This is a genomic window from Leptospira johnsonii (assembly GCF_003112675.1).
GTDB lineage: Bacteria > Spirochaetota > Leptospiria > Leptospirales > Leptospiraceae > Leptospira_B > Leptospira_B johnsonii.
Map to the genome: position 1 here is coordinate 1 of NZ_BFAY01000004.1, position 47264 is coordinate 47264.

Here is a 47264-nt window from a genome sequence, read left to right on the forward strand (position 1 = left end):
TTTTGCGAGTGGAGGGACTCGAACCCCCACACATTACTGCACCAGAACCTAAATCTGGCGTGTCTACCAATTTCACCACACTCGCGACGGGTTACGAACGTCAGTTTTTCAATGGAGATTGGGAAGTCAAGGATATTGAAATTCTAAAAACCCGCTATGGACGCGGCCAAACCCTTACCACTCTGAATATAGTATTTTTATTTTCAAGATCCGATTCCCAGTTTCGTGGACTGCGTATAAGTAACCGTTACTGGCCACGGTGAGTTTGGACCCAACGATCGGATAATATACATTCGGAATAGAAGGTGGTTCCACTTGTAAGGTGGCCCTTTGCTGCAAACTGGGATCGTATCCTCGAATGGTTCCTTGGTACATATCCGAGATTATCACATTGCCGAAGGAATCAATCGCGATCGCATAAGGTTTTATGCCTGTGCCTCCATGAAAAAGGCCAGTAAGATAAGTTCCATCCGGAGCCCAAACGGAAAGTACAGGATCATGAACCGAATCCACTACGAATAAATTTCCATTAGTAGGATCAATGGCTATGTCTTTTGTGATATCAAAAGCTCCTATATCATTTCCGTGAAATGTTCCTCTAAAATAGCCTACACCTGCAAGCGGTGTATGCCATCCTTTCACATTATTTGTATCTTTCCCGAGCCAACCTTCATAAGCTCCGGATTGATCGTAACGATTTACGTAATATAATACTTCACTACCGACATAGATCTTATTTCCGTAAAAAGAAATAGAGCCGAAAGTGTTCATGGCTCCGTCGTCTTGAGTGGCGGAAGGATTTCCTTGCGGCTGACCTGTGGCATGCCAGCCAATACTGTTATCACTTGCTTTCCCTAACCATGCTTCGAAATTTAAAGAAGAATCAAAACGTTGGATCCTATATGCGTCTGAAACGTATAGACGATCTTGGGAATCCGTAGCAAGTCCCCCTATGATGGTAAATTCTTCCGGGTTTAATCCGAAAGCGGCTACTGCGCTTGTTGGTGCTGAATGAAATCCTTTGGCGCCCGTAGTATCTAATCCTAACCATCCTAAAAATTTTCCGGAAGGATCGAACTTTAAAACTCTGGACCGAGTCGTGATCACATACAAAGGACAACCCCCGGTATAATCATGCTGCACGTCACAGGTCCATGATTTTTCGGCTACGTATACATTGTCTTGGCTATCCACTGCGATTGCATACGGATTATCAAAATTGTATTCTATAGTGGAAACGATTCTGAATCCTTTTGCTTGCATTTGAGGAAGCAGGAAGGCTTCCAATTTTAAAAGGGTTGGATCTAGCGGGGAATCCCCGAGAGCACAGGACATAAAAGTGCCCAAGATAAGTAGGATCGCCGAGAAAAACCTAGGGCCGAAGTTTTCCATTGGTATAATAACAATCGGAAGCCAGGATTTTGCCCTAAAAGGGTGAAACAATTCCTGATTTCCTATTTTTTTATCTATGTTGGAAAGAACTTTTTTCCTGATTTTACTGAACGACTAATCTTTTGGACTGCTCTGAAAGTTCTTCTAGGCTTGCTCTCATTCTATTGGAACCTTCTGAGATAAGATTCGAAGATTGTTCAATAGAAGAAAGTGCCTGCACCACTTCTTTGGTTCCGTTCTTCTGTTCGCTTGCAATGGATTCGATCTGTCTGGATAGATCAAATAATTCCCGGAAAGATTTTAAGAAGGACTCGTGAATACGTCCTTGGTTTTCCACCCTGGACCTCAATTGATTTAGGTTATCTACCACAGAAGTAAATCCGGATTCTTGGACGGAAACTTTTCGTTTTGTTTCTTCCGCTGCAGTATTTCCGTTTGTGATCAGTTTTGCAGCTTCTGCAATAATTTTAGATATTGTGGCGGCGTTTTCGGAAGCGCTATCTGCAAGTTTTGCGACCTCTTGTGCCACTACTGCAAATCCTTTTCCATGCTCTCCCGCTCTTGCCGCCTCGATAGAAGCGTTTAACGCTAACAAGTTCGTTCTATCTGCGATCTCTCTCATAATATCGTTTACATCTTGGACTTTTTTGAAGGATTTACTTACTTCCCCGAAATTATTTCCTAATACTTCCATTGCTCCGGAAACATCTTTACTATAACCTTTGGACTCTTCAGTAGTCTTGGCTAAGGAGTCAGTGGAGATACGCACGTCTTTTAAGATAGAATTTAAGGTATCGCTTTCTTTGTTCAGTTCTTCTATCTTTCCGAACTGAGCCTTAACAAATTCAGCGGCGCTGTCCGTGGATGCGGCTAATTCTTCTAACGAAGCGCTGATCTGTTCCATACTGGAGACCTGGCTTTGGATCTCTGAATTCAAAGTGTCCATTTCGTTTTTCATTTCGGAAGTATTTCTGTTCAGGACGGTAGCCTCGTCAGTGATCCTGTTTTTGGTCTTCTCCGCTTCTTCACTTTTTGCTTCGGCTTCAACTGTGGATTTGATTGCCACGTCGGAAACGGAAACTAAAAATTTTACTACGGAAGTCAGGATGTGAATTCCTAAAACGAAAAATACGAATCGGATGATCTCGAAAAATACGGAGATCTCTGTGGACTTATCCGTAGTGTATTTGAATTCAACTCCATTCAACCATGCGAAATAATCCATTGAGAATGTTCCGATCAATGCCAGATACCCTACCATCAAAGTAGTTTTAGGGGAAAGGAGCAGGCCGGAATAGATCATCACGAAAAAATATAACATGATAAAGAATGGCATCTTCAACGTTCCGACCATCGCTTCCGCATTAGCAGCAAAAACGGTTACTGTGATGAAGATGAGTGAATACATTAAGATATCTAAAAATACGCAAAGAGTTACAAAGGAACTTTTGAGTTTTCCTTTTTTGAGTAGAATGATCTGAGCAATCCCGTAACTGAAAATGGTGAGCTCTATCGAAAAATTTATGAACGTACTGGTTTGGGAACTGGATCCTTGAGAGAATAAGGCCAGAACGTTTACTAAAAGCATCACTATGGAGAATCCGATACGGATTCGATTGATACTAACCGCTCCTTTTTCTGAAAAATTTGTAGTTTGGACGGAGTTTGCCACCATTGTGTTTTTGCCTTTTTGATTCTAACGGATTGATCTGAATATACGAATGGCCAAGAAGTTTCGGCCAATACTGTTCGACTTCTAAAAATGAAAAAACTACACAGTTGTAATCCGAATAGAAGAAACGGACCTACGGATTGTTAGCTTATGCTGTTTTTTCGTTCCGGTCTTTAAATAAAAAGAATGTAAAAGATAATCCAAAACAAGTAATTAGTAAACCCAAAAGGTCTAGCCAAAGAGGTTGAAGGATTTGGATTTTTCCGGAGATGGGAGCGGAGAAACCGGGGATTTCGAGTTGTAGCCCATGCAAAACGATAAGTGGAATTCCATTAAATACAGCATGGATTAAAATCGAATTCCAGATCGAATCAGTTTTATAAACCACCCAAGCCATATAGATCCCGAGAATACTGGATCCGATAAATTGCCAAGGATTCAAATGGATTAGTCCGAACAAAAGCGAAGAGAGAAGGAAAGAAGATATTACAGAAAAAGTTTTCAAGAGCCGATCTAAGATCACTCCTCTAAACATAAGCTCTTCTGTGATCGGAGCTACGACGGAAAGTAAGATTACGGATAAGAAAATATTTTCTCCGTCAAACAATCCTTGGAATAAGTTTATGATAAAGTCCGGTTTAGGGACTAACATAGAAAACAAATTATCCACTTCGGAAAGAAGAATAGAAAAACCTATCGCAGTAATTCCGAAACTAAGCGCCTCCAACACTTTTGGAGATCTGAATCTTAAAACTTCTGCATATTCCTTTTTGGAAATTTTAAGTCCGACCCAAATTGCCAGTCCGAAAGAGGCTGAGTTCCCAATTGCTGCGATTAGTTTCGCATCTAGATTCCATTTTGCAACGGATTGAAGGATCGCAAACACGATCCCAATTCCAACACCGGTAACTAAAACTAAGATGCAGAGACCGACTGCTCCTAAAAAAGGATAATTATTATTTTGCATGGATTAGAAAAACGCCTAAGATCAGGATTCAATCGGGATCCGTTTTCCGTCCAGCCAACCTGCGACCCAAGCAAGAAGCACATAACCTACTAATGCCTGGATGGAGAATTCAGGAATTGTAAGTGGAGGAGGGAAGAATGGAGTGGCAACTGCTAAAACCAATAGTATCCCGCCGAAGATCTGCATTCCGTATTTTCCACCGAAAGTTGTGCCTGGTTTAGTCGCTCTAAAATATAAAACCAAACCGATCAAGGTAAGGGTTACTTCCGTCGCGATAGAAAGAGTTCTATTATGCCAAAGACCAAAACCTATTTTAGGACCTGAATCGAATAGGATAGGTAGATCTTTTGTATGCATAGGAAGATCCAGAAAATAATGAGAAAGAACGGTTAAACCGATAAGTCCGGAAATTTTGTTCTTTAAAGAATCTGAATATGGTTTGGATCTTAAAAAAACGAATTTAAAGATCAGAAAACATAAGATCGACCAGCCAATTCCACCCACTAAACTATGCGTGATCGGCATATAATAAAGATCGAAATTATTCACTTCAGTAAAACCTGGAACGAATCTAATACCTTCGATCCCGAATAAGATAAAGATCATAAATAAAATATCTACGAACTGAACCCCGATAAAACTCGCCCAGAGAGGAGTTTTGGGTTCCGCTTTTTTAGAAGCGAAAGAAACGCTATAATGTCCTATAAACATGAGTTTGCCCCAAGGCCGAAGCTCCGGCCGGAGCAAAGGATTTAGGAAATCTAAAAAAAGGCAAGAGGGAATCCGAAACGGAGTTCTTTCGGAAAATTAAAATTGGCTTGGTTCGTGTTTTTCGCCGTTGATCAGTTTACCTAAAAGTCTGTTTTCTCTATCTATGAAAGACTCGATGAAAGGCTGTAGGTCTTTGATCTTTGTAGATAGATTATAACCGGCTTCCATAGTATCTACTAGAGAAGTAGCTCCTACCATCGAGGCCGCAACTTTGATCGGGGCCATAATCAGTTTTACCATTGGAAGTTTTGAAAGAGAGAAGAAAAATTTTAGAGTCTCTCCTACCATACCGATCTGGGCTCTTCTGTCGTCGAATCTACCGACTGCACCCAAGGCAGCATAAAGATTTTCTTGAGGGATCTCTCCGTTCTCCATCAGATTATTTTCGAGTACAACTTTTGCGGTCTCAAAATCCAAAGAGTCTGTGAGCTTATTCAGTAGAATGATCTGATGGATATTGTCGGTCATTGCCTTGCCGGCGACCGTTTTTAATTTTTCATACAAACTTTCGAGTGCATTGTCTCTTTCTTCCTTGTTTGTGGGAGCATAAAGATTGTTTTCGAAAAAGGAGGGGATCCCGTCGTATCCCTTAATTGATGTTAAAAGATCCGAATATGTATGACGCAATCTTTCGATTGTGGATCTGACTACGGCAAGACGAACTGGTTCGAGTTCTTTCAGATCCATTTCTGTTAACAACGAACTTGGGGTTTCACGGTTCCTAGGTCAATTGAAAAAATATAGAAGATCGGCCAGGGAAATATCTAAAAAAAATTATTCCTTAGAGACCAAAGCGTTTTCTTTCAAATTGCCAGGAAGTTTTTTCATGGATTTCTCCGCGTCATCCTTGGATGGGAAATTTCCCATACGAACGGTAAAATAACCATTTTTGGTTTTTTTCACGTACGACTTCGCGCCTAAAGAAGATTTGAGTTCATCTGCCTTCTCTTTGGTTTTGAATGCCGCCACCTGTACGAAAAAATCGTTATCAGCCTTATGGACCGCAGTCTTACGAGGGGAAGTGTGGATTGATTTCTTGGATTCCTTTTCTTTCCGGACTAATTTTTTTTCAGGATGAGAAGAGGATGGGGCTTCTACTTCTATCTTGGATGGCTCTTCTTTTTTTGAGGGAGAAACTTCGGATCTTAGATCCACAACTTCCGCACCGGGAGGAAGATTTCTAAATTTGACTTCTTCTTCTTTTTTAATGTTAGAAGGAGCAGAGGATTCATCCATTGCTTGGTTCACAGTGGAAGAAGATAAGGATTGCATATTGTCTCGATTAGAGTTGAGAGCCAGGTCGTCTTGCACTTGGCCTCTTTTTCTACCTACGGAAACTCCTAAGAAGAAGAATGAAAAAAGTAGTCCCACTAAAAATAGGGAGAGCAAGGAGATCCTTTTATTATCTAAATTGATGACGTAGAAAATTTTTTCCTTCATTTCATTCTTCCTTTTAATTCAGCGTACAAATGTTCGCATTCTTTACGAAGGTCTTGCAAATCCCCTGTGTTCTTAATGGAATAATCGGCCTTCTTCGCTTTTTCCTGAAGAGAAAGCTGGCTTTTTGCTCTGGCTTCCGCTTCTTCTCTGCTTATCCCGTCCCTTTTTACTGTCCTTTCCAGGGAAACTTCCGGGTCTGAGATCACACAGACCGTAGCATCACAAAGGGTATAGGAGTCCGTTTCGAAAAGAAGTGGGACCTCCCACAGGACCAGACTAGCTTCTTCCAGGCCGCCCAGAACTTCCAAAAACTCCTTACGTATCCTTGGATGGGTTAAAGAGTTTAGGATCTTCAGTTTTTCGGGATTTCCGAATACTAACTTCGCGATCCTTTTCCGATCTATATTGCCGGACTCATCTAGAATTTCCGGACCCAAGGAATCGATCAGTTCCTTGGAGATCGGGCTGTTCGGGTCCGTATATTTACGGGCGATCTCGTCAGCGCTGATCCTTATTCCGCCCAGCTCTTCCAAGATCCGAGTCGCAGTGGATTTGCCACCACCGATCATCCCAGTGATCCCGACAAGAAAAGCCCCGTCAGTTCTAAGAGAGGACCGAGTCATTGGGAAAGATTATACGAAAAGGCTTTTTAGTACAAGCTTTTTAATATAGGTAGACTTGGCCGTCTCCCTCGTGACGGCTCTTAAAACGCATCCAAGATTTTCAGCCTTGGCTCGATCATTTGTGAATAAGTGAAATATTCGAGCATCACAGGTGTGAAATTAGTGGCCTTGGTTACAAATAGAACGTAAAATTCAGACTGATAAATAATACGGTAACCTGAGGGTTGCTAATCTTACATTTTTGATATATATCAAGATGAGAAGAAGGGCTTTATATTTTCGAATTATTTGTATTCGGGGCATCTGCTTTGCAAATAATTAATCTCATGAAACTGTAGCTTTTAATATTATAAAAAATTAAAGTTATAGTTTTTATACGAAAGTTTTTAGATCGCATATTCCATATTAGAATAATATAAACCATCCGTTATGGGATACGTTCTGATTTTTCCATGTTATCCCAGTTGGGACAAAAAGTTCCCAAATTTTTTTCCGTTAGTTTCATTTTCGCTTAATAACTGTCTGTTTTCTCAACTTTTCCTAAAATTTTTTTCAGTTAGCCGCAAAAAATTGGACAAAAATGGGAACTTTTTTGAAACGTCCATTCAAACGCCTAAGTTGTGTTTCGATTCAGAGACGAATCAGGCAGAACTGTGAGTAAAAATTTTAACTCAGTCAAAAAAGTCGACTCACGTCGAAAAATTTGTCCGGGATGTTTTATATTTTGGATTTGGTTCTTTTGAGTGATGGGAAACCGGAGGTTGGTTCGATGTTCGATTTGATCGTTAGGATTGTTGTTAGGAAAGTTATTTTAGCTTCTGTTTTATTTTCCTTTGTTGGCTGTTTAAGCGATCTAGGCTTCGGGAGTGGAGACGTAGATATTACGAAAGCGACTTGGCTTGTTGCCGAAAAAATTCCATTAATTCGGGATAAAGGCGGTCTCCCAGGTCTACCTACACCTCCGGTAGTACCGATTGATAATCTTTTTAGCCTTCCTCCTGGTACAAAAGTAAAGGCGGCCAGCTTAGGAGGAACCATCGATCCTACTGGAACGAATATACTAAACGATTTCGACGGTGACGGAATTTTAAATACAAATGAGACGACAACTAACGTTTGGGTAGCTGACTATCCGATGATCGATGCAATCATAGCTCCTCCGGTTACGATGAAGATCTACATTCAGATCAGCTCCAATCAGAACAGTGATGAATTAGTTAGCGAGATAGGTTCTCAAGACTTCGCTTCAACTCGCAATGACGGTTCTGAAAAGATTCACCAAAACGAATTAAATTTAAAGACGGTTCAATTCCAAGATACATACTCAGATTCCATTTCTTTCAATGGGGCAAACTCTCTCTCGGAAAGTTTCGGAGTGAAATACCAAGGGACGGGAGCTAATTACGGAACTAGCTCTTCTAAAAACTGGGGGGTTACTGCTTCAACTAATAAGACTCTTACTAAATGGGCTGATAAACCCTTCGTCAATAATCTGGATAGAGAGGGTTGGAATGTAAAAGCGAATTCTTCCAGCGATAAGGCGATGAAATATCGAAGAGATAAGGCAAGTAAGATAGACGAAACTTCAAAAGTGGATCCGAATGCCGGTTACGTTAGAGCAGCACTATACATCGAAAATCAATCCGTAAATATGCCGGTGAAAATTAAAAATATTTTATGTTCCCTAATGTTTGAAACTGGCGAAGGTGATTTAATACCTATTCAAAGTTTCAGATTGATGAACACCGACAATAGTCCTTTCGAAGTTTCGGTTTATGGTGGAACAAAATTCGGTCCTTACGTAATCGAACTTACTAATTTAAATACCGCGGAAATTGAAAGAGCTATTTCATCTGGCTACACCCCTAAAATTTACATTGTAGATTATGAAATGACTCATGTTGCAGATTCGAATTATAGATCAGCTCTCCTGAATTTTACAGGTGATAACTTAAAGATCGTAGAGGAAAACTCCAAAGCAAGGACCGCTCTTATAAAAATTTTCGGACCTGGTTTCCGTGAAATGTACAGAGTAGCTGCATTCGATCTTGGCTCTGGAATTTCTGACCCTTGCCAGACTAAATCTGTAGTAGGAGATCTTTCCCCAGGCGTTAGCTTGAGGACTGCGTTGAATCGTATCGCTTGTTCGGGATTAGAAATAGAATATGAAGATGTCGTAGTGGATTTCCAAGACATCGCCCCCAAATTAAGCGCTTCAAGAGTTTTTGCAAAAGGAATAAAGTCTATTGGCGGGGTTAAAAATACAATTCTTTGTGATAGACAAGAGAACATCATCGGATCTGACAATAACCCTAGGACCGCTTGTGTTCAAAAACCTTTTAGCGAATGGACTCCAGAGCAAAAAGAAAATGGCGGAGTGTGGGTTGTATTCTCAAAGGGAAAATATTATAATTTTACGGAATACTTATTAACTCAGGGAGAAAATCCTGAAGTAATTAAATTCGATCCGAATGCTCCCCGGCCAGCTTCTGTTCTAAAAGGGATCGATTCTACTTTGTGGGCAGGCGATAGAGTGGATATCGTTTATATTTCTTTGAGAGATTATGGAGCAAAAATCCGTGATTTCGGAACCAATCCATTAGTAACGAACTTACCTTTCAAAATGAATACAGCCTGGGATCTGGATTCATTAGGACCTCATCCTTATTATCCTAACACTAAATCGATCTATTTGGGTGCAGTCGGCTTCGGAGAACAAATTGAACTTTCCATCAAACTCGATAAAACTCAATATCTAAATCCGAGTTTCGGAGCTCCTTCAATCTCCGGAAATTTCCAATACTTTAAAGATTTCTCATATAATCGAATCACTACACCTTTGTTATTCGAAAGAACTGAAGTTGCAGATTTCGAAATCAGCATGGGATTCGGTGGACAAAGATCAGATTGGATGCATATCGAAAGGGATTTAAATAATTCAGATCCCTATAAGTTACAGTCTTGCGGAGTAAATTTTATACATTCCACTCAGACCTTAACTTTATGTGTTAAACTTCCTACGCAACATGAAGTTCTGGATACTGAAACTAGCGTCGTGGAATTGTATGTTCGCCCTTCTTTGAACAATGCTTATAGAAGGACTGTTTGGCCTTTACCTTATTACAAGGTCGGAAAAATGAGAGGGACTTTGGCAGATGCAGTTGTTTCTGGAGCGAGCACAATTAGGGTACTAAAGCCGTTCGGTCTTTTGGAACAATATGATGTTCTGGTTATCGGCGATAATTCTCAGCAGTTTACAATCTTGAATATTTCGTCCGCGGATAGCGAGGGAGCTGTAACATTAACTTTAGATCAGCCTGTAGGTTTCGATGCTATAAAAACCACAACCGTGATCACGTTAAGTGGTTTGGAAACTCCAGATATCAAGATAACTCAGGACAGCGGTTTCATTACAAAGTGGAATCAAGAAGCGACTACTGCATTTCTTCCTACTGCTTATACGACTGCACAAAATCTTACATTTTCCGCAGGGCAATCAATCGATTGCTTAGCAAATCCAAAACATCCAGTTGGCTGTCTAGGGTTTGCTACTGACTTTAATGCAGTTAACTGGATGGGAAATTATAATAAGGGTGTAGCTCTTTGGAGTTCTTGGGCTGATGGAGGGGACTTTTCTAACTTCCTTTCCAGCGGAATGTTCGGGCTAACTACTAGTAACGGGCTTGTTTACAAATTGGAACCTGGAGCTTCCGACTATATGGTAGGTGAGCATACAGGATCGAATCCAATATATGGTCCTATAGCAATTTCGAATGGCGATTACACTCTTGTCATTTGGAGAAAGGATTCGGATATCTGGGGAAGGCTTTATACAAATTCCACCCAGGCAGCTGTCGGAGTTCAATTCGACATGAACACTTCTACAAATCCGATTAACGGTAATTTCACTGCAAAGGTAAATGAAAACGGAAAAGTCATTTTGGCATGGGAAAACGGTTTAGATCTCTTTGTAAGCTTCTGGGACATGCCTACGAAAACTAGAATCGGAACGGAGAGCAAGGTTGCAACTCGCCTGAGAGTGCCTGTTTCCAGTGTTACTATGAATATAGATGTGGCAATCGGTACGAATAGAGCGTTAGTAACTTATGAAAATAGTTATATTACTTCCTCGATAGAGTATATTGGCAACTGGACCCAGCATGATGCTCTGGCAAGGTTGTATGACGTAGCTACTGCAACAGCGGTTGCAGCTGCCTTTACATATTCGGGAGGAAATGATTTAGCAGGATGGGGAAAAACCTCAGTATCTGCGGTTGCAATAGGTAATTATGCCCTCTTATCGAATATCACCGCATACGATAACGGATCCTCTGTCTTCACTTTACCATATGATCTTGCTGCAGGCGCGGCAATCGGGGGTCCAGTCAGAACATTGGATTCAGCAGGAGCAGGCATAAGCGGAAGTATTAGAACAGGATTGTACACTGCAGGAGGTGCGAATCCTGTATATGGAATGGTGGTTTGGAGAACGGCTCAGGGTTATCTTCGAGCGAGAGGAATAAACGTAAGTGCCGGGTCCTTAATCGGTGGGAGTACTTTCAATGTGGAGTCGGGGACGGTTAATCCGATTTGGAATATGTCAGTCACGAAGAACCCAGGCGTAATTGTATATGCAACAACTGCGGATAATAATGTTAGACTGCGAACTTTTGCAATGCCGGAAGGGCAACTAGGAACTAGCAATTCACTCGTTTTAAACTCAGCAAACCCTGCAACGTCGAGAAATGGTGGTTCGGTTCTATTAGTCGGTAAAAATGCAATCGCTACTTGGGAACATGTGGAAGGATCTATTAGTAAAACAATTCGAGGCAGGGTAGCCGTAATCGATCCGGATAATACGGACGTGAATAAGAAATTTTTCCTAAAGGGAAGCGGCGAATTCTTCCTTAGTACAACCAATCAGGGATTTCAATCAAATGTAAATACGACGGCAACGCCCGACACTTCGAATGCCATGGCATTTTGGTTAGCTCAAGACACTTTGCAACCAAGAGTCAGAGGATTTAATGTGAGCCTCCAGAACCCGGGAGCCTTGCAGTTTGGTTTGAACAATTTCTTTATCGCCCCATTGATCGAAAGGGATTACACAATCACTTCGAAAATAAAATTCTGAGGATATTGAAATGAATAATATATTAAAAAATTATAATAAAATGAATACTTCAGAAATCATCGATTCATCTGCTGTAAAAAATCATCCTTCTTCCTTTTGGGCAACAGTTTTGGGAATTATTCTGCTTATAAACTCTTGTAGTTTTATGGGAGGAGAAGGTAATCGAGATGTGGATCTTTCTACTGCAGTCAAGCTCACTGCGGAAAAAGTGGGATTGATAACGGATTCACGCCCTTCTCCTACGAGTTCTATCTTCAAGTATGCACCAGGTACTCCGATCAATGCTGCAAGTTTAGGTGGAGCTATCGATCCAACGGGAACAAGTATTTTGAATGATTTCGATGGAGATGGAATTCTAAATATTCATGAAACGAACACAAATGTTTGGGTGGCGGATTATCCTGTGGTAGAAACAACCATTGCTCCACCCGTTACAATGAAGATTGAAATTCTTTTAAGCTCGGAATTAAAGAGTGATGAGATCATCAGCGAAATCAATTCCCAGGATTTCGAATCTACTCGAAACCAAGGTTCGGAGAGTATCCACCAAAATGAGGTAAATCTAAAAACTGTTCAGTATGAGGATACATACGGAAGTTCCTTAACCGTAGGAATTGGTGGTGGTTCCGGAGTGGACGGTGGTGCTACACTTGGTGGATCTGAAACAGAAGAAAAGGGCAAAACCACTAAGACGGAAGGTAGTGGGGTAAATTACAGCAATAATTCAAGTAAGAGTTGGGGTGCGACTTTTTCTACCAATAATACTGTTACCAAATGGGCGGACAAACCGTTCAAAAACAATTTAGATCGGGAAGGTTGGAGCGTTAAGGCAAATTCCAGTACGGATAAAGCCCGAAAATTCAGAAGAGAGAAGTCCCAGAAGATCAATGAATCTTCCAAAGTAGATCCAAATGCTGGTTATGTAAGAGCAGCATTATATATCGAAAACCTTTCGGTGAACATGCCCGTTAAGTTGAAGAACATTCTTTGTTCTTTGATGTTCGAATCTTCCTCTGGAGATTTGATCCCAATTCAAAGTTTCCGTCTGAGAAATGCTGATTATAGCTTATTCGAAGTCGCAGTATATGGAGGGACAAAGTTCGGTCCATACGTGATCGAGCTGGACGGTTTGAATACTGCAGAGGTGCAAAGAGCGATCGCATCAGGTTACACCCCTAAAATTTATATCGTGGACTATGAAATGACTCATGTTCCCGATTCAAATTATAGATCCGCATTGCTGAACTTTAGTGGAGAAAATCTTAAAATAGTAGAAGAGAACGCTAAAGCGAGAACTGCAATGATCAAAATTTACGGACCCGGCTTCCGCGAAATGTATAGAGTTGCTGCTTTCGATGTAGACGGCGGAGGAAATGAAGATCCGTGTACAACTAAATCGGTTAACACAAATCTTTCTCCGGGAATTAGCCTAAGAAAAGCCTTAAAACGAATCGCGTGCTCTGGTTTAGAAATTAAATTCAGAGATACGATTGTAGATTTTGAAGAAATCGCACCTAAGATAGATAAAACTAGAATTTTCACTAGCGGTGTGTTCAGCATAGCAGGTATTGAAAGTACAGTTCCTTGCGTAAACAAAACGAATGTAGTTGGTTCGGATGGTGCTGTTCGCAGCGGATGCGAACAGACTTCATTGAGCACTTGGGACCAAACTACAAAAGAGACTGCAGGTTTCTGGGTTATTTTCTCCAAGGGGAAATATTATAATTTTACGGAATATGTAATGTATGGTTCTGAAACAAACAGACAGATTGCATTATTTGATCCAAGCGCGAGTAAGCCGGCCCAGGTATTGAAAGGTATCGATTCTACAATATGGGCGGGGGATTCAATCGATATCGTTTATATTTCCATGAAGGATTATGGAGCGAAAATTAAAGATTTCGGAACTAGTCCTCTTGTAACAAATGTTCCGTTTCAAATGAATACAAAATGGGATTCAATTGAACTGGGGGATACACCTTATTACCCAACTAAAAAATCCACATACTTGGGAGCTGTAGGTTTCGGTGAAAAAGTTGAAGTAAAAATAAAACTAGATAAGACTAGATATTTGAATCCCAGCTTCGGAATACCGGCTATCGGAGGAAGTTTCCAATATTTTACCGAATTCTCTTATGACATGAAACGTTCGATAATGAACGATTTATATGAAATGGAAGAGGTCTCGGATTTCGAAGTCAGTTTAGGATTTGGTGGTCAAAGAACTGACTGGATGCATATCGAAAGGGATATTAGTACTAGTGATCCTTATAAATTGCAATCTTGCGGTATAAATTTTGTTCTAGTTTCCCAGACCTTGACCTTATGCCTGCAACTTCCTACTCAGCATGCTTATTTAAATACGGAAACTAGTATTGTAGAACTTTACATTAGACCTTCCTATAATAACGCATATCGTAATACAGTTTGGCCTTTACATTATAGCAAGGTAGCGAAGATGAGAGGGCAATTGGCCACTGACTTCGAAGTTGGGGCCACTGTTGTTAAAGTTTCCAAACCTACCGGATTAATCGAAGTCGGGGATACTTTATATGTTGGTGACACCAATGGGCCTTTCACTGTATCACTTCCGCCATCCGATCCGGATTCTGCCGGTGTGGTTACAATTACTTTAAACCAAGCAAATTTAACAAAAGTAGAAAAGACGGAACTTGTTTCTACTAAAAGTAATTTGAAAGATGCAGATGTTAAGCTTACTCAGGATTCGAATTTTATTACCCAATGGAATACCGATACCGCATCAAACTTTTTACCTAACGCTTACACACAAAAGCAGAATGGTCCTTTTTTGGCCGGCTCTTCTGTAAATTGTGCGGGGTATTCCAAGAATGCAGCGGGTTGTCTCGGGTTTCGGCCGGACTTTAATGCTGTCAACTGGATGGGAAATTATAACCAGGGAGTGGCAGCTTGGAGTTCTTGGGCTGACGGGGGAGACTTCTCTAATTTCTTAGCTAACGGATTATTTTCCATCACCAATAGTGCTGGGCAAATCTATCAATTACAACCTGGAGCTGCCGAGTTTGACGTTAGCCAGCATACCAGTACTTCAACCTTTACAGGACCTCAGGTAGTTTCTTTCGGAGATACAGCATTAGTTGTCTGGAAGAAGGATGCGGACCTTTGGGGAAGATTCTACAATATTTCCACACAATTACCAGTCGCTGCTATGGTAGATCTGAACGTAACCGGTGTGACGGGCAAATTCATTGTAAAGGTAAATGAAACCGGTAAGGCAGTACTACTTTGGCAAAATGGCAATGATTTATATGTAACTTGCTGGGACATGACAACTAAAGCACGCGCTTGGGGTGCAAGCGATATAAAAGTCGTTACACGAGATGCCTGGGCAGTTGGTAACGGTAATTTCGACTTAGCTGTCGGAACCAACCAGGCAATGCTGATATGGACAAACGCTATTATAAACGCATTCAATGTGGATACATTTGCAGCTGTTCGTACATATCAAATAACTAATGGAACCGCAGATGCAATAACAAACGTGGGACATGTAGTGAAAGATGGTGGTTATGGTGGATATAAAGTATCCGCTTCTGGAGAAGGAAATACTGCATTCCTAACTTTTTCTCACATGACGGCAAACGGCACAGGAGGATATCGCTACATCGCAACAGGTGTCGTATATACTCTATCTAATGCTACGAGAGTAGGAAGTGGTATAACCCTTGTAGATCTCTCCTACACTTCAAGTTCGGGATTAACGAGTATTATTCCTTCTGCCTACATGAGTGGAAATTATGGGCTTATTCTTTATAAGCTTCCCGATGGGAGCCTGAAAGGAAGAGGAGTAGATCTGGTGAATGCCTCAGCTCTTGGAGCGACATTCACGATAGATACTGGCGTTTCTGCTTATTCAGATGTTGCTACTTCTCCTGGGTTCGGTGCAGTTGCCTATACGACTACTGCGAACGAAGCCCGCTTGAGGATCGTGCATTTCCCGACAGGGCAACTACTCTTTTCAAAATATTTAACTTTAAATAGTCCATTGCCTGCAACTGCGCGTGCAGTTGCAAAACCGGTGATCGTAAACGAAAAGGTCCTTACTGTTTGGTCTCACGAGGAAGGTTCAGGTAAAACGATTCGAGGCAGACTTGCATCTGTTATTCTATCTCCGACTTCTTCCTTTTCCTTGCAGGGAAGCGGTGAGTTTTTTGTGAGTATTTCTAATAAAGGTGCGCAACAGAATCCGGTCGTAACGAGCGGATCATCTTTAGCGAAAGCGTTAACCTTTTGGCAAGCACCTGCAGAAACACCTTATCCTATGATTCATGGATTTACGATAAGTCTCTTGAATCCAGGAGCTTTGCAATATGGGTTAAACAACTTCTTTGTAGCTCCTTTGATAGAAAGGGACTACACAATTACCTCTAAGATTAAGTATTAGGTATTTGTAATAAGGAATGTGAAGGTTTCACTTCGCATTCCTTATTGCTCGTTTATAAGTATATTGGAAAGGAAAATGCATTTAAACCTTGAAAATTTAAGAATTCCAAAGATCGGAAAGAAATCTGGTAACAGAGACTTAAATATCTCATGGTTGTTTATTTTCCTTTTTCCATTTTTGCTCTCCTGCTCCAGAGAAGGTGGAGTCGGACAGCTATTGTCCAAAATGATCGGTTTTTCGGGAACTTCTTCCTTTAATACAACTTCCTTTCCTTCACCAGGCTCTGCACCTTCTCCCGAAGGTAGCGACTTATATTCTATTTCGACAAATTATAGTGCGGCAATCGATGATCCCGAAAGTAAGGCAAATCCTCTCTCAGGTGCGATTTTTATTTCTCCACCTGAACCTAATAATTTCGGAGCGGTATCCTTAAACTATCCTATAGAAATCACACCCGGAAGAGCCGGAATACAACCAAATGTTAGCTTGGGCTATTCTTCCTCTGGAGGAGACGGCTGGCTGGGAGTAGGTTGGAATCTCGGGATGGGAAGCATTATCCGAACTCCCGAATATGGGGCTTTGTATTACGATGTAAGAGATAGTTTTTCCTGGAATGGAAAGAAACTGATCAAAGTATCTGGCGATTCTTCGAATGAGAATGGAACCTATCGCCCTGAAGTCGTCGGAGAAGATTTTACAATTCTACGACTAACGAATATCGAGAATGGTGGAATTTGGGAAGTAAGGGATTCCTCCGGTCAAAAATCGATATATGGTCAGACTTCTTCCAGTAGAATTTATGATCCAAACAAAATCACCAGAACGTATAGCTGGAATCTATCTCAAGTAGAGGATACGAATGGAAATTTTATGGATATTGAATATGATACTTCCGAATATTCGGAAAATCGTGTCCTTTATTTAAAGGAAATTAGATATACAGGCAATTCACGTAGTGGTGTGAGTGCAAAACAATATGTTCGGTTCATTACTAAAACCCGGGATGATTCTTATGTGAGTAAGGTCCCAGGCTACGTGATGAAAATGAATAAGCTTCTGGATAAGATCCAAGTAGGATACAACGGAAGCAAACTTTGGGAATATCGAATGATATACGAGATTTCCACAGATTCCGGTCGACCTAAACTCGTCAGCGTAGACTCAGATCGGAATACTACTAAGCCTTCATTTGAATACCAAACAGCTTCCCGTATTTTGCTATGGCAGAATGTGACTAACGCATTTTCCTCGGAGCCCGAAGATGTACCTGGAGATTCCCAATTATTCGAAGGAGATTTCAATGGAGATGGAATTTCCGATATCGTCTTTTTCAATTCCAAGACTGGAAATTGGAAAGCTGCCGAAGGAAAACCGGGAGGTGGATATACATTTAAAACCTACGCGAACCGTTATAAAGGTTACGATAACCTAGAAAAGATTCGATTCTTTAAAGGAAATGTAAGCGGCGATTACAACGGAGATGGCCGAGCCGATATAGCTTTTTATCTTCCTCAAACGCGCGATTTCATAGTAGCCGAGCATAATGGGAATAACTTCCAATTTAAAAATTATGGCAGGTTGATGACTGGGATTCCGGATATATTTAGAATGGAATGGTTCCCAGGTGATTACGATGGGAATGGTCTTTCAGATGCCGTCCTATTTGATGAGCCGACTGGCTCATGGACCCTAATGCTCAATAAGGGTGGACAATTCGAATTCTTAAAGTTCTCCAGCAAATTTAAGAATCTATATCGTGGAGATTATAATCCTGACGGTAATATGGATAGCCAATCCACTACAGATATTTCCACTCAGGGGAAGGGTAGAATTAATGCTAACTTTCTCGTAGGAGATTATAATGGAGATGGAAGAACCGATATTTCCCTTTACGATGCTCGTTCAGGCAAGTGGATCGTCGGAGAAAATAATAGGAATCCAGACACCTCGAGCCCTCTCTATTTTAAATTCGATTGGTATATTTATAAAGTTTTCACTGCTCCGGAACAACGTTTATTTACTCAAGACCGCTTTTCTGGAGATTTCGACGGGGATGGGTTCTCGGATTTCTTGGTATTCGATAGATCCAGTGGGGATTGGATTTTAGGACAAACAGGAGATCGCACGATCAATTTTAGAGTTTGGTCTCGTGCTCCTCAATTTAAAGAAATCACCAAATGGTTGCAAGGTGACTTTAATGGAGATGGAAGTACCGATATCGGCTTTTACTCTGCAAGTGATGGCAAGTTTTGGATAGGTGAGGCTACAGGTACTGGATTCCGTTATCGTGTTTATAGCGATATGAATTACGGACCTTCTGCAGAGCGAGTCATGAAATCACCTTTACCTTTGGATGAGGTGACTATAGCCAAGGCTTCCGCAGTCGTTCAGGCTGCGTCTGATACGAAAACTATACTCTTAGATTATGCATATGATGGGAGCGATTTTCCAAATAGAGGAGAGCTTGCATTTCCAGGATGTTTTACAGTAAACGATTGCTCTACTTCTCCTGAACTTTTGATTTATAATAGAAAGACTACAAAATTTGATATCAGGATCGGCGCTGCGACAACTATAGGAGTATTCTCTGACTTTAATCCGGAACTTTCCGGATTAAGGATCGCTAATAACGGAAAGACGGATCGATTCACAAGGAATACAAAAGATGAGGTCTTATTCTATCAGGAGTCGGGAACCGGTAATACTTTCTCAGCTCTTCGAAATGCCTCTTCCGCTTCTTTTGAAAAAGTAAATTTTGCCTCCTTCACCGATTCAGAGGTGGGGAATTTTTATTACGACGACACTACATATATCATAGATAATTTTTCGAGTGCGAGTGTGAAATCCGTTCTGATCTTCGACGATCAACCTATAGCTGGCGCTGGAACAGGTAAATTCCTATTAAGTGGGCCGACCGGAAATCGTAATCTTATTCCAATGGGAGCACTCACTCAAACCAACCTTACAAACTTTTTCCGGTTGGGAACTAGCGGTCAGAATCGATCGAGAAGAAAAGATTTCAGCCTTTTCTCCGGGAATTTTCTGGGAGCGAGTGATGGAACTTCTCAACTTCTAATAGTGGATCGTTCCACTTCTACTCATACTTGGTATATAGGCGTTGTGGACGCTCTAAATTCCAAAATTACATTTACTAAGTTAGGCGTAACCGGAACGCCGAATCTTCCGCTTACAGCTGTAGAATTCGATTCTAAAATTCCTGCCGGAATTCCATACGGGCTATATCCGGAATCGATCGGTAAATCCATTATGCTGGGAAAATCGATCGGAGATAATTCTACTTTCTATAAGTTTAAGATATCCGGTGGAAATGTAAGTTCGGCTTCTTACTCGGCTATTTCTGCCGTTTTCGGTGGGGAGTTTGACAATAGTGGAAATCCGCTGGTAGTTCAGTTCGATCTTAAAAAGATTTTTGATATTACAAAAGTTGCATCTGTCCCGCTGCCTGAATCTGATTTGATAAAGCAAGTGGATCGATCGGACCTATTTTCTAAAATTTATCCTTTCGAATGGATCCAAGGTGATTATAACGGGGACGGAATTACAGATATTGGTATCATTCATTTGCGTGAACCGACATGGTACTATGCCATGTCTACCGGTTCCGTTCCGGATATAATTAATCGGATCAAGAATGGAATCGGAGGTATCTACGATTTAGAATACGATAATTCTACTAAATTCGATAATACCGGAGGAGATGGGATTCCTGATCTACCGGCTTCCTATCGCGTATGCACAAAAATTATCGCTGATGATGGTTTTGGAAATCGTGTCCAAAAATCCTATCAGTACAGCAGTGGAGTCGCGTTCTCCGCATTCATCAACGGTAAAAAAGAGACAGACTATTTCGGATTCACAAACTTCTCTATGAAGGATAGTCTAGGAGCAAGTACTGTCCACACTTTCCATAGCATGCCATATTCAGATTTTATGATGAACCGTGCCTTAGGTGGGGCGGAGAAGGAAATGCATATTCTAGGATCGGATAATCAGGATTACGGAAAGTCCCTGACTTCTTACGATGTAAAAAAGATGGAAGTCTCTCCTGGAGTCGCAACCTATGTGGCTTATTCTACTAAGAAAGAAAGTTACTTGTCCGGAGCTAGGACGACTACGAGTACTAACCTTCTCACGATAGATAGTTATAGCATCACGAAGAAGGTGGAAAGTGTAACCGATCATTATGAGGATGCATCCCATTCTTCGGAAACAATCGTAAATTCTTTTGAATTCGAGACGGACACGAATACCAATGAGCGCCGGATCAAGAAATCCGTTTCCTTCCAGGGAAGTAATACTGAGAAAACCTCCCTCATGACTTATGATGGTCAAGGAAACCTGACCAAAACAGTGACATCGTACACCGGAAGCGGTTTACCGGCTACTAAGACTTCCATTATTGAATACGCATATGATACTCTTGGAAACAAAGTCTTAGAGAAAGACTCCAGTTCTGCACCTGCAAGAGGAAAGGAATTCGTTTACGACGATGATCTTCGTCAATTCGTGAAAGAATCTACCGCATTCGGTGGAGGAATTCGTTTTAAGACTACATATGTAATCGATTATTCTAATGCTTTTGGAAATCCTACCAGAGTAACCGATCCTAATGGAAACAAAACTGAATATGAATATGACCTATATGGCAGGATTACTGAGACTAGCGCAGATACGGATTCCGGGACCAAAACTCTGGCTTCTTATAATTATAGTTCTAATTTTCCTCTCAGTGCTTTAACAAACTTAGGAACAGGAACCGGAGATCCCGACTTTTCTCTCCGCAAATATTCAGATGGTTTAGGTAGAGCAATCTACCAGGTTAAAACTGCTTCTAACGGAAAGTTCGTTCGCACCGGAAGAATCGTATATGATTCCGTAGGAAGAGTGGCTCGTATTGGACAGCCAGATTGGGCGGATGGTTCCGAATTGGATAGTTTTGCTCTTCATATGGAAGAGAAGAATCCGACCTATTTTGAATACGATGCAATTGGAAGACAGATCAAAACTATTCTTCCACAAGCAGCAGGTGAGACCTCAGCTAGTGTTGCAACTACGACCTATAATGGAGCTTTCGAAGTCCTGGTGGAGACGAGCGGAGGAACGAGAAAGAGAACCATTCAGAATGCTCGAGGCAAAAGTCTATTCGTAGAAGATTCAGGAACTGACGGCACAAGCGCTCAAATCGGTTTTTGTTACGATCTTTCCGGGAATCTAATCAAAAAATCCGACCTAAACGGGACCAATCTAAGTTGTGGGGATATTACAACTGGGATCAATCAAAAGGATCTATCTGGAAAAAACCAAACATATTGGCAATACGACGCTTTCGGGCAATTGGTTACACAAAGTGATCCGGATTTAGGGATCACGAAAAACGTATACAACGCTTTTGGAGACCTGACTAAGACTACTGATGCCAGAGGATATATAATCCAAATCACTTATGATTCTTTCGGTCGTATGATCCTGAAAGAGTTACAAGACGGAGATGTCCATTATACTTACGATTCCGGATACGGAAGCGAGAACGCTTTAGGAAAATTGGTTTCGGTCGATAGTTCCTCCCAACTCAAGACATTCAGTTATGATAAATTAGGAAGACCGAAAAAAGAAACTCGGCTCATCAAAGACATTCCTCTGCAAGATGCAGGAGGTCCGTATGAAACAAATTATACCTATGATTTATTAGGAAGGGTAACGACCATCCATTATCCGGAACATCCAGTCAGTCATACTAGAATGAAAGCCTGCTACACCTACGGTAGTGCAGGCTATATTACTGGAATTTCCGTACAAGTAAATACGAACGGAATTTTACCTGGATTTTGCGGTAAAACCATCGTAGAGAATATCGCATACAATGAATTCGGTCAAACTGCCGGATTTGCTTTAGGGAATGGAGTCCAAACCGATTATACATACGACGTAAAACGAAGATTGGTGAGAATCCATTCTTCCGGAGATGTGGACGGAACTACGAAGGTTCTGCAAGATGCAGTTTATGCATTTAATGAAAATAATAATATAGTAGGAATCTCTAATACTTCTTCCGAGTACAATACGAATTATACCTATGATTATGACGGACTAAATCGACTCGTAAATGCGAGCGGGATCTATACGGAGTCTGCGGATAATTATACCAAAAACTTCCGCCAAAGTTTCGATTATGCTCAAAACGGAAATCTTCTAAAAAAACGACGCCACGATTTCGCTGGCGGCCAAGTTTTGGATGAATGGGCTTACCAATACCAAAACCACCAAGTCTTAAAAATTGATTCTACTCAGACCGGACTAAGCACACTCCAGATGGGGTACGATGCAGTCGGGAATATGACTACCCAGACTGATAATTCCAAGGATCTCAAAAAAGAGATCCATTTCGATTCTGAAAATCGGATCAGCTTCGTAGAAGATAAAGATGGAGCCGAAGTTGGAAAATATCGGTATGACGAGGGCGGGTTCCGGGTTCGCAAAACTGCCCTTGTTCCGAAAGGGGCCGAAATCAAGCACCAGGAAATCCTGTATCCAAGCAAATTCTACGGTCTTGAATACGTAGAAGAAGATAATACTCTACAAAGCATTAATAATATTTATTTGAACGGTGTCCGGATCGCTGCATTAAACGAGGATGGAGTCACAGCTTATTTCTTAACGGATCAGGTAGATTCTGTAGGTCAGATCCTGGATGACAATGCTCATACCGTCAGCCTTTTACAATACGAGCCATACGGAGCGACATTCGTTCAAAGAGGAAACCAAAACTTCAGTCCAAAATATAACTCTCAGGAGCTAGATCAGGAAACTAGTTTCTATTTTTATAATGCACGTTATTACGATCCGGAGATTGCGAGGTTTGCCAGTGCGGATACTGTTATTGATGGAGCAGGTTCAACACAAGGTTGGAATCGGTTTTCTTACGTAGCGGGGAATCCGATTCGGTATAAAGATCCGACAGGACATGAAGGATTTTCACCTGGACAGTGGAGTTATTTTCAAAATGGATTCCGCGGTCTACGTAAGGAAATTTTTGTACCGACTGTGCGGAAGATGGAAAGAGAAGACAAAGGTGAGTATAAGTGGTTCGCCGGGCCTGGCATGCTCGCACCTTATGCAATATATGCTAGCGCAGATCTCCTGGAACATGACTACTCGAAATTTGCTAAACGCACTGCAACTGATGTTCCTCTTGCTATTACTAGTTGGGCCCTTTTAGGAGCCGGGCCAGCATATACAACAACTACTGCCGGAACCAACGCTATATTTACTAATGGTGGTCGTTTAATATTAACTTCTCCCGGAACGAAAGGATTCTTAAAGCATAGTATTCCCAATTTGCTAAAAGCCTTTGGCTCTGCTCCACCCGATGTTAAAAAGCAAATAACAAATAAAGTTGCTGAACGTTTAATATATGGTAATGTTGGAAGAGAGCTAACAAATTTAGTGACTGGGGTTGGATTCACTAAAGGTGTTTATGATTTCTTTGTCGATGGGCCTTTTAGCCCTAATCCTCCGGAGACGCCATGGTCAGCTGCTGGGTTAGGTGCGGGCGAAACTGTTAAAGATATGTGGAATAAGTATGATGAATGGAAAGAAAACTCAAAAAAAAGTGTTAAACAAGATGCACCCAAATCGAAGAACAAAATTAAGTAGCTATATATTAAATTTTTTATGCTACTATTCCATTGTTCTTTTTTTCTCTGTTTTCATGACAAAGATGGGATGCAAAGGAAAATTATTGGTTCCCGATGGAAATGGAAGTTCATGGGAAGAAATAACTACATTCTTTCCTGTTATGCTTATTTTTTCTGCAGTCGTCGCATTAACGATAGTCTTTATTTTTTGGTATTTAAGCGTAATCTAAAAGGACGATTTTCTATTCCATTCTTCATTTAAAGAGCTAGTTTGAAAGGTCATGACATTAAATTTTTATCAATCTGAGTAGTTAATGAAATACGCTTTTTATCTTTCTGAAATCTGATAAATTATCTGCAATAAAAAGATTGAATATGGGTTGGTTAAAGGAGTTTGAGGATTTTCTCGAAAAGAGGGTTTCCCTCCAGTAAACAATATCATGTTTTTTTCGCACATTTAAGCATCAAAGGAAACTATTATTACTTAAGCAGTAAGAAAAAGCAATTCACTCAAAGTCTATTGCCAAGTGAACCAGGGATTTAATTAAAACCGATTGAGCTGAATTTAGACGGCCATAATAGAAGATCAATCCTCCTCTTGAACCCACCTCCGACCAAAAAGCCTAGAATAAATCTCTTTCCAAAAGATCTATACTTGATAGAGCAGTAGAATCATGAAATACTTGGAAACTTCTCAAATCATCCCTGCTAAGGGGATGTCCTACACGATGTATGAAATCGAAGGGGAGGACCAGATTTTACGGATGCTTACTTATATACCGGACACGGATGAGATACATATATATCCTAAACCGCCGGTGAAAAAATTATATAAGCCCGAACTTTGCAAACAAGTGGAAGATCTGGTATTTACCGAACTATGGAAATTGGGAGAGGAAAGAAAGAAGGGATAATCGGGTTTTGGCTTCGGGCAGAATCGAACTGCCGACACAAGGATTTTCAGTCCTCTGCTCTACCGACTGAGCTACAAAGCCGAACCCAAAACCAAAATACTGAGCCGGGCCAGGACGTCAATGGAAAATCCTGATTTAGGCTTCGTCTCCCGTTTCGATGATGTTGGGACTGTTCTTGCAAGAGAAAGAATGGTCCGAACCCAAATTGCAGAAAGAGGGATTAAGGACCCAAACTTACTTTCCGCATTTCTAAAAGTTCCCAGACATATATTCCTGCCTGAAAAATACAGAGAACATTCTTATGAAGACAAAGCAGTCCCGATCGGGGAAGAACAAACCATTTCTCAACCCTATATAGTCGCCTTCATTGCAAACCAACTTAAAGTTAAACCGGGAGATACAATTTTAGAAATTGGCACGGGGTCCGGATATTTAGCCTCAATTTTGGATCTATTGGGAGCGAGACTTCTCTCTTTTGAGATCGTGCCTGAATTGTACGAAAGATCCTTAGGAGTCTTGGAAACTTGGTCTCCCGGATTTACTAAAAGGAACAAACTTCTATTTGGAGATGCGTTACTTCTCACCCAAACAAAAGCAAAATTTTCCAAATTTGTATCTTCTGCATGTTTTCCAAAAATCCCGGGACCCGGAAGTTTCCTTTTCGAATCTTTGACGGAAGAAGGGATCGCAGTTCTTCCCGTGGAATGGAAGGAAGAAGTCCAGTTGCTTTTAACTCTTAAGAAGGAACAAAATCGATTTGAAGAAACAAACCGATTGCCTGTGAAGTTCGTGCCACTTTTGGGAAGAGTAGATCTGGTTTAAAATTTTCAGATCTCGTGTTTATAGCCGAATCTGTATTGGGTCCCACCTAAAACTTGAGGATAGGCAACGCTTGGTGCTAAACCGGCAATTCCTCCCTCCGATCTAGGATGAGCAATCCCGTATTGAAAGGAGAATAACGTCTCCATTTCCATATAGATATGACCCTTATCCGATATCCTCGCCTGAGCACCGATAAGCCAGTTAGGAGCGATCCCGGAAACATTAAATTTAGTATTCTCCCACACTGCGGAGGGATCCGTTCCGTCGGACACCAAGCCCAGGACAGTAGTATCAGTAATGTTTGCATCTACTAACGCCTGATGGACATCGCTCAAACGGTTATGCCCCGCTAAACTCCATCCACCTTTAAAATAATGAAGCCCGGCACCTATATATACTGCTGCATCTTCTGAAACCGAAAGTTTGATCCCTATATTAACTGGGACTTGTATCGCATTATAATCCCAGGTCATATGATAAAAAGATTGTCCTGCAAATTTCGCTTCTGTATCTCCTCCCATAATCTTGCGAGTATAATGGGCGTTTACTCTCCAGAAGAAAGCCTTTCCAAAATCTTGCTCATATCCTAAGGACAAAGTGAGGCCTGTCATCCCTCCGTTCGTCTTTGTACTGATGAGTCCATTGGAAGAATGTTGTAAGGTTAATAAGCGATTCTCTGGAATGACTGCGAGGCGGGGAAGAACTCCATTCTGAGTTCCCGTGGAATCAGTAGTAGCGTAATTACTGGAAGAATCCAAACCATCTGTAGAGATCGTACTTCCCAATGCTCCTAGATCGAATTGTAATCCGGCACTACCCATCAGATATGTTTTTGCTTCTAAAAAGACTCCTGGGATTAAGAGAAGAAACGTTGCGATCGTTCTTTTAGCAGCTTGTATCATAGTATTCTCCATTAACTATCCTTAAACAAGCTCATTGGACTAAACTGGCCCCAAAAACAGCGACCGTTTTTTAGGTTGGATGTGATTTACATTTGTCATGTGAAAATAAAAAAGGCCCTCCGAAACGGAGAGCCTTTGCATAATCCAAACAAAGATCTTGAATTAGATCTCGTGTTTGTATCCGAATCTGTACTGGTTTCCACCAAGAACTTGAGGATAAGCAACGGAAGGTGCTAAACCTTGCGCGCCACCTGCTGATCTCGGGTGACCGATACCATATTTGAAGGAGAACAGAGTCTCAACTTCCATAAAGATATGACCTTTGTCGGAAATTCTAGATTGAGCTCCGATTAGCCAGTTTGGAGCAACTCCGGAAACTTGGAAGGTAGTTTTTTCGTAGTTCGCAGAAGGATCAGTTCCATCAGCAAGTAAGCCAGCGATAGTGGAGGACTGTGCTTGCGCGAGGGTTTGCCCGCCAGCAACTAAAGCATTAACCACAGCATTGTGAACGTCATTCAAACGGTTGTTTCCCGCTAAGCTCCATCCACCATTGAAGTAGTGAACCCCAGCTCCGATGTAAAAGGAAGTATCTTCAGTAACGGAAAGTTTGATACCTACGTTTACTGGCACTTGGAGTGCATGGTAGTCCCAAGTGATATCATAGAAACTTTGCCCTAAGAATTTTGCATTAGTATCTCCACCCATAACTTTACGAGTGTAGTGTGCATTTGCTCTCCAGAAGAAAGCTTTTCCGAAATCCTGCTCATATCCTAAGGAAACTGTAAGTCCAGTCATTGCTCCGCTGGTTTTAGCGCTGACTAATCCCATTGTAGTGTGTTGTAAACTTAACAGACGGTTTTCAGGAATGATTGCACGACGAGGAAGAACCCCATTCTGAGTTCCAGTGGAATCAGTAGTAGCATAACTTCCAGATGCGTCCAAACCATCAGTTGCAATTGTATCGCCCAATGATCCCAGGTCAAATTGGAGACCGAGGCCTCCAGTGATGTAAGACTTTGCGCTCAAGCCGAATGAAGAACAAAGTACGGCGAAAACTAACAAAGCTTTCGTGATGTTACGAACCATTTAAATAGCTCCTTAAACTTTTCGTATAGTAGAGTGGTTTTTCACCTGGACCGTTTATGTCTATCGTGGGTCCAAGCGTTGGACAGGACAATATCGACACGGACCTGAGTGTCAAACAGATATTCTGGATAAAATAAAAAAGTCTGTTATATAGGATTTTATTTTGAACATTTGTTGTAAAAAATAAATATTCACTTCCTCTTCCATTCGAAGCTTAACGTCCGTTCGTTAATTTCGATTTTTTTAGCTTCGAGAAAAATCAGTGAATTTTCCCTCACGAATTCAAGTGAGAAGTTCCGTAAAAACTCCTTGCAAGACTAGAATTTAGGAATCCAATGGAGAGAACCGTTGGGGGTGGGACCAAAAGTCTCTGAGAGAGTCCCCGGAACCTGATCAGGATAATGCCTGCGAAGGGAAACGGAAAAAAACAAACATCCGAGATCTAGGTCCGCGAAAGATTATAAATTTCGCATGGACTTTCTCCCGGATCCTTTTTCTTTTCCCCGTTTTTCAGATTCCGGAATTTTCCCCCGACATGGGAGAAACACTATGGAATCCAATCAAACTCTAACTCCATTCGAGATCCCTCGAAAAGAGATACGCTTAAGCAACGGATCCGTTTATAGCGCATACACTACAGAAGGTCCTTGGAAAGACGGATGGAATCCTTCCGATTGGAAGGCAGGGATCCCTAAGCTTAGGGCGGAATGGATCCATAAAAGAAGTTCAGGACCTTCTCCCGTCCAAAATCATTCCCAAATGTATTTCGCAAAACAAGGATTGATAACTGAAGAGATGCAATATGTTGCTCTTCGTGAGGGAATGGATCCTGAATTCGTGAGAAGTGAGATCGCCAGAGGTAGAGCGATCATCCCTTCCAATAAGAACCATCCTGAATTAGAGCCGATGATCATTGGCAAAAACTTCCTGGTGAAAATAAACGCGAATATAGGAAACTCCGCTCTTTCTTCTTCTATTGAAGAAGAAGTAGAGAAGCTCCGCTGGTCCATTAAGTGGGGAGCTGACACCGTGATGGATCTATCTACTGGAAAGAATATCCATGAGACAAGAGAATGGATCATACGTAATTCTCCTGTTCCAATTGGAACAGTCCCAATCTACCAGGCTCTGGAAAAAGTAAAAGGTAAGGCGGAAAATTTAAGTCTTTCTGTATTTTTAGAAACTTTGGAAGAACAAGCGGAACAGGGTGTGGATTATTTTACAATTCACTCGGGAGTCCTTCTCAGGTACATTCCACTGACCTCTAAGAGAGTGACAGGTATTGTTTCCAGGGGTGGGTCCATCATTGCAAAATGGTGCCTGGCACATCATCAGGAAAATTTCCTCTACACAGGTTTTGAGGAGATCTGTAAGGTAATGAAAAAGTACGGAGTGTCTTTCTCCTTGGGTGACGGTTTACGTCCTGGAAGTATTGCGGATGCAAACGACGAGGCACAATTCTCCGAATTAAGGACCTTGGGTGAGCTTACACAGATAGCTTGGAAAGAAGACATCCAAGTAATGATTGAAGGTCCAGGCCATGTTCCAATGGATAAGATCAAGGAGAATGTAGATTTGCAGATGGAAATTTGTAAGGAAGCTCCATTCTATACTTTAGGACCTCTAGTTACTGATATCGCACCTGGTTACGATCATATCACTTCTGCGATTGGTGCTGCGATGATAGGTTGGCATGGGACCGCAATGCTTTGTTATGTAACTCCCAAAGAGCATTTGGGACTTCCTGATAAAGAAGACGTAAAACAAGGAGTGCTCGCCTATAAGATTGCAGCACATGCGGCCGATCTTGCCAAAGGACATCCAGGGGCCAAAGAAAGAGACGATCTATTAAGTAAGGCAAGGTTCGAGTTCAGATGGGACGACCAGTTTGCACTTTCCTTGGATCCGGATACCGCTCAGTCCTTTCATGACGAGACATTACCTCAAGATAGAATGAAAACTGCGCATTTTTGTTCCATGTGCGGGCCTCATTTCTGCTCCATGCATTTGACCCAAGAACTTAGAAAATATGCAGAAGAGAAAGGAATTTCGGACGAGAAGGCCATGGAAGAGGGATTCAAAGAAAAATCCCAAGAATTTTTAAATAAAGGCGGAACTGTCTACGTCTCCTCCGAGTAGCTTGACCTTTCCAAATAAATTTGGAATCCTGGATCGGCTTTAGGACCCGTATGAAACAGAAACTCGTTCAAAAACTAATTTTCGTATTCTTCTTATTGATTGCACCTGCGGCTTTCGCCCAAGGAAGTAACGATCTTGCCCCTGTTCCGGGTGAACTCGAACAGGCGGGGAGAAGAGGTTCCAGAAAATTTTTCATTGGAGGTTTTACTGCAAACGGTCTGAGTTGGTTCGGTTCAGGGATCCAATTTTCTTCTAAATTGGCTGCTTCTCTCCAATGGCAGGAACAAAGAGTGATCCAAAGATTCGATTTGGATGTGAATGGTGTGCAGTCTGATCTGTCTGGAGTATTTACTCTTACAAATTCGGAAAAGATCCAAAGGCAAGTTGCGCTTCAAATGGAATGGTTTCCTTTTTCAGGACCTTATTATTTTGCAGCTGGCGGGGGATTAGAAACTTATTCTGAAAAACAAAGAAAGACAGAGACCTATGTTCCGAGCGGAAATTATAGGGACTATGCTTGGAATATTTCCCAACAAAAACTTTTTCTTTCTGCGGGAGCCGGTTTCCGGTACGTTTTCAATTCAGGATTTTTTATCCATGTAGGAGGAAATATCCTATTTTATCCGGAAAGAACCACTCATGAACAAAGAGGTTCTTACGGCGCCAATACAAATTGGGATTATAGACAATTACAAAAAGATTGGCAAGAGCCTGAAAAAGAGGCCAGAACTCATCAGAATCCGTACGGGGCTCAACTGCAGATCTTATTCGGGATAGCAATATAATCTGCCACTTTCCAGGATTCGATCATCTAACCTGGAACTGGTTATTATAGAATTTTAATGTAGGGTAGAAGGAACGCCATCCCTGGTTTTATGACTTAATGTGGTCTTAAATGTTTCAATCACCTTGGAACATTCCCAAGTGGAAACATCATAACCTATCGTTAAGAACCAATTTTGTAAAAAATTAGGATCTTCTTTTTCTATGCTGAGTATAAATTGAGGATGGTTAGCTTTTTCCGTATGAACAAAATCTAAAAAAGTTCTCAAACTATTTCCCACCGATCTCAGGAGGATTGTCTCCGATTTAGAATTCGCAAGAAAAATATTGGAAGAAGTTCGGAATCTGCATTCCGATTTTATAATTTTCTAAAGGTTCGATTTCGGTTAACAAGGAGTATAACGTGCATATTCTGACCTCCTTTCCTCATTAAGAGACATAATCCACTTTTAGCTTCGCTGTCTGAGGAGCGGAATCTACCTAGATTGAGATAAGACCGTTATCAATTTCTAAAATACCAAAATAGAATATTATTTCCGGAAAGAATGTTTGAAAAACCTTAATTATCACAAAAATTTTGAAGAATAAATTAAATAAATGGTAAAAAAAAGAAATTTCTCCAAAATATGGCTATGCAAAGGCTAGATTTCGGTCTTTCGGATAACCCCGAAGAGGCGGAAGAATTCTACAAGTTACTGAATCGCTCCGCTTTAAGTATTTGTTATGGATTGCCAATTTCCCTCAGAACAGAGGCGGTTTTATTTTTATATAAATATTCCCAAAACAGCGTAACGGAAGGATTCAATTTTTTAAGAAAATATCATAGTCCAAGTTATTCTATCCTGTATTGGATTAACGAATCTGCTCACGGGTTGCCTTGGGAAAATCCTTGGTTGACCTTACTACTGGAATCACATTCTTCCGCATTATTATTACACTCGTTAGACGATCATTTGACGGATGGATCTTTAAGAGCCAATCATATCATTCTGCAACTAAGGACCGAGGCTTGGACTAGATATGCCCAATCCAGCAAATTATTCGGCAGAGAAGTGCATGACGGTGTTCTGATCGCAGACGAATTTATAGATAGATATTTCAAATCCATTGTAGATTTAGGAATTGTGGAAAGTTTAGAAGCACATCTCTCCAGATTTCGTTCTCAAATGGGGATTTGGTCCTTACAGCCTTATTTACTTGCAAGATCATTTTTCTCCAAGGACCAAGCAGAACTTGTGAGGAGAATGTACGAATTCTTCGGTGTGGCTTGGAGGCTTTTAGACGATTACCAGGATTTAACCGAAGACTTGGAGAATGAGGATATTTCTTCTATGATCTATTTTCTTCCGGAAGACAAAAGGCAAGATTGGAAAAGAAATAATAAGCGGGAAATTTTAGGACTTTTAGAAGAAATCCAGTTAGAAAAACAGATCTCTGATCTTATTAATTCTTATTTAAACGAAGCTGCAAAACTTGCAGAAGATCTACATTTACCTAAATACGCAAATTCATTGCTCTCTTTAAAGATTAAGGAGCCTAGCCGCGCCTGGCCTGAATTAGCCTAAATATTCCATGACCAACAAGGCCATATCGTCTTGATGTTGGAATTCTCCTTGGAAAGCTTGAACTCCATGTAAGACCGAATCGCAGAGCTCTTCAGGAGGTCTAAAAGAATTTTTCCTGAGTAGGTCGGATAAACGATCTTCTCCGAAAAATTCTCCTTCTGAATTTCTTGAATCGGGAATGCCATCGGTATACAATACTACCTTGTCGCCTGGTAATAAGTCTACCGACTCTGTTTGGTAAGCGGTTGGGATCGCCTCGTAGATCGCGACTCCTTTAGGTCTGTAAAATTCTACAACTCCACCTTTTCTTAAGACAAGGCATTCGGGATGTCCCGCATTTGCGATCAATGTTTTACCCGATCTTAGATCTACGGTTACTAAAGTAGCGGTAATAAAATGGCCGTCTAGTTTTCCTTCGAATTGATTACGAATATGTAATAGAAGCGAAGACGGATCTTGAAGAAGAATGGACCAATCTCCCAAAGTCATTTTTAACATGGACGCCAATAGCGCTGCGGAGACTCCATGGCCGGTTACATCTCCAATGAACATTCCCAAAGAACTTATGGAAGGATCGTAGATCACATCCAATAGATCTCCGCCGATCTCCATCATCGGTTTGTATCTATACGAGATCCTTGCGTTCGGGATAACCGGTAATTCTCTTGGAAGCAGTGCGTTTTGGATCTTTCCTGCAATGGAAAGGTCTTTCGCTAAAATTCTTCCTTTTTGTACAAGTTCAGCTTTTTGGAGTTCTATAATTTTGGTTCTTTCTTCTACCTTTGTTTCCAGAGATTCGTTTAAGGATTTGAGTTTCCCTTCCGATTTTTCTAGAGCTCTAAAAACTTCCGCGTATCTTTTTGCAAGAGCAAGACTGAAAAGTAACGTTAACACTAAGAAACTTTCGTTTACCCAAGGCTGGGCCGGGCCGAAACCTGCAAAACTCATCACAGTATAAAAAGAAGACACTGCGACAAGTATTAGGCCGGTGACCACCCATCGAAAAGATAGAATGCTACTCCGTCTGTATCTAAAGAAAATGTACAGAGTATTCATATAAAAGAATACTAATATGACTAAAAATATTTGGAAGGCCACTTTTCCGAAAAACTGATGTCCTCCCGTGAGACCGAACTCCAAAGAAGGCCAGATGGTCAGAAGAATAAAAAGAAATTGTAATGTTCTTCCCGGAATGTTTCGGGGAGCTTGAAAGATCCCGATCGTAAATTCGTAAAATAGAATGGGGAGAAAAGCTCCGAGGGAATAGCCGAAAATAACCCAAGTCCAGGGGGAATCTACTACGTATTGGAACCAACCTTCGTAAGCCGGATACCAGATCGCCAAGGACAAGTTTAGAAGGGAAAAGGAAAGATTAAATTTGTCCTGTGGTCTTCTGATATAAATGAAAGCAAAAAAGAAGAAGGAAAAAAATTCCAAAGAGCTGAACAGCAACACTCTAAGCGCTTTTACCAGATAGACGGTTTGCACTTCCGAGAAACTGCCTACTACCGGATTTTCCATCATGTTCCTGGGCCCGTTGAAAGGGAATAATTGGAGGGCTAGTGTAACTTCTTCATTTTGGAATGGAATGACTACGATCCTGGGTTTGGAGGAATCTTCCGATTCTCCTGGTACGATCATTTGTTCTTTTCCTTCCGATTTTACTCCCAAATAACAGCCGGATGGACAGAAAGGTATATAAGCAGAAAGTAATATATCTAGATCGTTTTTACTTCTTTTTACGGAATGAAAGAATACGAAAGAGGAATCTTTTTGTTTTGGATTATAATTCGAGATATTAGAAGGTGCGGCCAAAAAAGATTCTATTTTGTAAGAGTCTTGCCCGGAAGGATTTTCAGGATTTTGTCCAGGTAAAACCGGGAAATGTCCGTGGAAGAAATTTCCGGCAGGGATTTCGGAAAATGCCCAGTTAGAAATTATAAAAGGACTTTTATCTTGTTCCCAATTTGTAGATGGGGTCTCCATTCCTGCGACTGGAGAAGGCTCTGTAGGTCCGCATTGTTCCAGTAGTAGGACCAACAAGAGAGAAACGATAGGTTTCTTTAGATTTTTTGTTTTCATTTCGCATGACCATTTTTGGCTTCTTACGTATTTGTTTATAAGAGCGCTGTCGGTTGTATAGCTTTTTAACCTGCGTCTTTCGCACAACGGAACCCAAAATGATGGTATTCCGGATAATTTTGAGGGACATGTGCTCTTCTTTTGGAGCCTCTTGCATAACTTGAGGGCCACCACCAAGATCCACCTTTTAGGGTTTTTTTATCAAAACCGGGACAGTTATCTTCTCCCTCGCAAGGGCCTTTCGGATCTTTTCCGTTGCATGCTTCTCCGCATGCTTTGTAATTTTCGGAGTACCAATCCTGGACCCACTCCCAGGAATTTCCGGCCATATCAAATAGTCCGTATACTCCTGCAGGTCTACTTCCCACCGGAGCGGTGGGCATTAAATTCGGAGGATTGATCTTTTTATATACGCAGCCTTTTCGTTCGTCTTCTTCGATGACGGCTAACTTACAGTTGGCGGGTTTGTTTCCCCATGGAAATAGATTTCCTTTCGGACCTCTGGCTGCCTTCTCCCACTCCGCTTCCGTTGGGAGTCTTTTGCCCACCCATTCACAATATTCTTTTGCGGTATACCAACTCACTCCAAGCACAGGTTGTTTCGGTTTTAGATATAGATCACCATAGGCAGGGCCTATATAATCGCAGGTCCCGTTATAGAGACAATCTTTGCAGGAGCCTTCTTCTATACATTTGCTGAAGTCTTCATTTGTGACCTCGTATAGATCTATGAAGAAGTCGCTGAGATAAATTTTTTGTTCCGGAGCCTCGTCCGGATCGTGGGTATTACTTCCCCGGATAAAATATCCTTCCGGAATACATTGCATTCCTTTGATTTTTTTTCCGTAGCAGGGTTTGCTCGGGTCAGGAGATCCCAGCAAATGAGGGGCGATCAGAAAGATTATAGATAAAAATAGAATGATAAAATGGATCGGACGAAAGGAAAGCGAGTTCATCAAACCTGGAAGAGTCCTTTCCCAAGAGGATTCGTCCAGGTGCATTCTTATGCAAGAGAAATTTTTAGAGAATAAAAAGCGGAACGCTACAAGAGGAGAAGTCTAGATTTCCCTGCTCTGTAGAATTGTTCCCATCCGAATCAGTCACGGTGTAAATATAATAACCGGAGCCACTGGAGAAAGAGATGGATCCAGTGCCGGTCAGATCTCCGCTCAAAGTGAAGGATACTTTTCCGGATCTAGGAAGGCAATCCACGTATTTCCATTTCACAGGCTCATCTACTGAGAGAGTCAACGTGAAATTTTTCTCCACATGGACTACTTGTAAAGAACCCGCACTCCACAAGCGATACCATGACAAAGGATTAGAGTCGCTTCTATCCGCACCATACTGCAAAGAACTCAGGGAAGATACCTGGTGAGAAAAGATCAGATCTGTTCCGGAATAACCTTCTCTCAAAACGGAAACGTCTTGGGAGTAAGAAGAAATTCCAGGAGAAGCTCCAGTGAGAATATTATTCCAAGTTAAAGAGTATGCCTGGTTGGTAGTAGGAGCTCCCGCAGCGTAAGAAAGTGGTGCACCGGTTCCGGTTACTTTTACGGAAATTCCTTGGAATGAATTTTGGATCGTACGATTCACACCAATTTTCAAATTCGTACCGTTTTGTACGAAAGGAGAAGAAGCGGAAAGATTACTCCAAATATTTTCTGTCAGTCCATCGATTGTCCAATTGCTGAAAGGTAAAAATTTGCAATTCCCGAATTCTTTTGAAACTAAGAAAGAAGAAGAAGGATCGTTCCCATCCAAAACATAATCCAAGAAGTCATACGCGCTTGCATCGGTGGAGGATACTTGCCTGGAATAATTTCCTCCTCCCCAACAGTTGAATGAAAAATTATAAGCTTCTAATTCTCCAAAATCAGGTCCCTTATTCCAAATGCGATGTCCTAAGGAACTAATCCTTTCAGGCCAACTGATACGATTTCCTCGGATAGCAACCGATGCACCTTCTCCGCTTAAACCTTCCATAGAACCTGATACTGGGTCCATGGCCGAGGTCAAAGCCTCTGCGATTTGGTCCCTGTTTGCGAGTAAGGATAATGCGATCAAATCGTTTGATTTGGAACTTTTATCTTCCTGAGAGCAGTAAAATAGGAAAAATACCGAGATAAGAACGGATAGAAATACTCGCGAATAGGGGATAAAGTGATTTGAAGGCATAAAAATACTCTTGAGAAAACAGGTAAAAACCGGGCTTCTCTTATAAATTAACCTATAAGACTGCATGTTTTTGCGTAAAACCTTATTTCTTTCCGATAAAATCCTGGTTTTTTGAGCAAAAAATATGGTTCAAAGAATAGTTTGCTTGATAGGTTCCAAAGAGGACTAAATATAACCGATTTCGATAGAAACGTTAAGGGGTTAATCAAAAATGAAAAAATCACTCGTTTTGTTTGTCGTTTTGGCGGCGTTTTTAGTGGGTGAATCCACATTTGCTGACGCGCTTCCAGTAGTCGGAAAATGGAAAACCATTGATGACGAAGACGGTAAAGAAAAGTCCGTAGTAGAGATCTACGAGAATGGCGGTAAAATTTACGGAAAGATCGCTAGCTTAAGAGATCCTTTGGATAAAGATGGTAAGCCGAAAGTTTGTACCAAATGTGAAGGTGCAGATAAAGACAAACCGGTTATTGGTCTTGTTATCATCAAAGGTTTGAGCTTAGACGATGACGAATATACCGGAGGAACCATTATGGATCCTAATAACGGTAAAATATATAAATGTAAATTAAAAGCCACTGATGGTGGTGCTAAATTGAGCGTTAGAGGGTTCATTGGTTTCTCTTTGATCGGTAGAACTCAAACTTGGCTTAAAAAATAAAATTCCAAGCAGCGGGGAGAATTCTCCCCGTTTATTCCTATTTTAACGAGGTGATTTTGTGAAGAAAATCAACGTAATATTCTTATTCGCTTTATTCTTTGCGGGAGCATTTAGTCTTTCCGCTGATCCTACTCCTGTCACAGGAGTATGGAGAACATTTAATGACGCAGGAACCAAAGAAGAATCTACAGTTGAGATCTATGAGAAGGACGGAAAGATCTTCGGAAAGATCCTGAGCCTTGTCGATCCGAACGATAAGGATGGAAAGCCTGCTCGTTGTACAGAATGTGACGGACCTGAAAAAGATAAGCCTATCTTAGGAATGGTTATTATCAAAGGGCTAGGAGCTGACGGAGACAAATGGACCGGCGGACGTATCTTAGATCCAAATGACGGAACTTGGTACAAATGTAGCCTAAAAGCAACCGAGGGCGGAAAGAAGTTAGAAGTCCGCGGTTATATAGGATTCTCCTTGATTGGCCGTTCCCAATTCTGGCAGAAAAAATAATCTAAATACCATTACGATTCGGGAAGGAGTACTATCTTTTTCCCGAACGAATTCCTAATAAATATTCCTTTCCATTACTGAATCTTTCTTTTCTTTCCGATTCCCTTTCAAAAAATTACGACTGTGACGGGCGTCTTTCGGGTCTTTCTACTCGGCTTCTTTTTTTATTCTTATATAGTTTCCTGCTCGATTCTCCGGGAAACCATTCCTTCTAGACCGTTGAACGACGGCTCAGTCTCTATTCTTCTGAAAATAGATAAAAGCGCCAGAGAAGAATTCGAGAAGGTAACTAATTGGGAAGTACCTTATACATTCATAGAGAAGGATCATAGTTATGCAGTGATCCTTAAGGAAAAATTAAAAACGTATGGGTTTCCTAAAGAAGGGATCAATATCGCAAAAGGAATGCCATTTAAATATTACTCCGGAAACTATCAGGATTCTTTGTCGGAGTCTATCTTTGCGTTAGCAGATATTAAGAAAGGATACAAAGACAATATATTAAATTCTCATTATTTATATTGGGTGCATCGTCTTTTCCCGAAACATACCCAATACAAGATAATTGGGAAATCCAGCAGGGGAAGAGAGATCCCAGCAATCTTACTCACGGATACAACTATTCCGGAAGAAGATAAAATTTCCGTTCTATTCAATTGTGCTCATCATTCCAACGAAGTTGTTTCCGTAGAACATTGTTATGATGTGATCTATGAACTTTTGGCTCATAAAAAGAAGTATGGAGATTTGTTTACAAAACTCAAGATCTGGGTAGTTCCGATCGTAAACCCGGATGGTTCCAGAGTGTTCTGGCATGAGAATATGTCTATGGGAAGAAAGAACGGATATCCAGGTTGGGGACAGATCTCTGAAAAAGATAATCCGGGAGTGGATATTAATCGTAACTATCCGTTTTTCTGGGGAAAAACAAAATCAAACCAAACTTCTTCCGCTTCCAATAGTGTATTTTTCAGAGGGCCATATCCAGGTTCCGAGCCCGAGACACAAGCAATGATGAATTTAGCGGAGAAGGAGAGATTTGCCGCTTCAATCAGTTATCATGCCTTTGCGAATTGTATCTTGGTTCCTTATACGATAGACGGCACTTCCAATCCGGAGCCGGACTTTGCTTGGAATTTGGGAAAGAAGATTGCTTCTTCTGTAGAAAGTAAAAATCCAAATCATAATTTCAGCGCTAAGAAGAATATTTACGGAGTGGACGGAGTCGACCAAGATTATTATTTCTTTAAGTATGGAACTCTTGCTTATTTAGTGGAATCTTCTCATTTAAATCCTCCATATTCGGATGTTCCTAAAATTGTAGAATCTTTAAGACCGGCTTGGACGATCCTTTTGGAAGAAATTGCCGACGGAAGTAAACTTTATTTTAAGATCAAAGACGAACATGGAAGTCCATTAGTAGCGAATATCAAATACGATAAGGTTCTTTTTTATCATGGAGAAGTCCGGACTTCTCGTAAGGAAGACGGAATGTTCTTCCAATCCTTTCCTGGGATCAGAGGTATTAAGTTAAAAGTCGAAAAAGAAGGATACGAGACAGTCAATTGGGAAGGGACCACTTGGAGATCCTGGAAGGCAGTGGATATCGTTTTAAGGAAAAAAGCTCCAGCCCAATAAGATCATGAACAGATATAAAAACGAGGCCGCCTTAATCTTTTGTACCTTGATCTGGGGTGGAACCTTCTCCGCTACGAAACTAAGTTTGGTTTCGATTTCTTCCTGTTTGTTTATTGGGATTAGATTCGCGATCGCAACCTTTGTTTTTGTAATTTATATTCTTCTTAAGAACCGAAAAAACTCGGTATCGTACCCTGATTGGAAGACAAACAAATCTTTATACTTCTTAGCATTCCTATTGGGTTTTTGGATGTTTCTTGGATTCGCATTCGAGACAGTCGGTTTAAAATACACAACAGCCACTAAGTCCGGATTTTTGACAGGGACCTTGGTGGTCATCACTCCTATCTTACAGACTTTATTTCTAAAACGTATGCCTAGCTCGGGGAACCTTCTGGGAGTGATCGTAGTAACGTTCGGTCTATTCTTTCTTTCTGCTGAGTCAGTGGGAGAAGATAATAAATTAGTAATATCTTATCATCTGGGTGATGTACTTACTTTGGGAGGTGCGTTTTTCTTTTCCTTATACATTATCTATGTGGATAAGGCGAGTAAATCCTGTCCTTTGGATATTCTTCTTTTGTCCCAAACATTAGTGACTAGTGTATTCGCTTTTTTTCTAGCATTCATCTTACACTGGACGGAATTCGAACCTTTGTTTATCAAAATGGATTCCAAGGTAATGCCTGCTTTATTTTATAACGGTTTGATCTCTTCCGTAGGGACCACGTTCTTACAGACGAAATACCAAAAGGGGATCTCTCCTACAAGAGCGGGACTTATTTTTTCTTTGGAGCCAGTCTTCTCCGCTATTCTTGCCTATTTCACTTTGGAAGAAAGATTGGATGCAACAGGTTTGATCGGATGTAGTTTAGTGCTCACCGGTGTTCTGTTAGCCGAACTATTAGGTAGAGAAAAAAAATTCTAGAGCTTGTTCTATCCTTTATTTTTTTTTCGAAAATTTTGCAAATTTTTAGACTTTCAATTGTGGTTTGATTGCCAGGAGTACCTGCCATGAAGCGTATTTATTTTGTTCTATTCTTCTTTTCTATCTCTGCCTGTAACCAAGCTAAATCGATAGATATAGACTCCGCAAAATCTCCTATCGGTCTACTTATGGACATTACTCTTTCCGAAGCAATTAACGGAAGAGATGCAGGGCCGGAGTATATGGCCGCAGGAGACAATTGTTCTCTTTTTACTTCTGCCGATGGAATTAATTGGAGTATTCTACAAGGCGGTACCACTCCGTTTACCGGCTGTTCCGGCGGAGTGATCTATGGATTGGCACAAGGTAATGGAAGATGGGTAGCTGTCGGCACCTTGACCAATACCTATCTGACTAACGCAAATAATTGCGGTCTCTGGAGCAGCGCAGACGGTGTGGATTGGGTAAGACATACTTGTCCGAGTCCTAATTTATTAAGTTATTCCAATACTCCTCTTAGGTCGGTTACGTTCGGTACTGTGGGAGGTGTCGGATTATTTTTCACTTCCGGTCATAAGATGGGAACCGGTGCAAATGAAGACTATTACGGATTAGTGAGTCTGGACGGAATGAACTGGGTTTTCAAAAAATTAGGACCGACTCCGGCTGTGGATGGGGGTTTGACTACCACCTGTTATTTAGAAATCGACAATGGGGTAGCAAGGTGTTCGGGAGAAACAGGTTCTTATTCTGATGCGATCTTAAAATACAATTCTTCTTCCGGGGTCTGGGTAGCGGATACGGATCTCCCAGATTATATGGGCTATGCTGCTTTTCCGGATGCACCGCCAAATTATAATCCTAGCACTTCTTGGTTTTATGCGGGGCCGAATCATTCCAGATTTACGTTCGGACAAGGTGATAGCGCAAATTATGTGAATCGAAAATTACCCGGAGGCGATTGGGTAGAAGTAGTCACGAACGTACTTATGAGTCAGTACACTTATGGACTATTATTGAATGCCGCTGCATATAAAGGAAATCTTATCGTAGCATTAGCTGACGCTTGTACTTGGATGAATTCCACGGACGCAGGAACCAACTGGAATGTGTACGATTCTATAGGAAGTTGCACCTATGATAATGGTATGCCTGATTTCTTAAGTGTAACTTATAATTCTTATGTGAAACAATTCGTAGGTGCAGGAAGGTCCGGAAGAATTGTATATTCCGAAACAGGATTGGAACCTTCTTCTTGGACGATCTTGGAGACCGGTTTTAGTGGGACGATCAATACTCTGATCTCTAAGCCTTAGTTTTCTTGGATCGAATTTTCAGAACTTAAGTCTTGAGTCGGAATTGGGATCTTTGCTTTGATAGCAGCTTCCTTGGTTTTAGGATCCAACCTAAAAAGTTTTTTGATCGCGATGTCCTGCCAATAACGAGATCGATTTTCTTTGATAAATCTTTTTAGAAAATGGATCTCCGCTCCTTTTGGACTCACTTCTTCCTTTCCATAAAATTTGTTTTTGAAATCGGAAGTGAAATTCGGATTTTCTTTTAGATAAGTATCCAAATTTGTCAGAACGTAAGTGCCTGTATAAGGACCTCCAAATGATAGATTTATACCTTTTGGATGGGCGATAAAATTTCCCAGAAAACGGATCTCTAATCCTCCCGGATTGGAAAAGTAGAATTTAGATTTTTCTAATGGATCATATTCTATCGGAATGGAACTTGTATGAAGCACAGTATAGGTATGTGTTTGCACATGTCCATATTTGTTTACCGTTGTATAGGTATGAGTGGTAGTATAAGAATACGAAGCGCTGTCTAAGATCAAAGGTTGATTTTGGGGAAGTCTCGTGACTACAAAATATTTAGGAGCGCCATTCTCTGATTTTCCTAACTGTAATTTTTGGACCCAGAGAAATCTGTAATTTCCATCTCCTTCCATTTCTTTGCCGGGATCTTCTAAATTGATCTTTTGGCCCGAGATAGAAGAGAGATTTGTTTCTTTTGAAATAGATTCTTCTAAGCCCTTGAATATCCCATTTGAGATACCGCCTTTGGCAACGATCAATCCGAAAGCGACTAAACCTTCTTCCCCTGGGGTAGGTTCTTCCAATACAGGAAATGTTTTTAGACAACCTAAAGTTACGAAGGATAAGCCGAGTATGAGTAAGGATCTAAATCTCCAATCCATTGCTCCTATCTTAAATGAGTGCATTACTTATTCAATCCGTTTTGTTAGTTGACTCGAATGGGATTGATAGAAGGAATATTCTTCGTTATAGTACATGAAGCGAAACATCCTGGCAAAATTTTATTTTTTATTTTTAATCTGCGTTTTATTTCCGATCTCTAATTTCGCTTCTCCTTTAAAGACAGATCTGGATGAGGATGTGTTAAAAGAGATCAGGGACCATTACGATTCCGGACAAAAAGCAAACAGGTTTGACAGGGACTTAGGTGTTCCTAAAAGTACTAAGGCCAGATTTTTCTCCATACAGCCTGGAGGAAGTTACGATTTTATTTCCGACTTGGATATCAGCGGAAGAGGACGATCCGCCTCTATGACTACGGAGTCTCAAAGGCCAAATTTCTTTTTTGATATTAGAAGTAAGGACTACAGGATCAACGAGGCATTCGGAGTCCAACTTCTGTTTCATTCTGCCAAAAAAGAATTCGATAAACAATCTTATTCTGTCCCAGCTCCGGATACGGGTTCTTCTTCAGATTCGAGTTCCTCTTCTTCCAGCAGTAGCAGTAGTTCAGGGACGAATGATAAAAATTCGGTCACAGCCGATCTTGGGACTAATGTTAAAGTCGATTATAATTATATAATACCAACATTCTATTGGGGAAATCCGGAAGTCGACGGATTTCGTATGGGACTCGGCTTCGGATTAGCGGACATGAGAATGAGAGGGAATGTGGATTTTAGAGATCCAGGGGAAACGATCGGAAAAATGTATGGAGCGATGGGTGATAGAGATACTTTTCTGAACACATTGAGTTTTATACAATTGAGTTCCGGTTTGGTGGATCTGAGAAGAGGAGATCCGATATTCAATTATCTTTTATTAAATTTAAGCCAAGGTAATAATTTGGAAATGATGGGGGCCTATCTTGCCAGCCAAGGGACCCATTTTTCTACGGATGTAATATCACTTTTAGTTTATGCAAATTTGCAGGATAAATACAATCCTCTGGAATTATTGGCTTTGAGCGCCTTATCCAGGACTAGTATCAACGCTAAAGACAAACAGGTTTTTGCGTACATGATCTATGTAGAAACGCCTAAATTCGGGTTCGTGAAGGCTAGATTAAGTTGGCATGGACCGTTGTTCAAGGATTCAGGATATACAATCCACATGAGCACACTTGAACTCGCATTAATGGTCCCAATCGACTTTTAATTCTTCTAAATTAGATCTGCATAATATCCCTGCTTGACACTCGGTCGATTTGAACCGATTTTAGCTTAAAAACTAAAATCGCCTAACCGAGGGATAATGAATAGAAATTTGGAATTGGAGCGTCAAGGGGAAGTTGCCGCAAACTATCTAAGGATTTTTTTAACCATAGTTTTTATTTTCGGGACCGCATTCGGATTAGTTTGGAAAAGCGGGATCCAAGCAGTTTTAGGTTATTATATCGGAGGGATCGTTGCGTATTCCTTCATCATCTTCTTTTCCATTTTTGTAATGAAGTTTTTCGGCTACAAACCTTGGTTGAAATACGCTACAGTGTTCCTGGAGTTTATCGGTTATGCGATCGTGCAAGCTGGTTATTTCGGAACAGAAGACCAATGGAAACCGAATGGGATCTTGAGTCCTGCCAACTATGGGATCTATTTTCTAATTTTAGCAGGGACCATTTTTAGGTTCAATCCTAGATTCACTTTTATCACATCTACAGTTTTAGCAGTTCAATTCACAGCGATGTCGATGACGCTTACCATTCTGAATCCTCAGCTTCTGACTATGGGATATGAAGGAATGATCCGATTGAGATCTCCTCTTGTAATTTTAATGGGAGTGTTCTTATTCGCATTCGGGGTAACAATCTCTTATGCAACCAAATTCGTAAGAAGATTGGTAGAAGAAGCGCAAAGCGCAGAAGAAAGAGCTATTCGCAATTATACCTCCGCGAAAGAGATCTTGCACAGTTCCGAAACAGTAGCGGAAGAACTTCGCAAATCCTTAATAGATGTAGAAGATGTGGCCAAGGCAAACGAGGATAGCAGCCGAGATCTAGCAAGTATGGTAGAAGAAACATCCGCCACTCTGGAAGAAATGGGAGCAAGTATAGAATCTATCGCAAAGATGGCGGAACAACAGGACGAATTTGGGGACGATACTTCTACTTCTATCGATAAATGGAAGGACCAAATGGTCCGAGTTTTCGAGGCAGTATCCTTTGCTCGAAGTTTGGGAGAAGGTTCGGCAGCCACCGCGATAGAAGGGGAGGGTACAGTCCGAATCGCATTAGACGTGTTTTCTCAATTTAAGGGAACTGTCCAAGAAGTTAGTAAGATCTTAGGAGTGATCCAGGATCTCGCAGGAAAAACAAATTTACTTTCTTTGAATGCAGCCATCGAAGCAGCAAGGGCGGGAGAAGCAGGAAAAGGCTTTTCCGTAGTCGCAGAAGAAGTAAGCAAACTTGCGGATTCTTCCTCCAGAAACGCGAAAGAGATTGTAAAGCAGATCGGAGCCTTGGGAGAAGCTTCTGATACAAGTTCCGAAAAATTCGGAGAATTGGTCCAGGCTTTCCGTGAATTGACCTCAGGAATCGGTTCCATTGGAGAAGCGCTTGCTCAGGTGGGAGATTCGGTAGACAGGCAGAAAAGTTTATCTACGGAAGTAGAAGAAAAGAATAAGCAGATCCGCGATCTTTCCAGAGAAATGAAAAATTCTACATTAGAACAATCGAATGGAACCAAACAGATCCTGGACGGGATAGAATATCTGAGCAAAAGATCTATGGAAATGTCCGAGATCACAGAAAAACTCAGGACTAGTTTGGAAAGATTGAAAGGCACTTCTCAATCTTTGACAAAAACCTTAGAGGCGACTAAGTTGGAATAGTGGCCTACAGAGATTGAAAGGATCTTTCATACGCCCTTCGACAAGAAGGAACGTATGAAGGTTTAAACAGACCCGCTTTTAGTTTGGTGCGGTCATCCCGGTAGAGATCGCGATCCGGTTCCAGGAATTGATTGTATTGATCACAACGATCAAAGCGATAAATTCCTTTTCTTCAAAATGAGCCCGAACCCTAGCATACAGATCATCCGGAACCCCATGCTCCGAAATTTTAGTCACATATTCCGTTAATTCCAAAGCGGCTCTTTCTTTTTCGGTATAATAAGGAGCCTCTCTCCAAGCGTTCAAAAGATAGATCCTTCTTTCTTCTTCTCCTAATTTTCTCGCATCCACGGTGTGCATGTTAATACAAAAAGCGCAGCCGTTTATCTGAGAAGCTCTGATCTTTATTAGCTCATAAAGTTTGGTTTCGATCCCTGAGCTTTTCGCAAAGTTTTCCATCTCCATCATTCTTTCCAAAACCTGGGGATACACTTTGGCGTAATTGAATCTTGTGTTCATTTGTTTCCTCTTTTAAAAGAAAGACGTTCGAAGTAAGGTCTTGTGACGGTGTGTTGGAAATTTTGGGAAATATTTCCAGCCTCTTCGTATTTCTACTAGAGAGCGAAAGGATACCTAGTAATAGCCGATATTGTTCGTTCGAAAGCGGCATGCTAAACTCATTTTCTGTGAAAATTGAAAAAACTTTTTTACCGAAATCTGAGAGAAACCTAATATGAAAAAAAGAACAGTATCCTTATTCTTCTTACTAACCATTACCTTTTTCACGAATTGCGACGGGTCGTCCGATGATAAGAGCACAATCCTCGCATTACTAATGAACAAAAAATGCATCAACCTTCCAAAGATTATCGTTGTAGTGGATCTCTCCTCCGGGAGTTCCATCGCTACATTTAACTGTTCAGTTTCCGACAGGCAATATATTTGCAGCGATGGGAATAGCGTTCAGTACAGGACTTTTTCTTCCGTTGAAGGTGCATTATTGGGAGTAGTAAATCCTCCAGGCGGAGGTGGTTTCGGTTTTTTCCCTTCTCAAAGAGGTTTACTAAGGAACAAGGCGACCAGCGTTTCAAATCCGAATAACGTATTGTATAATTTTACTTATACATACGATCCCTCTCATCGTTTAGTGTCTGCTACCGACGAAATCAACTCCACTAGTCGAAGTTATGGCGATTATGATCTGAACGGATTTCCTTTAGATGTAGATGGAAGCAGTGCAAATTATTCATATGATTCGGGACGCAAACGCCCTAAGAGTATTTCAGTTAGTGGAGGTCCCGGTATACTTTTCGATTCAAAAGGTTGGGCGATTGAGTTTGCGGAAGGTCTGGATTCGATCGCTTTTGAGAATAGCGGATCCTTACAAATTTGCGACTGATCTAAGTTTTGGGCGATCCTCCCGCTTCGCGGGAGTCGCGCTGCTACGTGTTCGCGCATTCGCGCTCATCCGAGCTTCGCTCGGACTAAAGCACTTCGCATCGCTATCGCGGGGGCTTTCTTGGAAATATTTTATAGATTTCTAATGTGATTTCCCGTTCGGCTTTTGGGGGGTCCAAGCGGAGTATTTTTTCCGGAAAATTCTCCTTCTTTTCTCTAAAAAAATAGGAAAGATAAATCACGTTTTTCCTTGACCGGCTAACTCAATTCTCTACATTGGTTTTTACGGCCTTTTCCGTATGGGAAATCGTCGGCAAAGCCAAACGAGTAAAAAAGACGGAGACTTTCTCCCTCAAAAACAAAACTCGCTGCGGCAAATAATCAGTTCTTTTACAACGAATATAACTGCGAATGAGAAATTAAAATTTTTTATTAGCTGAGATTAGGTTATGGTGATGAGTTCGCCATGATATTAATAATCTCGAACACT

General features: G+C 41.1%; 31 protein-coding genes, 2 tRNA genes and 1 riboswitch. Of the genes, 16 read left to right on the plus strand and 17 right to left on the minus strand.

Annotated features, from left to right (window positions below; genetic code table 11):
- Positions 1 to 3: 3 nt before the first annotated feature.
- The 8 genes from LPTSP_RS01105 to coaE all read right to left on the minus strand — a co-directional run bounded on the left by LPTSP_RS01105 (position 4) and on the right by coaE (position 6865).
- Positions 4 to 85 (minus strand) — tRNA-Leu (locus LPTSP_RS01105).
- A gap of 89 nt (positions 86 to 174) precedes the next feature.
- Complete coding sequence (locus LPTSP_RS01110) at positions 175 to 1287, minus strand: NHL repeat-containing protein (protein ID WP_245915437.1); 1113 nt, start codon at positions 1285 to 1287, stop codon at positions 175 to 177.
- A gap of 208 nt (positions 1288 to 1495) precedes the next feature.
- The gene (locus LPTSP_RS01115) at positions 1496 to 3067 is read right to left on the minus strand and encodes a methyl-accepting chemotaxis protein (protein WP_108927015.1); all 1572 of its coding nucleotides are present in this window, start codon (positions 3065 to 3067) and stop codon (positions 1496 to 1498) included.
- 145 nt (positions 3068 to 3212) lie between these two features.
- Positions 3213 to 4031 (minus strand): CPBP family intramembrane glutamic endopeptidase, encoded by an 819-nt coding sequence (locus LPTSP_RS01120; protein WP_108927016.1) that lies wholly within the window; start codon positions 4029 to 4031, stop codon positions 3213 to 3215.
- 21 nt (positions 4032 to 4052) lie between these two features.
- A complete protein-coding gene (locus LPTSP_RS01125; protein WP_108927017.1) occupies positions 4053 to 4742 on the minus strand; it encodes a hypothetical protein in 690 nt (229 codons plus the stop codon).
- Between the two features lie 96 nt (positions 4743 to 4838).
- Complete coding sequence (locus tag LPTSP_RS01130) at positions 4839 to 5489, minus strand: FFLEELY motif protein (protein ID WP_108927018.1); 651 nt, start codon at positions 5487 to 5489, stop codon at positions 4839 to 4841.
- Positions 5490 to 5576: 87 nt separating this feature from the next.
- Positions 5577 to 6242 (minus strand): SPOR domain-containing protein, encoded by a 666-nt coding sequence (locus LPTSP_RS01135; protein WP_108927019.1) that lies wholly within the window; start codon positions 6240 to 6242, stop codon positions 5577 to 5579.
- On the minus strand, positions 6239 to 6865 hold the full coding sequence (gene coaE, locus LPTSP_RS01140; protein WP_108927020.1) for a dephospho-CoA kinase: 627 nt from the start codon (positions 6863 to 6865) through the stop codon (positions 6239 to 6241). The genes LPTSP_RS01135 and coaE overlap by 4 nt, the downstream gene beginning before the upstream one ends.
- A 769-nt stretch (positions 6866 to 7634) precedes the next feature.
- Here coaE and LPTSP_RS01145 point away from each other — a divergent pair.
- The 4 genes from LPTSP_RS01145 (at position 7635) to LPTSP_RS01165 (ending at position 24991) form a co-directional block, all read left to right on the plus strand.
- Positions 7635 to 11999: an LIC12048 family lipoprotein gene (locus LPTSP_RS01145; protein WP_135354744.1), complete on the plus strand. Its 4365-nt coding sequence runs from the start codon at positions 7635 to 7637 to the stop codon at positions 11997 to 11999.
- A gap of 10 nt (positions 12000 to 12009) precedes the next feature.
- Complete coding sequence (locus LPTSP_RS01150; RefSeq protein WP_108927022.1) at positions 12010 to 16422, plus strand: LIC12048 family lipoprotein; 4413 nt, start codon at positions 12010 to 12012, stop codon at positions 16420 to 16422.
- 75 nt (positions 16423 to 16497) lie between these two features.
- Entirely contained in the window at positions 16498 to 24096 is a 7599-nt protein-coding gene (locus tag LPTSP_RS01155) for a SpvB/TcaC N-terminal domain-containing protein (protein WP_108927023.1), read from the plus strand.
- A 655-nt stretch (positions 24097 to 24751) separates the two neighbouring features.
- Complete coding sequence (locus LPTSP_RS01165) at positions 24752 to 24991, plus strand: hypothetical protein (RefSeq protein WP_100767914.1); 240 nt, start codon at positions 24752 to 24754, stop codon at positions 24989 to 24991.
- Positions 24992 to 24999: 8 nt separating this feature from the next.
- Here the strand turns inward: LPTSP_RS01165 and LPTSP_RS01170 are convergent.
- Positions 25000 to 25072: transfer RNA gene (locus tag LPTSP_RS01170), tRNA-Phe, on the minus strand.
- Positions 25073 to 25111: 39 nt separating this feature from the next.
- Between LPTSP_RS01170 and LPTSP_RS01175 the strand changes: the two genes are divergently transcribed.
- Positions 25112 to 25813, plus strand: a complete 702-nt coding sequence (locus LPTSP_RS01175; protein WP_108927025.1) for a protein-L-isoaspartate O-methyltransferase family protein — start codon at positions 25112 to 25114, stop codon at positions 25811 to 25813.
- 5 nt (positions 25814 to 25818) lie between these two features.
- Here LPTSP_RS01175 and LPTSP_RS01180 read toward each other — a convergent pair whose 3' ends face one another.
- Positions 25819 to 26715: a porin OmpL1 gene (locus LPTSP_RS01180; protein ID WP_108927026.1), complete on the minus strand. Its 897-nt coding sequence runs from the start codon at positions 26713 to 26715 to the stop codon at positions 25819 to 25821.
- A gap of 162 nt (positions 26716 to 26877) precedes the next feature.
- Positions 26878 to 27801, minus strand: a complete 924-nt coding sequence (locus LPTSP_RS01185; RefSeq protein WP_108927027.1) for a porin OmpL1 — start codon at positions 27799 to 27801, stop codon at positions 26878 to 26880.
- 340 nt (positions 27802 to 28141) lie between these two features.
- Positions 28142 to 28234: riboswitch (TPP riboswitch) on the plus strand.
- Positions 28235 to 28350: 116 nt separating this feature from the next.
- Between LPTSP_RS01185 and thiC the strand changes: the two genes are divergently transcribed.
- Positions 28351 to 29940 (plus strand): phosphomethylpyrimidine synthase ThiC, encoded by a 1590-nt coding sequence (thiC, locus tag LPTSP_RS01190; protein ID WP_108927042.1) that lies wholly within the window; start codon positions 28351 to 28353, stop codon positions 29938 to 29940.
- Between the two features lie 50 nt (positions 29941 to 29990).
- The gene (locus LPTSP_RS01195; protein WP_108927043.1) at positions 29991 to 30725 is read left to right on the plus strand and encodes a hypothetical protein; all 735 of its coding nucleotides are present in this window, start codon (positions 29991 to 29993) and stop codon (positions 30723 to 30725) included.
- Between the two features lie 54 nt (positions 30726 to 30779).
- Here LPTSP_RS01195 and LPTSP_RS01200 read toward each other — a convergent pair whose 3' ends face one another.
- Positions 30780 to 30992, minus strand: a complete 213-nt coding sequence (locus LPTSP_RS01200) for a hypothetical protein (protein WP_108927044.1) — start codon at positions 30990 to 30992, stop codon at positions 30780 to 30782.
- 363 nt (positions 30993 to 31355) lie between these two features.
- On the opposite strand from LPTSP_RS01200, the gene LPTSP_RS01205 reads away from it, so the two are divergent.
- On the plus strand, positions 31356 to 32288 hold the full coding sequence (locus LPTSP_RS01205) for a class 1 isoprenoid biosynthesis enzyme (RefSeq protein WP_174704409.1): 933 nt from the start codon (positions 31356 to 31358) through the stop codon (positions 32286 to 32288).
- Here the strand turns inward: LPTSP_RS01205 and LPTSP_RS01210 are convergent.
- The 3 genes from LPTSP_RS01210 to LPTSP_RS01220 form a co-directional block, all read right to left on the minus strand.
- Positions 32280 to 34370, minus strand: a complete 2091-nt coding sequence (locus LPTSP_RS01210) for a PP2C family protein-serine/threonine phosphatase (RefSeq protein WP_108927029.1) — start codon at positions 34368 to 34370, stop codon at positions 32280 to 32282. The genes LPTSP_RS01205 and LPTSP_RS01210 overlap by 9 nt on opposite strands.
- Positions 34371 to 34435: 65 nt before the next feature.
- Positions 34436 to 35326: a formylglycine-generating enzyme family protein gene (locus LPTSP_RS01215; protein WP_108927045.1), complete on the minus strand. Its 891-nt coding sequence runs from the start codon at positions 35324 to 35326 to the stop codon at positions 34436 to 34438.
- Between the two features lie 64 nt (positions 35327 to 35390).
- Complete coding sequence (locus LPTSP_RS01220) at positions 35391 to 36548, minus strand: hypothetical protein (RefSeq protein ID WP_108927030.1); 1158 nt, start codon at positions 36546 to 36548, stop codon at positions 35391 to 35393.
- A gap of 211 nt (positions 36549 to 36759) precedes the next feature.
- On the opposite strand from LPTSP_RS01220, the gene LPTSP_RS01225 reads away from it, so the two are divergent.
- From LPTSP_RS01225 to LPTSP_RS01245, 5 genes are all read left to right on the plus strand, one after another.
- Complete coding sequence (locus tag LPTSP_RS01225) at positions 36760 to 37209, plus strand: DUF2147 domain-containing protein (RefSeq protein ID WP_108927031.1); 450 nt, start codon at positions 36760 to 36762, stop codon at positions 37207 to 37209.
- A 58-nt stretch (positions 37210 to 37267) separates the two neighbouring features.
- The gene (locus LPTSP_RS01230; protein ID WP_108927032.1) at positions 37268 to 37717 is read left to right on the plus strand and encodes a DUF2147 domain-containing protein; all 450 of its coding nucleotides are present in this window, start codon (positions 37268 to 37270) and stop codon (positions 37715 to 37717) included.
- Positions 37718 to 37840: 123 nt separating this feature from the next.
- Positions 37841 to 39355, plus strand: a complete 1515-nt coding sequence (locus LPTSP_RS01235) for a M14 family zinc carboxypeptidase (RefSeq protein ID WP_108927033.1) — start codon at positions 37841 to 37843, stop codon at positions 39353 to 39355.
- Positions 39356 to 39359: 4 nt separating this feature from the next.
- Positions 39360 to 40283, plus strand: a complete 924-nt coding sequence (locus tag LPTSP_RS01240; RefSeq protein WP_108927034.1) for a DMT family transporter — start codon at positions 39360 to 39362, stop codon at positions 40281 to 40283.
- Between the two features lie 86 nt (positions 40284 to 40369).
- Positions 40370 to 41599 (plus strand): hypothetical protein, encoded by a 1230-nt coding sequence (locus tag LPTSP_RS01245; protein ID WP_108927035.1) that lies wholly within the window; start codon positions 40370 to 40372, stop codon positions 41597 to 41599.
- Here the strand turns inward: LPTSP_RS01245 and LPTSP_RS01250 are convergent.
- Complete coding sequence (locus LPTSP_RS01250) at positions 41596 to 42513, minus strand: hypothetical protein (RefSeq protein ID WP_108927036.1); 918 nt, start codon at positions 42511 to 42513, stop codon at positions 41596 to 41598. The two genes, LPTSP_RS01245 and LPTSP_RS01250, sit on opposite strands and share 4 nt — an antisense overlap.
- 70 nt (positions 42514 to 42583) lie before the next feature.
- Between LPTSP_RS01250 and LPTSP_RS01255 the strand changes: the two genes are divergently transcribed.
- Both LPTSP_RS01255 and LPTSP_RS01260 read left to right on the plus strand, forming a co-directional pair.
- Positions 42584 to 43705, plus strand: a complete 1122-nt coding sequence (locus LPTSP_RS01255; protein WP_108927037.1) for a hypothetical protein — start codon at positions 42584 to 42586, stop codon at positions 43703 to 43705.
- Positions 43706 to 43801: 96 nt separating this feature from the next.
- Positions 43802 to 45376 carry a methyl-accepting chemotaxis protein gene (locus LPTSP_RS01260; protein WP_108927038.1) on the plus strand — a complete coding sequence of 525 codons (1575 nt, stop codon included), beginning with the start codon at positions 43802 to 43804 and terminating at the stop codon, positions 45374 to 45376.
- A gap of 78 nt (positions 45377 to 45454) precedes the next feature.
- On the opposite strand, the gene LPTSP_RS01265 is transcribed toward LPTSP_RS01260, so the two are convergent.
- Positions 45455 to 45895 carry a carboxymuconolactone decarboxylase family protein gene (locus LPTSP_RS01265; RefSeq protein ID WP_108927039.1) on the minus strand — a complete coding sequence of 147 codons (441 nt, stop codon included), beginning with the start codon at positions 45893 to 45895 and terminating at the stop codon, positions 45455 to 45457.
- Between the two features lie 214 nt (positions 45896 to 46109).
- On the opposite strand from LPTSP_RS01265, the gene LPTSP_RS01270 reads away from it, so the two are divergent.
- Positions 46110 to 46775, plus strand: coding sequence for a hypothetical protein (locus LPTSP_RS01270; protein WP_108927040.1), 666 nt, complete (start codon positions 46110 to 46112; stop codon positions 46773 to 46775).
- The last annotated feature ends 489 nt before the right edge of the window (positions 46776 to 47264 follow it).

What these genes read in the sequence shown, in the direction of transcription:
- LPTSP_RS01115 (WP_108927015.1), bottom strand. Translation starts at nt 3,067, where the DNA reads ATGGTGGCAAACTCCGTCCAAACTACAAATTTTTCAGAAAAAGGAGCG.
- LPTSP_RS01120 (WP_108927016.1), bottom strand. Translation starts at nt 4,031, where the DNA reads ATGCAAAATAATAATTATCCTTTTTTAGGAGCAGTCGGTCTCTGCATC.
- LPTSP_RS01125 (WP_108927017.1), bottom strand. Translation starts at nt 4,742, where the DNA reads ATGTTTATAGGACATTATAGCGTTTCTTTCGCTTCTAAAAAAGCGGAA.
- LPTSP_RS01130 (WP_108927018.1), bottom strand. Translation starts at nt 5,489, where the DNA reads ATGGATCTGAAAGAACTCGAACCAGTTCGTCTTGCCGTAGTCAGATCC.
- LPTSP_RS01135 (WP_108927019.1), bottom strand. Translation starts at nt 6,242, where the DNA reads ATGAAGGAAAAAATTTTCTACGTCATCAATTTAGATAATAAAAGGATC.
- coaE (WP_108927020.1), bottom strand. Translation starts at nt 6,865, where the DNA reads ATGACTCGGTCCTCTCTTAGAACTGACGGGGCTTTTCTTGTCGGGATC.
- LPTSP_RS01145 (WP_135354744.1), top strand. Translation starts at nt 7,635, where the DNA reads ATGTTCGATTTGATCGTTAGGATTGTTGTTAGGAAAGTTATTTTAGCT.
- LPTSP_RS01150 (WP_108927022.1), top strand. Translation starts at nt 12,010, where the DNA reads ATGAATAATATATTAAAAAATTATAATAAAATGAATACTTCAGAAATC.
- LPTSP_RS01155 (WP_108927023.1), top strand. Translation starts at nt 16,498, where the DNA reads ATGCATTTAAACCTTGAAAATTTAAGAATTCCAAAGATCGGAAAGAAA.
- LPTSP_RS01165 (WP_100767914.1), top strand. Translation starts at nt 24,752, where the DNA reads ATGAAATACTTGGAAACTTCTCAAATCATCCCTGCTAAGGGGATGTCC.
- LPTSP_RS01175 (WP_108927025.1), top strand. Translation starts at nt 25,112, where the DNA reads ATGGAAAATCCTGATTTAGGCTTCGTCTCCCGTTTCGATGATGTTGGG.
- LPTSP_RS01180 (WP_108927026.1), bottom strand. Translation starts at nt 26,715, where the DNA reads ATGATACAAGCTGCTAAAAGAACGATCGCAACGTTTCTTCTCTTAATC.
- LPTSP_RS01185 (WP_108927027.1), bottom strand. Translation starts at nt 27,801, where the DNA reads ATGGTTCGTAACATCACGAAAGCTTTGTTAGTTTTCGCCGTACTTTGT.
- thiC (WP_108927042.1), top strand. Translation starts at nt 28,351, where the DNA reads ATGGAATCCAATCAAACTCTAACTCCATTCGAGATCCCTCGAAAAGAG.
- LPTSP_RS01195 (WP_108927043.1), top strand. Translation starts at nt 29,991, where the DNA reads ATGAAACAGAAACTCGTTCAAAAACTAATTTTCGTATTCTTCTTATTG.
- LPTSP_RS01205 (WP_174704409.1), top strand. Translation starts at nt 31,356, where the DNA reads ATGCAAAGGCTAGATTTCGGTCTTTCGGATAACCCCGAAGAGGCGGAA.
- LPTSP_RS01210 (WP_108927029.1), bottom strand. Translation starts at nt 34,370, where the DNA reads ATGAAAACAAAAAATCTAAAGAAACCTATCGTTTCTCTCTTGTTGGTC.
- LPTSP_RS01215 (WP_108927045.1), bottom strand. Translation starts at nt 35,326, where the DNA reads ATGAACTCGCTTTCCTTTCGTCCGATCCATTTTATCATTCTATTTTTA.
- LPTSP_RS01220 (WP_108927030.1), bottom strand. Translation starts at nt 36,548, where the DNA reads ATGCCTTCAAATCACTTTATCCCCTATTCGCGAGTATTTCTATCCGTT.
- LPTSP_RS01225 (WP_108927031.1), top strand. Translation starts at nt 36,760, where the DNA reads ATGAAAAAATCACTCGTTTTGTTTGTCGTTTTGGCGGCGTTTTTAGTG.
- LPTSP_RS01240 (WP_108927034.1), top strand. Translation starts at nt 39,360, where the DNA reads ATGAACAGATATAAAAACGAGGCCGCCTTAATCTTTTGTACCTTGATC.
- LPTSP_RS01245 (WP_108927035.1), top strand. Translation starts at nt 40,370, where the DNA reads ATGAAGCGTATTTATTTTGTTCTATTCTTCTTTTCTATCTCTGCCTGT.
- LPTSP_RS01250 (WP_108927036.1), bottom strand. Translation starts at nt 42,513, where the DNA reads ATGCACTCATTTAAGATAGGAGCAATGGATTGGAGATTTAGATCCTTA.
- LPTSP_RS01255 (WP_108927037.1), top strand. Translation starts at nt 42,584, where the DNA reads ATGAAGCGAAACATCCTGGCAAAATTTTATTTTTTATTTTTAATCTGC.
- LPTSP_RS01260 (WP_108927038.1), top strand. Translation starts at nt 43,802, where the DNA reads ATGAATAGAAATTTGGAATTGGAGCGTCAAGGGGAAGTTGCCGCAAAC.
- LPTSP_RS01265 (WP_108927039.1), bottom strand. Translation starts at nt 45,895, where the DNA reads ATGAACACAAGATTCAATTACGCCAAAGTGTATCCCCAGGTTTTGGAA.
- LPTSP_RS01270 (WP_108927040.1), top strand. Translation starts at nt 46,110, where the DNA reads ATGAAAAAAAGAACAGTATCCTTATTCTTCTTACTAACCATTACCTTT.